At 48.0% G+C, this 57,671-nt stretch carries 51 protein-coding genes and 4 pseudogenes (1 of these 55 running past the window's edge); 14 read left to right on the top strand and 41 right to left on the bottom strand.

Annotated features, from left to right (window positions below):
- From ACPV3A_RS31285 to ACPV3A_RS31245, 9 genes and pseudogenes are all read right to left on the bottom strand, one after another.
- Positions 1 to 841, bottom strand: partial view of a glycosyl hydrolase gene (locus ACPV3A_RS31285; RefSeq protein ID WP_426203607.1) — the 5' portion only. It extends 257 nt beyond the left edge of the window; only the first 841 of its 1,098 coding nucleotides appear in the window; it begins with the start codon at positions 839 to 841; the stop codon falls past the left edge of the window.
- Between the two features lie 219 nt (positions 842 to 1,060).
- Entirely contained in the window at positions 1,061 to 1,966 is a 906-nt protein-coding gene (locus tag ACPV3A_RS31280; RefSeq protein WP_426203584.1) for a methyl-accepting chemotaxis protein, read from the bottom strand.
- Between the two features lie 322 nt (positions 1,967 to 2,288).
- Complete coding sequence (locus tag ACPV3A_RS31275; RefSeq protein WP_426203582.1) at positions 2,289 to 3,785, bottom strand: serine hydrolase domain-containing protein; 1,497 nt, start codon at positions 3,783 to 3,785, stop codon at positions 2,289 to 2,291.
- Positions 3,786 to 3,836: 51 nt separating this feature from the next.
- Positions 3,837 to 4,943 (bottom strand): HAMP domain-containing sensor histidine kinase, encoded by a 1,107-nt coding sequence (locus ACPV3A_RS31270; RefSeq protein ID WP_426203580.1) that lies wholly within the window; start codon positions 4,941 to 4,943, stop codon positions 3,837 to 3,839.
- Complete coding sequence (locus ACPV3A_RS31265; RefSeq protein WP_194540214.1) at positions 4,931 to 5,602, bottom strand: response regulator transcription factor; 672 nt, start codon at positions 5,600 to 5,602, stop codon at positions 4,931 to 4,933. The genes ACPV3A_RS31270 and ACPV3A_RS31265 overlap by 13 nt, the downstream gene beginning before the upstream one ends.
- Before the next feature lie 140 nt (positions 5,603 to 5,742).
- On the bottom strand, positions 5,743 to 6,195 hold the full coding sequence (locus ACPV3A_RS31260; RefSeq protein WP_426203577.1) for an SRPBCC domain-containing protein: 453 nt from the start codon (positions 6,193 to 6,195) through the stop codon (positions 5,743 to 5,745).
- A 19-nt stretch (positions 6,196 to 6,214) separates the two neighbouring features.
- Positions 6,215 to 6,304: pseudogene (locus ACPV3A_RS31255) on the bottom strand (polyketide cyclase); the annotation flags it as partial.
- A gap of 27 nt (positions 6,305 to 6,331) precedes the next feature.
- A pseudogene (locus tag ACPV3A_RS31250) lies at positions 6,332 to 6,427 on the bottom strand (MerR family DNA-binding transcriptional regulator); the annotation flags it as partial.
- 187 nt (positions 6,428 to 6,614) lie between these two features.
- Positions 6,615 to 7,535 (bottom strand): alpha/beta hydrolase family protein, encoded by a 921-nt coding sequence (locus ACPV3A_RS31245; RefSeq protein WP_426203575.1) that lies wholly within the window; start codon positions 7,533 to 7,535, stop codon positions 6,615 to 6,617.
- 159 nt (positions 7,536 to 7,694) lie between these two features.
- Here ACPV3A_RS31245 and ACPV3A_RS31240 point away from each other — a divergent pair, with 159 nt between their 5' ends.
- From ACPV3A_RS31240 to ACPV3A_RS31230, 3 genes are all read left to right on the top strand, one after another.
- The gene (locus ACPV3A_RS31240) at positions 7,695 to 8,165 is read left to right on the top strand and encodes a MarR family winged helix-turn-helix transcriptional regulator (protein WP_426203574.1); all 471 of its coding nucleotides are present in this window, start codon (positions 7,695 to 7,697) and stop codon (positions 8,163 to 8,165) included.
- 262 nt (positions 8,166 to 8,427) lie between these two features.
- Positions 8,428 to 9,246 carry a helix-turn-helix transcriptional regulator gene (locus ACPV3A_RS31235; protein ID WP_339220700.1) on the top strand — a complete coding sequence of 273 codons (819 nt, stop codon included), beginning with the start codon at positions 8,428 to 8,430 and terminating at the stop codon, positions 9,244 to 9,246.
- A gap of 102 nt (positions 9,247 to 9,348) precedes the next feature.
- The gene (locus ACPV3A_RS31230) at positions 9,349 to 10,302 is read left to right on the top strand and encodes an aldo/keto reductase (protein WP_426203605.1); all 954 of its coding nucleotides are present in this window, start codon (positions 9,349 to 9,351) and stop codon (positions 10,300 to 10,302) included.
- Positions 10,303 to 10,366: 64 nt separating this feature from the next.
- On the opposite strand, the gene ACPV3A_RS31225 is transcribed toward ACPV3A_RS31230, so the two are convergent.
- The 17 genes and pseudogenes from ACPV3A_RS31225 to ACPV3A_RS31145 all read right to left on the bottom strand — a co-directional run bounded on the left by ACPV3A_RS31225 (position 10,367) and on the right by ACPV3A_RS31145 (position 32,631).
- Positions 10,367 to 10,513, bottom strand: a complete 147-nt coding sequence (locus tag ACPV3A_RS31225; RefSeq protein WP_426203571.1) for a hypothetical protein — start codon at positions 10,511 to 10,513, stop codon at positions 10,367 to 10,369.
- A 147-nt stretch (positions 10,514 to 10,660) separates the two neighbouring features.
- Positions 10,661 to 11,440 (bottom strand): class B sortase, encoded by a 780-nt coding sequence (gene srtB / locus ACPV3A_RS31220; RefSeq protein WP_426203569.1) that lies wholly within the window; start codon positions 11,438 to 11,440, stop codon positions 10,661 to 10,663.
- A gap of 22 nt (positions 11,441 to 11,462) precedes the next feature.
- On the bottom strand, positions 11,463 to 17,915 hold the full coding sequence (locus ACPV3A_RS31215; RefSeq protein WP_426203567.1) for a DUF7601 domain-containing protein: 6,453 nt from the start codon (positions 17,913 to 17,915) through the stop codon (positions 11,463 to 11,465).
- Between the two features lie 315 nt (positions 17,916 to 18,230).
- Entirely contained in the window at positions 18,231 to 18,497 is a 267-nt protein-coding gene (locus ACPV3A_RS31210; protein ID WP_426203603.1) for a DUF1697 domain-containing protein, read from the bottom strand.
- Positions 18,498 to 18,549: 52 nt separating this feature from the next.
- A pseudogene (locus ACPV3A_RS31205) lies at positions 18,550 to 18,867 on the bottom strand (RidA family protein); the annotation flags it as partial.
- Positions 18,868 to 18,996: 129 nt separating this feature from the next.
- On the bottom strand, positions 18,997 to 19,737 hold the full coding sequence (locus tag ACPV3A_RS31200) for a helix-turn-helix transcriptional regulator (protein WP_426203565.1): 741 nt from the start codon (positions 19,735 to 19,737) through the stop codon (positions 18,997 to 18,999).
- Between the two features lie 81 nt (positions 19,738 to 19,818).
- Positions 19,819 to 19,980, bottom strand: coding sequence for a helix-turn-helix transcriptional regulator (locus ACPV3A_RS31195; RefSeq protein ID WP_426203563.1), 162 nt, complete (start codon positions 19,978 to 19,980; stop codon positions 19,819 to 19,821).
- Between the two features lie 363 nt (positions 19,981 to 20,343).
- Positions 20,344 to 21,156 carry a hypothetical protein gene (locus tag ACPV3A_RS31190; RefSeq protein ID WP_426203561.1) on the bottom strand — a complete coding sequence of 271 codons (813 nt, stop codon included), beginning with the start codon at positions 21,154 to 21,156 and terminating at the stop codon, positions 20,344 to 20,346.
- A gap of 102 nt (positions 21,157 to 21,258) precedes the next feature.
- Positions 21,259 to 21,330 (bottom strand): annotated as a pseudogene (locus ACPV3A_RS31185) (GLUG motif-containing protein); the annotation flags it as partial.
- Between the two features lie 23 nt (positions 21,331 to 21,353).
- Positions 21,354 to 25,595 carry a metallophosphoesterase gene (locus tag ACPV3A_RS31180; protein WP_426203559.1) on the bottom strand — a complete coding sequence of 1,414 codons (4,242 nt, stop codon included), beginning with the start codon at positions 25,593 to 25,595 and terminating at the stop codon, positions 21,354 to 21,356.
- The gene (locus ACPV3A_RS31175) at positions 25,531 to 26,088 is read right to left on the bottom strand and encodes a hypothetical protein (RefSeq protein WP_426203558.1); all 558 of its coding nucleotides are present in this window, start codon (positions 26,086 to 26,088) and stop codon (positions 25,531 to 25,533) included. Before ACPV3A_RS31175 ends, ACPV3A_RS31180 begins: the two co-directional genes overlap by 65 nt.
- A 294-nt stretch (positions 26,089 to 26,382) precedes the next feature.
- The gene (locus ACPV3A_RS31170) at positions 26,383 to 27,489 is read right to left on the bottom strand and encodes an SGNH/GDSL hydrolase family protein (protein ID WP_426203556.1); all 1,107 of its coding nucleotides are present in this window, start codon (positions 27,487 to 27,489) and stop codon (positions 26,383 to 26,385) included.
- A 14-nt stretch (positions 27,490 to 27,503) separates the two neighbouring features.
- On the bottom strand, positions 27,504 to 28,265 hold the full coding sequence (locus ACPV3A_RS31165) for a Cof-type HAD-IIB family hydrolase (RefSeq protein WP_194540228.1): 762 nt from the start codon (positions 28,263 to 28,265) through the stop codon (positions 27,504 to 27,506).
- Positions 28,262 to 29,098: a carbohydrate ABC transporter permease gene (locus ACPV3A_RS31160; protein ID WP_071219381.1), complete on the bottom strand. Its 837-nt coding sequence runs from the start codon at positions 29,096 to 29,098 to the stop codon at positions 28,262 to 28,264. The genes ACPV3A_RS31165 and ACPV3A_RS31160 overlap by 4 nt, the downstream gene beginning before the upstream one ends.
- A gap of 29 nt (positions 29,099 to 29,127) precedes the next feature.
- Entirely contained in the window at positions 29,128 to 30,078 is a 951-nt protein-coding gene (locus ACPV3A_RS31155; protein ID WP_071219380.1) for a carbohydrate ABC transporter permease, read from the bottom strand.
- Positions 30,079 to 30,376: 298 nt separating this feature from the next.
- Complete coding sequence (locus ACPV3A_RS31150; RefSeq protein ID WP_426203553.1) at positions 30,377 to 31,852, bottom strand: ABC transporter substrate-binding protein; 1,476 nt, start codon at positions 31,850 to 31,852, stop codon at positions 30,377 to 30,379.
- A gap of 194 nt (positions 31,853 to 32,046) precedes the next feature.
- Positions 32,047 to 32,631, bottom strand: coding sequence for a YdcF family protein (locus tag ACPV3A_RS31145; RefSeq protein WP_426203551.1), 585 nt, complete (start codon positions 32,629 to 32,631; stop codon positions 32,047 to 32,049).
- A 329-nt stretch (positions 32,632 to 32,960) separates the two neighbouring features.
- On the opposite strand from ACPV3A_RS31145, the gene ACPV3A_RS31140 reads away from it, so the two are divergent.
- Positions 32,961 to 34,136, top strand: a complete 1,176-nt coding sequence (locus ACPV3A_RS31140) for an ROK family transcriptional regulator (RefSeq protein ID WP_426203549.1) — start codon at positions 32,961 to 32,963, stop codon at positions 34,134 to 34,136.
- A 154-nt stretch (positions 34,137 to 34,290) separates the two neighbouring features.
- Here ACPV3A_RS31140 and ACPV3A_RS31135 read toward each other — a convergent pair whose 3' ends face one another.
- The 5 genes from ACPV3A_RS31135 to pnuC all read right to left on the bottom strand — a co-directional run bounded on the left by ACPV3A_RS31135 (position 34,291) and on the right by pnuC (position 38,557).
- A complete protein-coding gene (locus tag ACPV3A_RS31135; RefSeq protein ID WP_339220720.1) occupies positions 34,291 to 35,094 on the bottom strand; it encodes a hypothetical protein in 804 nt (267 codons plus the stop codon).
- A 261-nt stretch (positions 35,095 to 35,355) separates the two neighbouring features.
- Positions 35,356 to 35,907, bottom strand: coding sequence for an NADAR family protein (locus ACPV3A_RS31130; RefSeq protein WP_426203548.1), 552 nt, complete (start codon positions 35,905 to 35,907; stop codon positions 35,356 to 35,358).
- 2 nt (positions 35,908 to 35,909) lie between these two features.
- Complete coding sequence (locus tag ACPV3A_RS31125) at positions 35,910 to 36,794, bottom strand: NUDIX hydrolase (RefSeq protein WP_426203546.1); 885 nt, start codon at positions 36,792 to 36,794, stop codon at positions 35,910 to 35,912.
- A 54-nt stretch (positions 36,795 to 36,848) separates the two neighbouring features.
- A complete protein-coding gene (locus ACPV3A_RS31120) occupies positions 36,849 to 37,883 on the bottom strand; it encodes an AAA family ATPase (RefSeq protein ID WP_194540236.1) in 1,035 nt (344 codons plus the stop codon).
- The gene (gene pnuC, locus ACPV3A_RS31115) at positions 37,880 to 38,557 is read right to left on the bottom strand and encodes a nicotinamide riboside transporter PnuC (protein WP_426203544.1); all 678 of its coding nucleotides are present in this window, start codon (positions 38,555 to 38,557) and stop codon (positions 37,880 to 37,882) included. Before pnuC ends, ACPV3A_RS31120 begins: the two co-directional genes overlap by 4 nt.
- Before the next feature lie 312 nt (positions 38,558 to 38,869).
- Between pnuC and ACPV3A_RS31110 the strand changes: the two genes are divergently transcribed.
- Entirely contained in the window at positions 38,870 to 39,979 is a 1,110-nt protein-coding gene (locus ACPV3A_RS31110; protein WP_426203541.1) for a PRK06851 family protein, read from the top strand.
- Between the two features lie 116 nt (positions 39,980 to 40,095).
- Here ACPV3A_RS31110 and ACPV3A_RS31105 read toward each other — a convergent pair whose 3' ends face one another.
- The 6 genes from ACPV3A_RS31105 to ACPV3A_RS31080 all read right to left on the bottom strand — a co-directional run bounded on the left by ACPV3A_RS31105 (position 40,096) and on the right by ACPV3A_RS31080 (position 46,212).
- The gene (locus tag ACPV3A_RS31105; protein WP_426203539.1) at positions 40,096 to 41,166 is read right to left on the bottom strand and encodes a hypothetical protein; all 1,071 of its coding nucleotides are present in this window, start codon (positions 41,164 to 41,166) and stop codon (positions 40,096 to 40,098) included.
- A gap of 79 nt (positions 41,167 to 41,245) precedes the next feature.
- Positions 41,246 to 42,319, bottom strand: a complete 1,074-nt coding sequence (locus ACPV3A_RS31100) for a hypothetical protein (RefSeq protein ID WP_426203537.1) — start codon at positions 42,317 to 42,319, stop codon at positions 41,246 to 41,248.
- Positions 42,320 to 42,434: 115 nt separating this feature from the next.
- On the bottom strand, positions 42,435 to 43,496 hold the full coding sequence (locus ACPV3A_RS31095; protein ID WP_426203535.1) for a hypothetical protein: 1,062 nt from the start codon (positions 43,494 to 43,496) through the stop codon (positions 42,435 to 42,437).
- A complete protein-coding gene (locus ACPV3A_RS31090) occupies positions 43,480 to 44,058 on the bottom strand; it encodes an RNA polymerase sigma factor (RefSeq protein ID WP_426203533.1) in 579 nt (192 codons plus the stop codon). Before ACPV3A_RS31090 ends, ACPV3A_RS31095 begins: the two co-directional genes overlap by 17 nt.
- 440 nt (positions 44,059 to 44,498) lie before the next feature.
- Positions 44,499 to 44,903, bottom strand: coding sequence for a VOC family protein (locus ACPV3A_RS31085; protein WP_194540244.1), 405 nt, complete (start codon positions 44,901 to 44,903; stop codon positions 44,499 to 44,501).
- 421 nt (positions 44,904 to 45,324) lie between these two features.
- Complete coding sequence (locus tag ACPV3A_RS31080) at positions 45,325 to 46,212, bottom strand: sigma-70 family RNA polymerase sigma factor (protein ID WP_426203531.1); 888 nt, start codon at positions 46,210 to 46,212, stop codon at positions 45,325 to 45,327.
- Positions 46,213 to 46,419: 207 nt separating this feature from the next.
- Here ACPV3A_RS31080 and ACPV3A_RS31075 point away from each other — a divergent pair, with 207 nt between their 5' ends.
- The 5 genes from ACPV3A_RS31075 (at position 46,420) to ACPV3A_RS31055 (ending at position 50,689) form a co-directional block, all read left to right on the top strand.
- On the top strand, positions 46,420 to 46,797 hold the full coding sequence (locus ACPV3A_RS31075; protein WP_194540246.1) for a VOC family protein: 378 nt from the start codon (positions 46,420 to 46,422) through the stop codon (positions 46,795 to 46,797).
- 255 nt (positions 46,798 to 47,052) lie between these two features.
- Positions 47,053 to 48,231 (top strand): sensor histidine kinase, encoded by a 1,179-nt coding sequence (locus ACPV3A_RS31070; protein WP_426203529.1) that lies wholly within the window; start codon positions 47,053 to 47,055, stop codon positions 48,229 to 48,231.
- Positions 48,218 to 48,865 (top strand): response regulator, encoded by a 648-nt coding sequence (locus tag ACPV3A_RS31065; protein WP_426203527.1) that lies wholly within the window; start codon positions 48,218 to 48,220, stop codon positions 48,863 to 48,865. Before ACPV3A_RS31070 ends, ACPV3A_RS31065 begins: the two co-directional genes overlap by 14 nt.
- A 149-nt stretch (positions 48,866 to 49,014) precedes the next feature.
- Complete coding sequence (locus ACPV3A_RS31060) at positions 49,015 to 49,908, top strand: CPBP family intramembrane glutamic endopeptidase (RefSeq protein ID WP_426203526.1); 894 nt, start codon at positions 49,015 to 49,017, stop codon at positions 49,906 to 49,908.
- 139 nt (positions 49,909 to 50,047) lie between these two features.
- Positions 50,048 to 50,689 carry an SDR family NAD(P)-dependent oxidoreductase gene (locus tag ACPV3A_RS31055; protein ID WP_426203524.1) on the top strand — a complete coding sequence of 214 codons (642 nt, stop codon included), beginning with the start codon at positions 50,048 to 50,050 and terminating at the stop codon, positions 50,687 to 50,689.
- Positions 50,690 to 50,734: 45 nt separating this feature from the next.
- Here the strand turns inward: ACPV3A_RS31055 and ACPV3A_RS31050 are convergent, their stop codons facing one another.
- On the bottom strand, positions 50,735 to 51,280 hold the full coding sequence (locus ACPV3A_RS31050; protein ID WP_194540250.1) for a helix-turn-helix domain-containing protein: 546 nt from the start codon (positions 51,278 to 51,280) through the stop codon (positions 50,735 to 50,737).
- Between the two features lie 329 nt (positions 51,281 to 51,609).
- Here ACPV3A_RS31050 and ACPV3A_RS31045 point away from each other — a divergent pair, with 329 nt between their 5' ends.
- From ACPV3A_RS31045 to ACPV3A_RS31030, 4 genes are all read left to right on the top strand, one after another.
- Positions 51,610 to 52,506, top strand: coding sequence for an MBL fold metallo-hydrolase (locus tag ACPV3A_RS31045; RefSeq protein ID WP_426203521.1), 897 nt, complete (start codon positions 51,610 to 51,612; stop codon positions 52,504 to 52,506).
- Positions 52,507 to 52,548: 42 nt separating this feature from the next.
- On the top strand, positions 52,549 to 53,547 hold the full coding sequence (locus ACPV3A_RS31040) for an alpha/beta hydrolase (protein WP_426203519.1): 999 nt from the start codon (positions 52,549 to 52,551) through the stop codon (positions 53,545 to 53,547).
- 120 nt (positions 53,548 to 53,667) lie between these two features.
- Positions 53,668 to 54,048, top strand: a complete 381-nt coding sequence (locus ACPV3A_RS31035) for a RidA family protein (RefSeq protein ID WP_036618341.1) — start codon at positions 53,668 to 53,670, stop codon at positions 54,046 to 54,048.
- A 45-nt stretch (positions 54,049 to 54,093) separates the two neighbouring features.
- Positions 54,094 to 55,005, top strand: coding sequence for a DMT family transporter (locus ACPV3A_RS31030; RefSeq protein WP_426203516.1), 912 nt, complete (start codon positions 54,094 to 54,096; stop codon positions 55,003 to 55,005).
- 161 nt (positions 55,006 to 55,166) lie between these two features.
- On the opposite strand, the gene ACPV3A_RS31025 is transcribed toward ACPV3A_RS31030, so the two are convergent.
- The 3 genes from ACPV3A_RS31025 to ACPV3A_RS31015 all read right to left on the bottom strand — a co-directional run bounded on the left by ACPV3A_RS31025 (position 55,167) and on the right by ACPV3A_RS31015 (position 57,500).
- Entirely contained in the window at positions 55,167 to 55,565 is a 399-nt protein-coding gene (locus ACPV3A_RS31025; RefSeq protein WP_426203514.1) for a hypothetical protein, read from the bottom strand.
- 62 nt (positions 55,566 to 55,627) lie between these two features.
- A complete protein-coding gene (gene rlmH / locus ACPV3A_RS31020) occupies positions 55,628 to 56,107 on the bottom strand; it encodes a 23S rRNA (pseudouridine(1915)-N(3))-methyltransferase RlmH (RefSeq protein ID WP_426203602.1) in 480 nt (159 codons plus the stop codon).
- 268 nt (positions 56,108 to 56,375) lie between these two features.
- A complete protein-coding gene (locus ACPV3A_RS31015) occupies positions 56,376 to 57,500 on the bottom strand; it encodes a cytochrome P450 (RefSeq protein ID WP_426203512.1) in 1,125 nt (374 codons plus the stop codon).
- Positions 57,501 to 57,671 lie beyond the last annotated feature (171 nt).

Here is a 57,671-nt window from a genome sequence, read left to right as displayed (position 1 = left end):
CCGCCAATTTCCCCGCCTGCTCGAACTCCTTCTTCAGAAATTGGTGCAGCGGCGCTTGGTCCCTTCCCGTTTCCCCGGCATACATCGCAATCAGCAGCTGATCGATTAAATTCACCTTAGCTTCATAGGTATACTCCCTGGTCACTACATTAAAGGACTTGGGATAGAACACACCGTCATCCGGCATGTTCCGAAGCAGGGAATGATATCGAATGTACGTTTCCTGATCCAGGATGCCTTCGTTCTGGAGCCCTTTGAGTGCCGGAAGATCCACATAGGGCAGACTCAGCGTATCGGGCATTTCCTGCCTGGAGAAATCGTAGAAATCCACCAGATACCCGTTATTTTGGGATCTGCTTAACAAGGTTTCCGTAAGCTCCCTGGCCGTCTCCTTCCATTCGGAATGGCCCTCCCATATCCGAGCACCTTCCAGTAGAGCCCCGATAATCCGTAAATCGTCGCCAAGCGCGTTCGTGCTGACTTGGGCCTTACCTTCGGGATTGAGTTTCCACACAATATAATGGCGATTCGCGATAAAATAGCGGGTTAATATGTCATAACTCTTCTCAAACTCGGCAAGATCGCGGCTTTCCAGCGCTGCCTGCATCCAAAACCCAATAGATTCGGAGAGCGCCTCTCGCCCTGCTGCCAATTCAGGATTAACCGACTGGGCTTCCTGTAAATAGGTAGCCAGCGTGCCATTCGGGTTGGTCATGTTCATCGTAATAAAACGTTTCGTTGAAATATCCCCTTTGGCCTGGATCAAATACCCCCCGATTCCCATGGCGGCGCTTAACAATATAGCAAGCCCTATCCATAAGACTTTGTGTCCACTTCGCATGTTCAAACCGCATAACCTCCATTCACTCAGGAGTAAACCCATATGCCAAAAAGAGCATCTGCACCTAGGGTTCTAACCCCCTCGCGAATTGTATCATTCCATTCTGTACAAAAACTGTACAGGTTAGGAACTTGTAAGAAAGCACTAAAAAGACCGAGCCTCTGAACCCGGTCTTTCTACCAATTTGAGATATATAGATCACCGTCATTGGAATGTATGTTAGATGTTTTCAGTAACACTTCGTGCTTGATCGTCCAGCTTTTGAGCAAGGGCAACAATGCTGTCGAAGTCTTCCATAGTCACGCGTATCTGTTGCTGCCCTTCCACGATAGATGACTGGATACGGCTAATACCGTTTGAAATCTCGGATATTTCCTTGGTAATGCCACTAATGGTGCCCTGCACTCGGATGATGGACTCCGATACCTCGCTCGACAGCTTGCGTACCTCTGTTGCTACAACCTCAAATCCTCTGCCATGCGGACCCGCATGGGCTGCCTCGATGGCTGCATTTAGGGAGAGCAAGTTAGTTTGAGATGCAATATCACGGATGGTATGCACAATTCCCTGTATTGATCTGGCCTGCTCCTGCAGGCCCTTAAGTGTAAGCGTATTATCCTCCGAAACCTCAGCAATCCGGTCTACACTAAGCAGAAGCTCCCGGCTCCTGCTGATGCCGACTTCTGCCGGCTGGCTTAATATTTGGGAGGTCGTCTCCAATTCCTTAACCACTGAGGTGAGGCTGAATTGGCGTTCCGTAATATCTGTTGCGATTTTGGAGACACCGATGACCTCGGACTCCTGCTCGTCATATACCGGGATGTAGGTAGCCTCCAGCCATACCGTTTCACCGCGGGCATTTTTCCGTTCAACCTTATCCTGAAAGCTTTGCCCGGACCGTAGTGCTTCCCAGAACTGCTCGTAGTCCGGTGAATTAGTAAAGGAGTCAAAGCAAAAGTTTCGATGCTGCATTTTCTGTATTGCCTCAACCGAATATCCCATGGTCTTGGCGAATACCTCGTTTACATAAGCCACCTTTCGATCCGTGTCAAAACGGATCATAGCCAGATTCCGTTCCATCGCTCTGACAACTAACTCGTCCGTTACCGTTTGTTTTATCATCATTAAAGTTTCGACCTCCACCATGAAATAAAGCGGGCGCATTCGTGTAATTTAATATACTTCTTTGCTGCTCAAATCCTTGAATGAATCCTTAGTAACGGGCACTCACCGACTCGCCCTAATACATCAATTTAACAACTTTATCTATACAAAAAATATACACGCTGATAGCGGACAAATTTGCTAAGAGGAAAATAAGAAAGGAGCATGCCTCGGCAGCTCCTTTCCAAACATCTGTCTCCTAGTTACGCCGGATCGTTTGTCCCGATCTAGCTACTTTTCACCTGAATTTGGGGAATCAGATTGGGTAGTTGCTTACGTAGGGTTATCTTGAAGGGTTTTCTGGATAAGGTGAGATTGTTATTCCCTTCATCTTCCTCGCCTGGTAATATAACCTGAAACGGCATACCATAACCGTTACATTCACAAGCGATAATACAACCAGCCATATGATCAGCGATGACATGGCAGTCCATAGTCCATACCAAGGCAATACTCGCCCGGCGCCAATAAATGTAGCTAACGGCGACAGAAACAGAAGAATCAAGATAGGCAGCAGTCCTCCGGCTAATGAAACAATCCATTTCCCGGTTGTCATGGCCTTTTTGCTTCGATGGATCCGATAGAGCCTATATATCCCCCAAGCAATCGTCGCAAGCACCAGCAGAATCATAACCGCCTCCATGTTTTTGCTGTTGACAATCGTCGATTCGGTCTTTTCTCCCTTCATAATCTTTGCGATTCCGTCGACAAACGCCGAATAATCGACAAAGGCGTTTAAACCGGAGTCAAACATCAACGCAATGCCCAGCCGCTGATCCAAAAAGATCGTCTCTTCCGCCTTATACGTCCATAAAATTCCGCTATGGGAAATCGTCCGGCCCCCTTGCTCATCCTCTTCCGCAAGCCACCCCATTCCATACGGGCCGTTCTGTCCGGCCGTATGGTACTGCTCCATCAGCTCTGGCGTAAGAAGCCTGCCATTATATTGGGCGAGCATCCACTTGGCCATATCTTCGGCTGTCGAAATCATACCGGCGGGCCCGTCAACGAACCAAGAAGGTTCAGACTGGCTTACAGGATGGCCGAGCAATATATAATGTCCCCGCGGAATGGCGGAGTTCTCATTGATCTGCCGCGTGTTGTTTACATTAAGGGTATCTCTCATCCCCAGAGGCTCAAAGATATGATCCTCCAAGTAATCGGAGAAGTTCTGTCCGCTCATTGTTTCGACCAACAAAGCCAAGTATTGATAATTCGGATTGTGGTAGCTATAGGCTGCTCCAGGATCATTGGCTAGCTGAACCGTGTTCAACGACTCGTTAACCTGTCGGAGCGATTGATATGGGGACGAACGGGTCATGTCGGGATTCACCTTGTCATTCAGACCGCTTGTCTGGTTGAGCAAATCCCGAACGGTAATATCCCGAATGCGCTCGTCCTTAGGTGCAAGGTCGGGGAAATAAGATGCGTACGGCGCATCAAGCTCGATTAGTCCATTGTCCACCAGTTGAAGGACAGCCAGTGCTGTAAAAGATTTGCTTAACGAAGCAATAGGAAAGGGGGTGCGGTCGTTTATATCACGGCCCTCTGGCATAGCGCCGTATCCTTGCGTATAGAACACCTCTTCGTTATGAACGATGGCAAGGGCCGCACCCTGAATATGATTGGCGCTCATCGTTTTTTTGACGTACTGATCGATTTCCTGCTGGACTTCGGCTTTGCTTCGGACTTCAACGGCGGAAGCGGGTCTGGCCAGGATGCCCATCATTAGCAGGAAACAACTTAAGACTAGCCACATTTTCTTCTCTACGGTTCTCATACTAGCACTCCTTAATTCATGTTAAGGAAAATGCTAATCGATCTTTTTCAACTATTTATCAACTCCGTACAAAAAACTTGCCGTTACGTTCCCACCGCCATGGAGGCCGTTGGCTACCAGCAGGCTACCCTCATGCTTTTCGCAAAGAACTTTGCAAATGTAAAGCCCCAGTCCGTGATGTTCATTGGCATCCCATACCTCTCCGCGATAAAAAGGAAGTACGGCCTTGCGGAGCGCCACTTCGGAAAAACCTGCACCGTCATCCGTGACGGTTATAGAAAAGAAGCCCTTGCCGACGTTATAATGAACGCTTACGTGACTTGAGGCATAACGCGCTGCATTTACGATCAAATTCTCAAAAACCTGCATCGCCAAATGGACATCGACCGTTATTTCGTTCGCTTCCGCGGCAATGGATGAACCGAAAGTCTTACCATTCCGTCCGGTAATTTGGCCCGCGCTGTCATTCAGCAAGGAGATGAGTTCATCCGTTTCAATCATACGGCTCTGCACCGGCATATCCTCCAGCTTCTGAATAGAATTCATCGCCTCCGTGTAGCTTTCAAGACGGACGATATGCGCCTGCATCGTTTGTATCGTGTCCAAGAGTTTCTCCTCGGATATTTTGCGCTCCGGCAAGTAAGCGATCAGAAATTCGGAGTACCCTTTCAGAACGGAAAGGGGCGTTCTCAGATCGTGAGCAAAAATAGCGTTAAGTTGTTTCCGTTCCTCAACCGATCGCCAGAGCGTTTGGTGGTTCTTCTCCAACTGACCGCGCATGTTCTCAAATACACGGCATAATTCCCCCATCTCATCCCGGCTGTCGTAAGAAATATGAAACCCCAAATCGTTCGCCGAAATTTTCTCTGATGCCAGCATCAAGATTTCAAGCGGTTTTTTCAGTTTCCACCGATAAAACAAGCTGCCCATCAGGACGATGCCGACGGCAACCGTTAACAGGACAACCGCAACGAGGGAAGGCAGCAACCAATCGTTCACGGAAGAATAGCCGGCAAACCGCAACCGTATACTTTCCGCCCATCTAAACTCCAATGTGATGACGACTAGAACGGCGATGAGCGTAAGGCAGCATAATAGGATGAACGATTGCAGCAAGGTTAACCGCTTCAGGCTCAGCCAGTTTATCATTTTCGCCATTTGTAACCCACTCCCCATACAGTTTCAATCCTGTCGCCGCAGCCATGCTCTTTTAATTTGATACGTATTCGCCTGATATGCTCCGCTATTACGGCGCTGTCGCCTTCGCCGTCCAGTCCCCACACTTTTTCAAAAATGCGCTCTTTGTCAAACACCATTCCGGGATGCATGGACAATAGCTCTATAATATCGAACTCTTTTTTGGCCAAGGGAATTTGTACATCGTGGATGTAAAGCGCGCGAGCCGAATAATCTATGACCAAATCTTCGCTAAACCTTACGGACGTTTTCGTTTGGCTTCGCATCTCCCTGCGCAAATGTGCCTCTACCCTCGCACCCAACTCATGAAGACTGAACGGTTTGGCTATATAGTCGTCCCCTCCGGCCTGAAATCCCGATATTTTATCCGCATCCTCGCCGCGGGCGGTTAGAAACAGGATCGGACAGGACACAAAATGCCGGATTTTCCTGCATAATTCCAGACCGTCAAGCTCCGGCATATTGATATCCAGCAGCACAAGATCCGGTTGATCTTCAATTTGCCGAAGCGCTTCATTACTGTTCTTCGCAGTCATCACGAAATAACTGTTTATTTCAAAGTAATCCGTGAGCAGTTTGCGCAGATCGGCTTCATCATCTACGATCAGTATCTTTTTCATCTTGCCCTCTCTGCCTCCCATATCAACTTCTCTAGATCCAGCATAACAAAAATCGCCGTCCGATTCCCGGCAGGGATCGTGAACGGCGACAATTTTAGAGTCACTACTTAAGTAGCAGTCTTTTTGGGTAAATGCAGAGATCACTTTACAAAGCTATCGACCAATTCCGCCAGCACCATGCCAAGCCGGTCAAGCTGCTGTTCATTAGCTTCTATGCAGATCGGCTTCGCTTTTTCAAACTCCTCTTTTTTCTTGAAAAGTTGCCGGAAGGTGACCCTGGTCCGGCCATCGAAGTCCTCGAAGGTAGCCGTTACCCGAAATTCGTGAACGTTCAGATGATCAATCACGACCCGCTCCGTCGGCACGAACTCAACAAAGACATTATGGTTAGGATAATCCACGCCATCCGGTCCGTGCATGGTGAACTTCCACGTACCTCCCGTCCTCATATCGCACTCGTGAAACGTATTCTTGAAGCCTTTCGGTCCCCACCACTTGGCTAATAAATCTGGGGTTGTCCATGCCCGAAACACAAGCTCCTGTGGGACATCGTACTCGCGCGAAGCCATAAGTTCATTTTCACCTATTGTCATGTTCTTACCTCCTCTTCTACTACTTGCCCAGTGTGTCCAACATGATGTTTGTACCGTGCTCTCGTATTTCCGGCGTATTATGTTCGTCAGAGAATGCACCTTGGCCTGTGGCCGGATTCCGTTTGTCCCGACGGAGTGAACCCCCGATTTGATCATAAAACCGCAAAGTTCGTACGGTAAGCCCCGTCAGCTTGGCAAGGCGCCCGACCTTCCAATGTCGCTTCTGAACCATCCCCACTCTTTGGCGCTAGCTATGTACCGGTAGCTCTATTGTAAAACGTTACGTTACGTAAGGTTCAAGTGAAATCGGGGCGCTCTGCCAGAATTTTTTTGCGCTCTCATTTTGAACACAAGCTATTGGTCCAAGCTTATGACAGCGACATGAAACGCTACTACAAGCTCGTGCGATCGTCATTCCCTTATTTGGACTCGATGCGCCCCAGCGGGATATCACTCTCTTCTAGAGCCGCGCGAGCGGCTGGCCAGCTGGAGTCGTCGAGGTCGAGCTCATTTCGAAGATAGGCCAACGTGATCTGCTGGATCAAGGCGACTCGTTCGGGGCTCTCGTCCGTCGTCTCCGCAGCGCTGTAACCGGGGATCCCGCCAAGCGAGTGCTCGGCTCCGAAGAGGGTGAGCAGGCTCTTGCTGCCCGGGCTCAGGAAGTACGGGTCGGTGAACCAGTCCGGTCCCCGAGTGGACAGTTGGGACTGGTCATGATCTCCCGCTACCACGAGGGTCGGCGTGCTCATCTCGGCGAAGCTTGGGTTCATGAAGGGGAAGTGCTCTGCCGCGAACGGGCTCAAGTCAGCACCACCCTTGCCAGTCGTGGCAAGCAGCACGCCCGCCTTGATTCGTGAGTCGGACATATCCTCTCCCGGCTCGCCGTGGGTATCGAGAACTCGCGCGCCGAGCAGCATGCTCACTGTCTGGCCCCCCCAGGAGTGTCCGGCTGCCGCAATACGGCTTCGATCGAGGCGTCCACTGAGACCGGGAACGGAAGCTTCAAGTTGATCAAGCTGGTCGAGGATGCGCTTCATGTCCTCGACTCGGAAACGCCAGATCCGTGGCGTACGGGGATCTTCAGGAGGAAGGTTCAGCGTCCTCGAATCGAGATGGGTAGGTTGAATGACCACGAAACCGTGAGCAGCCCAGTAGTCGGCCAACGGGCCGTAGCCATCCAACGACCAGCCAAAGCCGTGCGAGAAAACGATAATAGGCAATTCACTCCCAGTCGCGGGCGCAGACACTCGCACTTGCAGATCCTCGCCACGGTCCGGCGCTGATAGGACTAGCGGCTTCACCGAAACGACTGGAGTAGGCACACTAACTTTAATTTTCATAATAAATGTTCCTTTCTTGAAAAAAGATTAGCCAAACCGTTACGGGGAGAAAGCGGTCAAGCTGGTTCCTGAAATAAACCGGCAGTTTCAGTTGACATGTCAACCTTCGTCAACTGTAGCATATTGTAGTTGACGCGTCAACCATGCTATGATGTTCCTATGAACAAGAACGAGCTAAACCAAGAGGAACTGCGAATATGGCATATGTGGAAGGGCTCCTTTCAGAGCATCTTCGGTCGCGTAATAAAAGAGATGTGCGAGCAGACAGGACTGTCAGAGGGTGATTATGGGGTGTTGGATCGGTTAGTCCTTTTGGGGAACGGCAACCTTCGCCAACAGGAATTAGCCGACTCGATGGACTGGGACAAGAGTCGACTGTCACACCATTTGACGCGGATGGAAAAACGCGGACTTGTGATGAGGAAGCCGTTAGACACGGATCGCGGTGTTCAAGTCATCATCACTTCTATTGGAGAAGCGGCATTGGATGATGCCCGTCCCATAGTTTCCAAGGCAATACGCAAATATTTCCTTGATCATTTAACCGATCAAGACATTGAGTCGATTACCAGGCTTGCGGAGAGTACCAAAACGGGGTCTTCCGCGTCTGGTAAACCACCTACGCCGTGACCCCGTTTTTTGATGCCATTCCTTACAGTGGATAAGTCAATCGTACTCAATAAACAGAACTCTCCAGACTCGGGGGGTTCTTTCCTTTTTTATTCACAAACTTCGCCTTGGCGACAGTTAATCCATTATTCTCCATTATTTTTGCCGCACCTTCATCAACCACATCAGGAGTCTATATATAGTAAAATAATATCGTAATTCTAAAGCGATTATTTGTTATCAAATGAAGCTCAATACCAAACATTCAGGTGGTGATTGATCTATGACTGTTACTAACAGCAAAGCAAAGGCAATGGGAGCGTTTCTCAAATCACGCAGAGAACGACTTTCGCCGAAGGATGCGGGCCTGGAATTCGCCAACGGGCAACGGAAGACGCCCGGACTGCGGCGCGAGGAAGTCTCCTTACTAGCAGGCGTGAGCGTCACCTACTATACGTGGCTGGAGCAAGGGCGGGATTTAACCCCGTCCAAAGATGTGATCGACAGCATCGCCCAAGCACTCCGATTATCTCCAGCCGAGAAGAGTCATTTATACCAGCTCTGGAACCCGCATGCATTCGAGACGCCTTTTGCGGGCCCAGCCGTCGTAGATCCGCATATGCAGAAGATTATAGATCAATTGACGTACCCTTCTCACATCACCAATGAGAGAAGCGAAGTGCTCGCTTGGAACAAGGCAGCTCAGGAGACGTTCACCGACTTTGCTTCCATTCCTGTCCAAGAACGTTATTTCATGCGTTTGTTGTTCGAAGATACGGAAATGCGCAATCGCATCGTGAATATAGAAGAATTCTCGAGTTATTCGGTGGGCGTGTTCCGAACTTATTACGATAAACACCGGGATGACCCTTGGTTTGAGACGGCAGTAGAGCAGCTTACTCAGAACAGCCCTGAATTCGATCGAATGTGGGGACAATACGATGTTCAACTCAAAAAGGTCAACCGGATTGTTTTGCAGCCCCCCGGTATCCATCAACCTATTGCTTATGATATCCATTCGTTGGTGAATTTGTCTGACCGCCCGGATATCCACATCTGCATTTACACCCCGGCTACAGAGGATCCGGGTGCTGACCGTTAATATTTTTACTAGTAAAAACGTTGTGTGGTTGCCTTGGTAAGGATCGATTAGAATGGGCTCATATTCGAATAATCCTAACGTCAGAAATGAGGGGTACCTATGCTGCAGCAAAGAAAACTAGGAGAAGAAGGTCTTGAAGTGTCGGCCATCAGCCTTGGAACCATGATGATGCCTGACAACGACGAATCCGTGCGTACGATTCAGGGAGCATTGGATATGGGCGTGACGATGTTTGATACAGCCGACCTTTATGGGACGGAATACATGCTCGGGCGGTTCGGGGGAAATGAGAAGCTTGTCGGACGTGCGCTTAAAGCTCGGCGCGATGAGGCCGTTATCGCCACCAAATTCGGGATCACGCACGGTCAAGGTCCGAAAGGGGATCCCGCCTACATCAAGAAATCCGTTGATGCCAGCCTTTATAGCCTGGGACTGGATTACATTGATCTCTATTACCAGCATCGCCCCGACCCCAATACCCCTATTGAGGAAACAGTCGGCACGATGTCTGACCTCGTAAAGCAAGGGAAGATTCGATACATCGGATTGTCGGAAGCGCCAGTCGATATTATTCGACGGGCTCATGCGGTACATCCCTTAACCGCAGTCGAAACCGAATTTTCCCTATGGAGTAGGGAGGTAGAGGACGAAGTTCTCCCGGTTCTTAGGGAGCTGCGTATCGGTCTAGTCCCTTACAGCCCGCTTGGCCGCGGCTTTCTGACCGGCCAAATCAAGAAATTTGAGGATTTGCCGGAAGACGACTATCGGCGCTATTACCCGCGATTCCAAGGCGAGAACTTCGCCAAGAACGTTGAAGTCGTCTCCCTGATCGAGAAAATGGCCTCTCAAAAAGGCTGCACCCCCGCCCAATTGAGTCTAGCCTGGCTCTTGGCACAAGACGAGCAAATCGTGCCTATTCCGGGAACGAAACGGTTGGACCGCGTGCAAGAGAATCTTGGAGCGCTGCAAGTGACGCTGTCAACTGACGATCTGGCGGAGATTGAACGTATATCCCCCAAAGACGTGGCTGCAGGTAGCCGATTCGGCGCCTTCTGACAAGCATCCGCCCTTTCTGCGACCTTCTAAGGCAAGATTTAAGGCCATCCTATACGGGATGGCCTTAAATCTTGCGTGACTCCGTGAGCAAAACGCCGGCAGCTCTGCCAGATCCAACTACCGACGTCCACCAGAACACGCAAGCAACGAGCTCCTCACCTTCGCAAGGAAGTGCGAGTCCGAACACCGCCGTTTGAAAAGAACCTGCCATAGATGCGGTTCAGCTTAACGGGTCCATCGCCGAAAAAAAAGAGTACCTAAACGGATGCCCCAAACTGGATCAAATAAAGCCTAAAAAAATCGCGTCCTCCAAAGGAGAACGCGATATAGAACAGCTTCACTCTGTATTTCAACATCGTCATGAACGCTTTCGGGCGACCACCGCTAACCGGCCGTTTTCGGTCGAGTACTCGCAGGTGGACAGTACAATAAGTTTATCGCCATACCGGGCTGTTACGCCTGTGTCATAAAGAGCGAGTTTTTTGATGTTCTGAACATACGAATCGAACTCGGCCGGCGTACTTACATTCTCAATCTGGTAGTATTTAAAAACATCGTCCGATTTGCGATAAACTTTTGACAGAATAACGGCTACAATCTCATACTCTTCCTTTTCGTAAAGCGTACTGAACTGGAACGTTGCATGCTCTCTATAAAAGCTTTCGTTCTTGTACTTCATTAAATCTTTAAACATCCAGCCGCTTTTCATGTGATGCCCATGAATCAGCACAATGTCCGAACCGTTGGTCCGGCTATGCGCGTCCAAAAAAGGGAGGCCGCCTTTGTTTTCCTTTTTATCGAAATCATGATTGAGATAGTACTCCGCATCCTGTGGATTCTGCATGACCGGGTACTCAATTCGGGTGCCGTCCATCTTCAGCCAGCCGACGATGTCCGAGTTCCTCTCGTAAAGCTCTCGAAATTCGGGAAGCATGACCGGCTCATTCGCCTTTTTGAACAAAACGGAGGGGGATGCAGCCCCTCCGCCTTTGTTCGATCCTTCCTCCCAAGCTGTTGCCAGCTCTTCGATTTTCTGTTTCTCAGCATAATCCCGCAGGGAAATTCTCGCAATATTGACGAGAGAAAATACCAACACAAGGAAGGAAACGGCGATAAGAATTTTTTTGATATTGCTCATTTTCTTCTTACCGCCTTTCCGATCATTGGATGTGCTTTTTCTTCTTGTTACCGAGTAGACAGAACCCGATCGTCATCAAGGACATCAGCGCCAAAGCCATATAGAAGATTGGCGATACGCTGTTGTCTCCGGTTTCCGGAGCATCGTCCAGTTCGTTATTTCCATTGCCCGCACCCTTATCGGCTAAGTCGCTGACATCAGGCACGTTGTCGATGTTGTTATTCTCATTGTTGACGTTGCCAGGCTCGGAACCAGGTTGATCAGGAACAGGGCCTGGGTTCTCCGGCTCTGTTGCTGGGCTGACAGGAGCTGGGTTCTCCGGCTCTGGAGTAGGGTTAACAGGGCCTGGATTCTCCGGCTCTGGAGCTGGGCTGACAGGACCTGGGTTCTCCGGCTCTGGTGCTGGGTTAACAGGGCCTGGATTCTCCGGCACTGGAGCTGGGTTGACAGGGCCTGGGTTCTCCGGCTCTGGAGTAGGGTTAACAGGGCCTGGATTCTCCGGTTCTGGAGTTGGATTAACAGGGCCTGGTCCGCCGCCGGTGTTGATCGGCTTCATCGGAACGTCGTATTTCACAATGTCGAAATCGACAGAAATCGTATCACTTCTGTGCGTCTCGTATCCGTCCTTCGTGACGATCAGATAATAATCCGCTTCAGGAAACACCATGTACGCGTAGAAGCCATTTGCGTCGCTATCTTGCTCTGGGCTCTTGTTGTCGTGCGGCGCAAAATTCGGAACCGGAGGAAGCGTTACCTTCGTATCCGGAGTACGGCCTTTATCTCTGTTCCGCTGCGTATCCGCATAATACAATGTCACCGTGGCTCCTTCAATTTTCTTGCCAGTGATGGCATCTCCTGTCGTTTCATCATAAACCGTACCGTAAGGGTCGACCAATTCCTCGGAGATATTCAGCTCTCCGTTAGCCTTCACGTCCAGCTGCGTCACTTTGAGGAGCAGTTCCTCGCCCGTCTCGGCTTTATAGCGAACTTCCATGGTGTACTTCTGCTCGCTTAGCCCTTCCACGGAGAAAGTGCCATTGGAAGCCATTGGGAACGCCTTAGGACGACCGTTCTCCTGAATATAATTACCGTCCTTGTCTTTCAAATAAATATGCATCTGGCTGGTAAACGAATTGTTGAATAGTGCTGTTGTTCCATCCAGCTGCTTGAACAGAACAATCCCTACCGCCGTAATGTCCGCCGGAACGGTCTCGTCCGTCACGCTGCCGTCCACATTTGCTTTTTGCGTGAATTCGATAGGCACATCTTTTCCGCCTACCGTGTACACCTTCGTATACGTGATCGTATAGTCGGTATCCGCCTCGGCAGGGACGGAATATTCACCCTTCTCATTCGTCTGAATCTTCTGCTGTTCATTGGTCTTCTTGTTCGTCACGATGATTTCCGCGTTCGGAATGACTTCTCCTGTGTTGTTGTCACGCAGCACGCCTTCCAGATACGGGCGGGTATTGACAAAGTGCGCTTCAGCCACCTTTTTCTCCGGAATGGTACCTGTGCGAACGAGACTTTCAGGATCCGTCACATAGCCGTCTTTCGTATAATCATCCTGGGTCACCTCATACTTGAGATACGTCGGAAGTCCTTCAATAACGAGCGTCTGGCCATCTGTAAGCTCGAAGGTGTCTCCGCTCGTGATCGTTCCCTGGCTGCCGTCCGACTTCTCATAGGAGTAGGATTTGTTATCTCCCTTGCCTGTGAAGGTGACCGTATACTTGAACAGCTTTTTCTTATCGTCGTCTTTACCTTTAACCGTGTTGCTGATTAGCAGGCCGCCCTTTATAACTCGCACGTTCGTGAAATGGGCGTTTTCGTCTGTGCCTTCCATGACTCCAGTATAGTACCGTTCCTCAGGGGTGGTCACGTATTCGTCCGTTGTGTAGTCCTTCTGAGTCACCGTGTATTTCAGATCCTTAGGCAGACCCACAATTTCCAGTGTCTCTCCATCCGTAAGTGTGAAGGATTGGCCAGACTTGATCGTGCCCGTGCTGCCGTCCGATTTCTCGTAAGCGTAGCTTCCATCCTTGCCTGTATCCTCAAAGAGGACGGTATACTCGAACGCCTTCGTCTTGTCACCGCCATTGCCCATGACCGTATTGCTGACGATCAGCTTGCTGACGGTCCGATCATTGGTGAAATCCGCTTCGCGATCGATGCGCGCCATAACTCCCTCATCAGACAGTGTAGGGGTGGTCGCGTAGCCATCGTTTTTATAATCGTCCTGGGCGATCGTATACTTCAAATTCTCTGGTAGATCCTTAATTTTAAAGGTCTCTCTATCCTTGAGCGTGAAAGTATCGCCGGATTTGATCTTGCCTGTCGTGCCGTCTGAATGCTCATAATCGTAGGCATGACCTTTTCCTGCACCGTCGAAGGTCACCGTGTATCTAAACGGCTTGTCCGGTTCTGCGCCGTCCCCCGTTACGGTATTGCTGACGGTCAGATTGCTAACGTTTCGATTGTTGACAAAATCTGCTTTGTGGTCGCCTTTATTCACGATTGAGCCAGACAGCTCTCTCTTCTCCGGTATGGTCGTATAACCATCAACGGTCGTATAATCGGCCTCAGTTACCGTATAGACCAGATCCGCAGGCAATGCGGGGAGCATCACAGTTTGCCCATTCTTGAGGGTAATCTTGTCTCCGCTCTTGATCTTGCCATACGTATTATCTGGCTTCTTATAGGTGTACTCTCCGTCCTTGCCTTCGCCGGTGAAGGTCACGGTGTATTCGAACTCTTTGTTCGGATCGCTGCCGTTGCCTTCCACCTTATTGGAAATGGTCAGCTTGCCTTGGGCCGGCGTAGGCACGACAAGCGGATTAGTGCTATCTACCAGATTTCCGTCCACCCAGATAGGGTTAAATGGCGTACTAGACACACGCACGTTATAAACTCGCTCGGTAGGCAGATAGGTCGTCTCGTCGATCCAGGTTTCCTTCAGATCGTAAAGTCCTACCTCGACGTTAAAAATTAGCTCGCCTTTGCTGTCGGTAACTCCCTTGATCGGAGCGCCCTTCTTATCAAGAGCTACCGTACCGTCCTTGTTATACAGCGTAAACTCTACGCCCTGCAGCGGCTTGCCGTCCGGATCAACCTTTTTTAGCTTCAGAATAGGCTGCCATCCGGCACCGCCGCTAATGTCTGCACTTTCTACCGTGTATTCCGCATGGCTTCCGACATCCTTGGCGGCATCGTCGCCCATCATCTGCACATTGTTGCCGGCTTTGTCGCCGACACCCAGTACAGTGCCGTCGATTTCAGTCTGGTAGACGAACAAATACAGCTTGTTCGGGTTCGCCATCTTGAAGGTCAGAGTCGTTGTCCCGTCTGTCTCCTTGTTCGCCTCCACCTTGACCTCGCTGTCTAGAGCGTACAGATCAAGAGCCTCACCATCCTTCGCCAAAGCTCCGCCAGCCGTTAGCTTGGCAGGATAGACCGCCATATCGGGAGCCCGGAGTGAGAGTCGGTCAAATTCATCATTGCGCAGTTTAAGTCCTTTGTCTAACGTATCCTGCAAGTAGGCGGTATCCTTCACGGTAAATGGCGTGGCATATTCCACGGTCCACTCCAGCACGCCAGGCGCTGCTTTTTTCACAGTTTTGTTTATGGACTTTGACGGAGGAACGATAACTTTACGCTGAATGGGCGTCTTGTTATCCCGCTCGACGTCGACTACCGTATTCTCGTCTCCCCATTTGATGCGCAGCTCTGCCTTGTTATATACCGTCTGTTCTGTCTGGCCGGCATCGGCATATTGCTTGAGGGTTGCCGCCGTTGGCCCAGCCTTCACCAAAATCACGTAGGGCTGATCCAACTTCGTAAAGCTAAACGTCCCTACGTTGCCTGCGGCAGAAAAGCTTACCAGATTTTCGGGAGCAGCAATAGGTACAGCAGCAGTAGCGTCGACCCTTAACCCATAATCGGCTCTTGCCCCTTTATAAATCTCAAATGCTTTTCCTTCGGAATATGGCTTAAACTCCCAGCCGTCGGGGAGGATGTCGACCACCTGAATATTTTGTGCGACATGCGTGCCTCCATGGAGGGCCATTTCCTCGGTATTGATTCCGTTGGCATTGACCGACAGACGGAAGGTTACCGTGTTGGTCGACCGGTCATAGGCCGCTCTTGTCCAATAATCCTTCTCATTTCCGGAGTAGATAAAACTGTTGACCTGATTTGGCGCAACATTATCTTCCACGCCGGTTGTCGGATTCACCGGTTTTGACGCAAAGAGCATCCCCTTGGATAGCATTCCGCTGTTGAAGGCGTTAGCGTTCGAGCCTGCACCCATTACATAAATTCCAGAATCGAACAGAGATACCTGATTATGGAAATTACTCCCTAAATTGTGTGCAAAGTGCTTCCAGTTCGTCAAGAAAGTATTAAAGGTATACGTATGTACCTTTTCTCCGGTTGTAAGGCCGGTGACGGCCAGAATATCGGCGATTGCCTTGCCATCTTGGGTAATGGTATAGACTTTTTCGGTTAACCCATCGGCAGAGCTAAAGGAATCTGGCTTATACCGCTGCCAGTACCTTGGATTTGCCGTACTTTTGGTTCGTATTGCTGTCAAGAGTTCCGAATCGATGGTCGGACTGACCTGAACGTTATTCCAGTCTATGTCGCTTCCATCTCCGTACACGAGCAGGTCATAAATGTTCCCGTCCGGCATCGAGTCCAGCGGCTTAACGGTCACCTTCCATCCTAAAGTACCTGATGTCAAATCACCACCGTTGGCCGTCTTGCTCAGGCTATTGGTCGCTTTGTTGACCGTTGCCTGGTCTGTTACCCCGATATCGTTGTTTTGCCCGTTCCCGTCTGTCTGATCCAGATTCCACTTGGCGGTAGCCTTGTTAGTAAAGCTAGTTTGAGTGCCGGTAATGTCGGTGACAATGACCAGCCTCACCGGGCCTTCCACTTGTCCGAAGGAATAGACATCGTCTGCGGGCTTTGTCGTAATCGTATTGATATCCGACCATACATTTGCTTCAGACTTCTGAAACGTTGCCGACTTGAAGGAAAGCCCGGGAGGGATGATATCCGTTATTGCCAAGTCTTGCAGAGGCTTCCTGTTGTATTTGCCATTATGGTTGACCGTAATGGTCCATGTGATGGTGTTATCCTTGTAGTTCTGCACGCCGTCCTTCTGAATCCAGACGGGCTTGAGCGCAACAGTCCACAGATTACTTGTTGCCAGCTCCGTATTGTCCGCTTTCAACAGTTTTACTGCACTTGTTGCCGTACCAGTTGTCACACCATTGCTTACTTGTTGTGTTGAGCTGAAGTCCCAGCTACTATCATTATATCGATATTGCTTGTAATATTTTTCCTTCGGGATCCAGGTTTCGAAGTTGATGGTTGCCGTATCGCCGATATTGTCAGGGAAGGTGTAGGTCAACTCGCTCCCATTATAGGTCGGCGCTTCTCCTATCACTACATTGTTGGCGGCATCCTTTACCTCGAAGGAACCTGTCACGTAATTGCCTACATTAGTCAAATCATTGGAAAAAATCGTTCCGTCCAGCGGCAGCTTGATGTTCACGTCGTCCATGTCAGTCGCGGTGACGATCGCTTGCCATTTAACTTTGCCGGCTTGAAAATCGGTGCTGGATATCTCAACCCTGCCTCGCTGCTGCGTATAGCTCACAAAACTGTCCGTGTTACTGTTGGAGCGTAAGCTGATGCTATACTTTGCTGTAACTTCCGGGTTTTCCAGCATGTAGCCGCTCCCGAATAAGGCGAGGGGTTTGGTCGTGCCGTAGTCCATTCCCGCCACATCGGCGTTTGCGGTTGTGTCAAAGCGGAAGTTAACGTTCGTCCCCTGGAGGAATAAGCTGTCATCGCCGTCAAAAACGACCTTAATGCTGGTCTCGGTGAAATAAGCGGTGCCCAGCTTGTAGTTTTGCCCGAACAGGGTGACGTCCAGATCTTTTGTAGCTTTCGTCAAGGTTACGCCCTGAAAATAATCCGCTTTCTTTAACTCAATGAAGTCGCCCTTCTGGATGTAAGTGTCCGAGTTCTTTTCATCCGTGTCACTATCGCTCCGCATCGGCACACGGAGACTTTCCGACGTGATTGTAAAAGTCTGCCTGCCGTTGATCTTGTCAACGTTCGGGTCGTAGCCAGGGGCTGTAGTAGACTTTATCTCACTCGAAGGAGTCCCTTGGGAAACCGTCAGCGGAAAAGGGTCATTTTTACCCATAAATAAACTCGTCTTATCCGTTGGCCCAGCCGCTAAGGCCATCGGGGCGGAAGCCGGCTCATCATACACTGCTTCCGTTACTGACGGCGGTTCCTCCGCGCTCGACGAATCGGCTTCGGTGACGGCCGCCGCCCCGGAATCGCTTGGCGCGCTATCTGCATAAGCAGTGAAAGAGAACGCCACTGTCTGCAAGACAAGCAGAATTGCCAGGCAGAAAGCCATTACAGATTTTCCTACACTATGTTGTCGTTTCAATACAAAATTCTCCTCCACTACCTAAATTTATGGCGACATCGAGATCATCCACCCTCAAGCGAATAGACATATTTCATCGCTTGATCCCAGCGGCCCTGCACATCATAAATTCTCGAGGAATTCCAGATAAACGAGTAGGTTGCCGTGGGAGTGCAGGGTATTGATCAAACTTAGTAACTTTCCTCCTTCCGTACGACATTTTTCGCCATTAATTAATGAAAAATTATATAATACGCCAACTTTCTACAGCGCACTCTACATTATACTAGAGCTACCTATACAAATTCTCGACAACCATTCGGCAAAGAAGCAAGTTTATGAATGGAAGCACTTCTGTAAATAAGCCAAAAACACGCCGAGTAAATGAAGCACCAGCACCTTGATTTGCAAACCGAAAGTATCCATAATCGCCTTTTCGAGAATTTGCGCTATATCATTCTTGGAGCGGCCGCTGGTTGAAAAAATGATATTGCCCGAATTGATATAGGTAACGACGTTTTTCATACCAGCCTGCTCGAATGATTTTTTAAGTGTTTTCATATCTACTTTGTTGTTTCCGCCGACATTGATCCCGCGAAGCAGCGCCGTTTAAACCATACAACTTAGCCCTTGTCTTCAATGACTGCGATTCCATCTATTTCAAGAAGGCAAGATGGACGCGATGCAAATTCCGAAACGAATAACACGGTGACGGATTATCTAATGAACCAGCCATCTCTTGGAGCGCTTTGTAACCAATAAGCGGGTCGCTTCCGTTAACTAAATAGATATTGAGTTTGACCAGATCGGCGAAACTCGCATTTTCAGCAGCTAAAATGGTCTTGATATTATGAAGCGCCTGTTTGGTCTGCAACTCCAAATCATCATTTCCAATCAGCTCACATTTGGAATTAATCGCATTTTGCCCGCCAATATAAATTGTTTTTGCTCTTCCTGATACGGTAATCGCTTGGCTAAATGCTTCTGATCCCTTCCGGGTTTATATGCTCCATAGTAAAAGTAGACATTGATTTGGTGCCTTCTTCACGATTTGATTTGTGTTCTATATGTTAATAATAAACAACTTCACTGACAGGTACCGTCAGTGAAGTTCAATTGTTTCCGATATCGTAATGCTGTGCGATTGCCGATGCCATCTCCTAATCCGGCGCTTCAGCGCTAACGGCTCACGAATGCGAATGGCTGCTGTGCCAAACGTTAGTAGATACCTCGGAAGATGCTTATTCATCGTCGGGACGTCGAGCAGAAACTGCGCCTCCCGGTCGGTCCGTTGCATCAAATAGTGGCGCATATGCCAATGGCCGCAGATTGCATTCAGCGTATCGGGCTCTCCTTCGATGGGAATGACCGTCGGCGGCCCGTCGGCGGCCCGTTCCCGTTCGGACTGGTCTTGGAAATAGTCCGACGCGGAGAAACGCTCCGGCTTTTCGAACCACGCTTCGATCTGCTCCAGCCTCGCGATACGATCCACGCGGAAGGTCCGCACCGCCTGCGACCGATGACAGTACGCGACGGTGTACCATTCGTTCCGATCGTAAGCGAGCCCGTAGGGATCAACTTCACGTTCATCTGCCTGCTCTGCATTCGCTTTGCGATAAACGATGCGCACCGTTCGCCCATCATTAACCGCCTGCTCCAGGTCCCGCAACAACGGAACAACGGAAGGCGAACTCTCCGGAGAAATGACATCCAAACCTCCCGTCTGGCGAGACAGATCATCGCGCTGCTCATCGTGCAGCCCGTTCTCCACCTTCTTCAACGCGCTTTCCAGTTCCTCCGTATAAGGATAGCCCGCGCCCTGCGCAAACTTATAAGTGTCCATAAGCACCTTCAGCTCAACAGATTTGAAGAATAACGGCGTCTCTTCGAAGCTTTCCAGAATACGAATGCCGCCGTCATGGCCCTATTCCGCGACGACCGGCACACCGCTTGCGCATAATGCGTCGATATACCGGTACACGGTGCGGACGCTGATCTCCAAACTGTCCGCGATCTGAGCGGCGGTAAGCTTCCTTCCGGATCGCAGCATCCAAAGCATGGACAGCATGTTATCCCATTTCGCCATCTGGATCACCTTCTTTCCTCACGAATATGAGCTTCCCCCAAAATGGATTGGCAACTTACTAAGACAGGTAAGCGCTTTTAGAGTAATTTCGCCTTACTGCCATACGGTTCAGCTTAACTCATCGGTTGCTGCAACCTCGCTGTCCATTTCATTTTATCATTTCTCTAAGTTCATTGAGGAAACCAGTTACTAAAATTGTGAAGCTGGAAAAAATCGCCTGCACACCCGACCACTATTATCACTTGCGGACATATAAAGAAAATGAGCCCGGCATAATTACCGGACTCATTTCATTAAACTGCCCAATACCTATGATATCTAACCATTTAGGGTCACTTCACAGGTGGAGCAGCCTCTATTTCATTATGTCTTCGACACGGATACGAGAAGCTCGTTATCGCTTGAAACGACCGCCCCTTCAGGGCGTCCAGGAGGGTGCGGCATCCGGTTCGCAATCCACCACTCCCCCATTCCTACTAAGACCGAAGAAGTGAACTGATACGTGACTTCCTCATCCATGCCCTGGTTGACCCCCTCCATCTCGATTTGCTTCTGAGTCAAGGTTAGCTCATAGGATGCAATCAAGCCCTCATACTCTGCCTTGATTAGTACGGTTCCTTCCGAAATCGCCGTTACTACACCGCTAGCGCTGATCTCCGCTATAGTTGGATCACTGCTTGTATAGATGACGTTTGTCTCTACCCTTTCACGGCTTCCATCGCTATATACTGCGGTAGTCACCGTATGATCACTCTCGCCAACGACCAGTGTAGACATTCCTTCGAGCTCAAGCTCAATCAGGCTAACCGGCTCTTCTTCATTACCTTCTGATACCGATTGTAATACAGGTCGTTTAGCCATATCGTCCCATCTCCAAATCCCGTTAAAGTCCCACCCTAGCCTGTCTGTATAAGTGGATGGAGTCTCTATTTCAGTTTCAGTTAGGCCTAATCCTTTAAGGGTTGTTAATGCTCCTTCAGCGACACCTTCTTTATTCACTATCATGCCGTCAAATGCATAATTATTTTCGAGCGTAGCGGTGTGCCCCGCAAGCACTCGTCCCATTACCCGGTTTGCCATCGTTGGCGCCGTAGCCGAAGGGCCCAGGGCAATGACATTTCTGACGACTGTATCATTGTATCCGTATCCAGTCACTCCGCCCGCATTGCTCGTCATCGCTCGAACGGTTCCAGACGCATACACGTTTTCTGTTAGGCTGCCCGAGTTCGTAATTCCGATTAGGCCGCCGGCCTGACTTACCTGAGCGGTTACATCCGCGGTTGAATAGCTGTTTCTTACGATACCATTGGAATAGCCTACTAGACCGCCGACTGTGCTGGAGCCTGTAATAGAGCCTGTTGAGAAACTATTCTCTACCTCGCCATTGTTCGTGAGACAGGCTCGCTTGCCTCTTCGGGATTACTGTTCAATACCGGACGCTTTAAAGCATCATTCCACATCCAAATCGACTCAAAATCCCACTTTAATATATGGATATACGTATTGGAATCTTCAACCTGTTCCTGGGATAGCCCTAAACCTTTTCTGTTGTCAGCAGCGGCAATACTTTCGCCTTCTACATCCACCATCATGCCATCAAACGCATAATTATTCTCAAGCGTTGCGGTATGCCCCGCAAGCACTCGTCCCACCACACGGTTCGCCATCGTCGGCGTTACGACTGAAGGATTGAGAGCAATCACGTTTTTAACAACCGTATCATTATAGCCGTAGCCAGTCACTCCGCCTGCATTACTTCTAAGCGCCCGAACGGCTCCAGATGCATACACGTTTTCCGTTAAACTGCCTGAGTTTGTAATGCCGATCAAGCCGCCAGCCTGGTTCAACTGGGCCGTTACATCTGCTGTAGAATAGCTGTTTCGCACGATGCCATTGGAATAGCCCGCCAGACCGCCCACGGTGCTGGAGCCTTCGATTGAGCCCGTTACATAACTATTCTCTACCGTTCCGTTGTTCGTGTTAACGAGTATACCGATATTACTTCCGCCAGTAACGCGTGCATTAACCATGGCTATGTTTTTAATCGTTCCGCCATTGAGATGAAATAAGCCGCCATTTTCTGATTTGAAATTGATTAAGGAGTTATTGTTCCCATCAAACGTGCCAAGGAAAGGCGTCCCCTTAAATAGGGGCTCAAATAGCTGCCCTTCAAAATCAAGATCGTTTTCCAATATATAATTTTCATTTGGAAATTCTGAAATCGTCTTTAATTCTTGAATCGAACGGATGATGTAGTACCCATCTTCATTCCGATCAAGCTTCGGCTTTGGAATATGGTCTTCGTTAATTTGTTCCAAATTACTTTGCAGTAATGGACGCTTGGCATCTTCATTCCAGATCCAGATCGAATCAAAGTCCCAACCAAGGGTCTCCATGAAAAAAGCTGGCTTCGTGAATGCATCTGCACCCACCCCCTGTCCTTTTTCATTGTTTGGATCAGGAACCGTAACGTTCTCACTGCTAACAAACATATTTTCATCGGCGTAATTGTTGACTAGAGTTGCCTTCTCCCCAGCTAACACTCTGCCGACAATTCGATTCGATGCCGTACCTGTAACAATCGATGGATTTAATGCCATACTATTTTGAATGACCGTATTGTTATAACCGTATCCGCTGATGCCGCCGGCATTGGATTCTTCTGCTATTACGGCTCCCATGGCATAGACCTGTTCGGTTATACTTCCCCGATTCGTAATCCCGATCATGCCGCCGGCTTGCTTGCCCCGTGCATTAACTCGAGCTGTTGAATAACTGTTTCTAACGATACCGTTCGAGTAGCCCACAAGACCGCCAACTGTAGAATTGCCTCGAATAGCTCCGGTAGTGTAGACATTCTCCACAATTCCGTCATTCTGATCAACCAGGATCCCAACATTGCTCCGGCGAACATCAATGTCTGCATGGATGATTCCTACATTTCGAATCGTCCCTTCATTAATGGCAAAGAGGCCTGCGCCGCCTGAAGAGATCATAACGTCTGTAATCGTATGCCCTTGCCCATCAAACGTACCCGTAAATGGAGTACCATTCGAGCCAATGGCTTCGAAAAACACGCCCTTCCCATCAATGTCCCGGTCTAAAATAAAATGTTTGTCCGGGAATTCATGCATTTTATAAAGTCCACTGGCACTTTTGATTTGATAGGGATTGCCTTCCGAACCATCGCCCTGCATTCCTTCTTTCGCTATGAACGGGTCTGTTAACGGCTCTTGATGGATTGGATTATTAACCAATCTTACGACGATCGTATGTTCATCGCCAAATGGAAGAGGGTTATCAAATAAGATGATTTGTTCTCGTCCGAGATGTTCCAGCGTTGCTTCTTGAATAACTGTTTCCAACAGCTGTTCACCTGTATGATCCCGCTTTTCCCCGATCACGGTGACACGTTCAAGCGAGCTCGGGTAATTCAAGACCCCAACGCCCTTCAAGACGTTATTTTCCACAATTGCGCTCGTTAATTCCAAATAATTGGCAGGTTGTTTAATCGTAAATGAATCAATCTCAACACCGTCGCTGTTGTAAGCTTTCAAGGTGAGCGATTGATCGTTTGATTCTAAAATAACACCCGTCTGCTTATTTTCATCATAAACGATATGATCCCAGTCAAATGATTTGTTATCAAAGAACGTTGGACCTGATGAACCAACGGTCACAAAAGTTGTTCCTAAATTCATCGCTTCTTCCGATATATCCTTTACACCATCTCGTATGGTTGTCCGTTTATACACATGATCATGACCACCAATATACAAACTAACGCCAAGGCGTTCAAATGCTTGAGACAATTTCACTCTCATCATGTCCATACCGGTCTCATCGCCGGATTGACCGCCATAATAAGGATAATGCCCCATAACGATTTTCCACTTCTTGTCGGTTGCCCGCAAATCTTTTTCCAGCCATGACAGCTGCTTGTCAAAATCCAGCACAGAATTCAGAACAGCAACGTGCATATCGCCATAATCAAACGAATAATTCGTTTCCCGGTAACTGCCTTCACCGTTCTTCGGCAGGTTGAAAAACCCGGAGAATGGCACGAGCTTCCGCTCTGTCGCACGTTCACGGTCCCCGACAATGTGAGCAGAAACCAGCCCCATATCATGGTTGTAAATATGGTTAAACACATCATCCCAAGCATACATATTGCCGCCGTTCTCGACCAAGTCTCCGACTTGGATCACCGTCTGTCCGTTTGAATTTTTCTCCCGCAGAACGTCCAGCATATTTTTAAAGAGCTGGAAGCTTTCCGGATTTCGATCCGGAACTCCAAGATCCCCCATCACATACATAACGGCTTCCTCTGAAGCTGGCGCGGTCCTAAAGCTATAACTGCTGCTCCAAGGTCCAGTCGGTGACATTCCATACCGATAGTCATACTTAGTCCCTAAGTCGAGATCTGTTATATTCGCTTCATGGGCTGCAAGAACGCGATAGTTACTCTTGTCATACGTATCACCATAGGCGGCTTGAAAATAAGAGACTTCCGCTTGTACCACTTCAGCATCGTCCCATGTTGCCACTGACTCCGGTTTATACTGAACATACGACGTTTCTAACGCCTTATCCGTTACTAGATTTACTCCTACTTCACGTTCATTCTCACCAACATTAACAATGGGTTGGAATTCATTTAAAATGTTATCAGCGTCCAGATTTTGTTGATCAACAAGCAATCGAATAAGTTCAACACGCGTATTTCCTTGAGCGTCGGTGGCTACATACTTAATGAAATAGTCTCCATACATATCGACCTTGAAATGCTGATTTAGAGCGGCTACTTTTCCTTTATCATTTAAAACGATGGCTTCCACCGATAAAGATTGACCGCGATGATCCGTCGCCGAAGCGCCCAGCACTTCTATTTGATCTCCAAGCTTAATGGTGTCCGGATATTGCCCATGTACCGTAATTTCAGGGGCGTGCACCGTGCCCCTCGTTTCATCACCAATCCAAATTGGGGCACTTATCGCTTCTTCACCGTCTGCTTGAAAAGCTCTAACGATAAAATAATCCCCATCTTTAGTTGCTAAGGTTACTTCCTTTTCAAATTTATTACTGGCAATGCTGCGATACTCCTTGAGAATTTCACCGCTGTTTTTGTAAATAACGACTTTATCCAAAACATCGTTAGCATCAGGGTCCTTCATGCGCACGAAAAGATTAATTTCTTTTGTATCGGCCGGAAGGATCGCCCCCATCATCTGACCTTTTGCGGAAACTGCCATTTCTAGGTTCCGATCAAATGATACATAGGTGCGATGGTTTCGCATCGCCTCGTAAAGACCTTCTCTTGTAAGGTTATCTCCCCACATACCGGTCACATGGGGCTGAACCATCCCCCAATTTCCTTTGTGCTCGTCTCCGCCAAACACAGGAGAAACATGCCAGCCTTGATCTAATGCCTTGGTATAGACTGCAAAATCATTGGAGGATTTGTATTCGATCATATTAAGGTTTCTGTCAACGTCTCGGTTATAATGTTTAAATTCATTGAAACTCCAATTGCCTGACAAACGTGGATGATTAAACTGAGCAATCGCATGAGGATCTTGGGCAAGTCTTGCGTAAAGTCTTGCGCCAAGTGCCATCCGCGCCTACTCCATGTGTTCTTGCAAACCATGGGGCATTAAATAGGTTGATATGACCCGATTCATCATACCAGGTCACCTCCGTACCAGGCAGCGTAATAAATTCGTTATCACGATTGTGAGCATCGGATTGCTCATGCAGCAGCTTGTATTCTTTTGAATAAGAGTCTTGAACATTCGTAATAAAATCACTGCCCGTACTGATGTCATAAGTCACGTCGTGTTCAGTCACTGCAAAAAAATCAAAGTCTGTATTAGCCTTCACAAAATCGTAAGCATCATTGGGCAACAATATCCCATCACTGAGAGATGTATGGGAATGCATGTGACCTTTGAAGAGTGAAGCTCCTGAGTACTTAGCCCTCTCTTTTTGAGAAACACCTTCTTCTTTATCTGAAGACGCGGATACATTAATGCCGTAACAAAGACTAATAACCCCCGCAATAAAACAAGCCATCACAATAAAAGGCAGACTTCCTCTTTGGGACTTCAATCAAAATCCTCTCCTTTTTCGGCTTAAAATGCGTGTTCAAAAAGTCGGATTTTCAGCACCGAGAAGGTTGGATGAAGCTAGGGACTGAGGAGCGGAGCGTACGTTTTGGGTACGTGAGCACCGGAAGGCCCTGCTGAATTCAAGATTCGATGCCGAGTTACTGCTTGACTCACTTCGTGATCAAAAGACGACTTTTTGAACAACCTCTAAAATGGTAATACAGTGTGTGATAGACAAACAGCCCCTAACCAAAAAATGCAGTCTGAAGGCTGTTCATAACATCTATCTTGTTCATCACAGTCGCAGCAATGGCTTAATGATAGGTGCAAGCGACTGTGCCATGCGCAAAAATCCGAGGTCCGTTGGATGTGTTCCATCTACCGTACAATCATTGACGAAATCATCGCCCAGCAGCTTCAAGCCGTCAACAAAATGAATATTACGGTCTCCTACTGTCCGCCTCTGTTCCACATTCTCAACTTGGATCAGCCTGCGACGATCATTAAGCTCCCTCCTCTCCATATAGAACTGGTCTTCGGCAGTGCTAATCCTTGAGACTACTAGTATAGGAACTTGGGGATGACGATCTCTTAAAATTTGGATGAAGGCAGGCAGCGTTCGTGCGATGTTTCCAGCCTCGCCCGTATTCCCTTCATAATCAAGAATGAATAACGCCGGATCATCGATTTCCGACATGATATGCGCGAGCTCCGGCTCGCCCTTTCCACTCCCGGAGAAGCCTAGATTTACGAACTCCACCGGAATCATACGGCTGAGAATATTAGAATAAGCCATACCCGGCCGGGAGGCGCATCCCCCTTGCGTAATCGAAGTTCCATATATAATGACGGGTTTACTGCTTGCATAGGCAGGTGCATCGCTTATGACAGCATCCTTATCTACACCGATCCATACCTCTTCTACCCCTTGGTAGAGCGGCAAGTTTAAGGTGACGGCCACCTCTTTTTTTGTATCCCACTGATAAAGCTGGGATTCATATTCACTTTCCGTTGGTTTGAATCTAGCCGTGGTGATAAAGCTCTGCTCTCCCGGCTCTCCAAGATAGCAGTCAACCCCGCACTGCCCTGTAGGCGGCATATGATACATATTGGCCGGTCCGGCAAGACGCACCCTTATGACCAGCCTTGAAGAATTGGTGCGAAAGCGAATTTGCCCACCTGCCGTACAATAAGCAAGCGTATCAACCGGAGGCGGCAAGACAGCCCCTGAAGCCAAGGGCAGGCGTCTGTATATCCCATCCTGCGCAAGCCAAGGGAAGCCCGCGATGTGAAAGGGCGCTTCAAGCGGAGAATGCCATCTCAACTGCTCGCCATTGGTTGTCTTTGGGTATATCGTTCCGCCCAGTTGATCTAAGTTTATCTCTTTCGATTGAACGGTCATCTATTTCTACTCCCTCACATTTGGAATACATATTTCCGAATCGCCTGAGCAACGCCGTCCTCGTTGTTGGTAGCCGTCATAACGTCCGCTATCGATTTGATATGCTCTTCACCGTTGGCCATCGCCACACCGAGACCTGCCGCCTTCAGCAGCTTGGCGTCATTATCACTGTCTCCCATCGCAATGACATCGGACATCGAGAAGCCCAGCATCTGGCAAACCTCACGCACTCCACTTTCCTTGGTAGTTCCTTTAACTGATATCTCCATATTCGTAGGGGCCGAACGGGTAACTTCAAGCGTCCCCCATCGGAGCAGCTCCTCCTTAATTTCCGCGAGCTTCTGTTGATCATGGCTGCCGATCCCGAATTTCATCCAATCCCTCTCGAACATCTCAGGCGTCCAATCCTTGTCGCCCGTCAAGCTCTCCACGCTGTAGCCCCAGTACCATTCGGCCCGTTCGGCAGCAATGGCGTGCATATGGCGGACCGTATCCCGGGGGAGGAAGACTCGCTTCTTAAGCCTGCCCGGCCCCTCCCAAATTTCCGCGCCATTGAGCAGCACCATCGGGGAATCAAGCCCCAGCTCATCCCAGAAGACCTGTGCAGTTTGCAAGCCTCTTCCGGTGGAGAACATCACTTTAACGCCCTGACCTACGGCATATTGAAGCCACTTTTTGGTCTCTTCCGTAATGCACTTTTCATCCGTCAGAAGAGTTCCATCCAGATCCAAGGCAATCAGCTTATATTTCGCCTTCACTTGCTGCACCGTATTCATCCCTTCACCGCTCCCATGGTCGCGCCTTCCATCAGAAGCTTTTGGAATAAGATATAAATAATAATGGACGGTACCATCGCAATGGTTACACCGGCAAACAAAGTTACCCAATCCGCAGTAAACTCCATTTGCTTATTCGCAGAATACATTTGCACCGCAATGGGATATTTCTTGGGATCGCTCAAATAGATAAACGGCGCTAAGAAATTGTTATAGAATCCTAGGAATTTGAATACGCCAACGGTTACAATTCCCGGTGTAGACAAAGGAACAATAACACGCCAAAACTTTTGGAATAATGTAGCACCATCCATCGTTGCGCTCTCCTCAAGCTCCATCGGCAAAGAGCTCATAAACCCTCCGAGCAGCATAAGGTAGAACACGCTTTCCCCCAGACTGGACAGGAGAATTAATCCCGTCAAACTATTGGTTAAATTCAGTTCCCTCATCACTACATACTGGGGTACAAGCGCATTGATGCCAGGCAGGAACAGGGACAACATAATCAAGCCCCAAATCAATTTTCTACCTTTGAACTGCATTCGAGTAAGCGCATAGGCGTTAATTGTCGTAAAGAAAAGCCCAAGCACCAGACTTCCGCCGACATAATAAAGGGTATTTAAGAGTGATTGCCCAAAACCGTATTGATTCCAAGCCTTCGAATAATTCTGCCATCTTGGTTCCGAAGGCAGCGCCCATATATCTTTAAAAAACTCAGGATTGCTTTTTAACGATTCATAGATAACCCAGACTAAAGGAAATAATATGGTCAACGACCAAGCATAAAGCAGCACACGCCACACAACGTCCATAAACGTTCGTTTTTCCTTCAAACTTTATCCCTCCGAACTTCATATGGAAACTAATACTCGTAGCCTTTGTTCGGCACAAATTTATCGATTAACAGCTTTGCCGTTACTAATATGACGAACAGGATCATACCGACTGCGGAAGCGTAGCCGTAATTCCGATACTCTACGCCAAAAGCCAAGTTAAACATGTAGAGGCCGATGACATCCGTCGACCCGAATGGGCCCCCATTTGTCATAATGAGGATGATTTCAAAGCCCTTCATCGTGCCAACGATCAGAAACAAAGCGCTGACCCGAATAATTGGCGTAACAAGCGGCATTGTAATTTTAAACAAGCGCGACATATGTCCGGCCCCTTCAAGAATCGCCGCCTCGTACAATGACTTTGGAATCGCCAGCATCGCATTGGCAAAGATAATGACGTACAAGCCGACGCCGCCCCATACCCATGCCGGGATAATCGCTGCAAGCGCCGTGTTTTCATTGCCCAGCCAATAGAAATTACCGGTATCAATGCCAATGAACTTTAGAAGCCCATTCAGCAAACCGTACGATCCGTCATAAATAAAAGCCCAGAGGAGCGCGACTACGACCGTAGATAACACATTCGGAAAGAAAAACAATATCTTCAAAAACTTATTTTCTTTATACGATTTATTTGTAATTAAATAGGCAAGTATCAAAGAGATGATAATAACAAAGAAGGGCACCGTTATCATTAAAATCAAGTTGTGGGTAAGCGCGCGCCACACGTATTTATCTTGAAATGCGGTGACGAAATTGGACAGCCCCACAAACGTTGCATCCGTAAACCCGTCCCAATTGAGCAGCGCATAATAAACGGATAAAATGTTCGGAAACAACGTAAAAAGCAAATATCCGCCAAAGGGAGGCACGATGGCTATGAACAGAAATATCCACTTCTGCGTATTCGCTTTATCTAGACCCATACGCTTGCGCATAGGGGCTTTTGGTGTCGTCACAACGGTTGAATCAGACACGAGAGGTCAACTCCTATCTTACTAGACGTTTATAAGAGGTTGTTCAAAAAATCGCCTTTTGATCACGAAGTGAGTCAAGAAGTAACTCGGCATCGAATCTTGAATTCAGCCGGGCCTTCCGGTGCTCACGTACCCAGAACGTACGCTCCGCTCCTCACTCCCTAGCTTCATCCAACCTTCTCGGTGCTGAAAATCCGACTTTTTGAACACGTACTATAAGTCATTTTCAGCGTGTAGCCTATGGGTCGCAGAAGTTAAAACGGAAGAGCGGAGATGAATCCTCCCCGCTCCATCACGTTTATTTTTTCTTTTCAGCCTCTACAGCTTTCTTCAGCAGCTCTTCAGCTTGCTCCAGAATCGGTTTCGGATCCTGCATACCCATAGCAAATTTAACAATATTTTCATTTAATAATTTTTCCGCTTGAGCAAGATTCGGATCCGAAATACTGATAGACCGGCTTGCTTTATAAGTTTGAGCATTATTATCCGCAATGTACTTCAGAACAGATTGGGCGGAGCTGGAAAGATTAGCTGTTCTGGCAGGGTCTTCCGTCAAATCCTTGCGCATTGGCAAGGCGCCTGCTTTTTCAGCAGCAAATTGTTGATTTTCAAGCGTAACCATCCATGTGATCAATTCTTTGGCCCACTTTTTGTTAAGCTCCGGCTTAGCTGCCCAGATATAGTTGAAGTTTGAAGTTCCGCTTCGAATCCAAAGCGTTTGATTGGTGTCATCTCTGAAAGGAACAGCCATGAAGCCCCAATCGAAATCCTCAGGTGTTGCTTCCTTCATCTCATTCTCGACATGAGTCCCTGTCGATACCATCGCCGCTTGCCCCTGAATAACCTGCATTTGCGATTGCGTGTGGTTCAATGCCGGAAGTCCTTCTGCAAAATATCCTTGTTGGCCAAGCTCGTAGATGCGCGTCCAGGTTTCAACCGTCTCCGGATTTGTGTATTGCGGCAGACCATAGGTTCTATAATTTTCGATAAATTCATCGACATGGCCATTGATATCAGCCAGCTCAAAATTTTTGGCTGTTCCGAAAGCCCAGTTATGGTAGCTTGGATGAATACCCGGGAACGTTATGGGTGCAATGCCGTCCGCTTTAATGTCTGCTAGTAGTGCTTTAAATTCATCCCATGTGTTCGGGTTTTGGTTCCAGCCATGCTCTTCGAATAGCTTTTTGTTAAAAAACAACCCGCCAAAGCTGCTCGCCGTCGTAAATTCATACCTTTTCCCATTGATCAGCTGCGTTGACTCGTACATGCCCGGCATCATAAGATCCTTGACCTTTTTGTCCGGCACGTCTGGAAGAGGGTATTCCCAAATGTCATCCATTGGTTCAAGCTTGCCGGCTTCAGCGAGCCCCACAATACCTCCCGCTGGATCCGTATTAAATAGATCAAACATGTCATTATCATTGCCTGCAGAGATTTTTGTAGAAAGAATCGTCTTCATATCGGCTGAAGCCGTGATGTCTATTTTGACATTTGGATACTTGGCTGTGAACGATTCAACTGCATAATCGAACCACTCCCGGCCATATCCTCCTACAAAGAAGCCTACCTTTAGCGTTACTTCCTCATTCTTCGGTAATCCATTCTCGTAAGTCTCTACCTCTGCAGATACACCTGGCTTATCCGACCCAGCAGGAGTTGTATTTGGGCTAGCCTCGTTCTTCCCGCTGTTTCCACCGCAACCAGCCAGCATAGCTAAAGATAATGCCGCTGCAACACCCGTGCTCATGAATCGTTTCATTTTTCCATTAAACATTATTTCGCCCCCGTTAATTAATAAATAAATTGGATTAACTATTTAAGCATAACTATGTTTTGTTAATTACCAATCAAATTCGGGTAAATAATTTGTAAACAACTTTTGGCTTATAGCCACTTAAGCCTCACCTCCCATATATTCTGTAAACGCTTACATTCTAATCACTTATCGGCCAGTTGTCAACCATTTTGTCAATTGTTTTGATCATTGATTTGCCGCCTGATAATGGGGAGCGTTAATCGAAACGCCCGAATTTCTAAAAATGTTAATTTGAGCTGGAATCCCACAATGCTTCTAAGGCTTCGATTAGCGCTGAAACCGCCATTCATGCCAAGACGATGCATAATATACTTCGTGCGGCGGACATGAAATAAATTGGTTATGATCATAAAAGATTTTAGCTGGTACTGCTCCATCAATTGCTTGCTAAAGATTAAATTCTGAACGGTGTTGTGTGACTTGTCTTCTTTTAATACTCTTTTCGCCGGAACGCCCTTCTCAACCAGATACTTTTTCATGAGTTCTGCCTCCGAGCGACGTGAACCAACGGCTCCCCCCGATACAATGATGTATTTGTGCCCATACTGCTGAAATCGTTTGTAAGCCTCATCCAGTCTTTCCTTAAGCAAAGGGTGTATTCGGCCGTCTTTAGATACATAGCCAAGTACAATAATCGCATCTGCTTTACCAGGTTGTAATATAACTGCATGCAGCCAGCATATGTAAGCCAGCACCGTCATCGCTGCTATTGCAATTATCCATCCGATCCATACCATTACTTACTCCTCTAGGCGTCATTTTCTGTATTTAATCAAATCAGTTTACAAATATAATATCTTTTTTTATTACAATGTCAATACAATCCGTTTCATTTTTTAAGTGTTTTCGGAATAAAACTTTCCGCATTGATTGTATTCTGCTGCATAATACCGCCATCCATCGTCGTTTTTATGAAAATTCAAATGATATGCTCGTTGAATTAAACGAACTTGCAACTTTTATTCGCCTCGTATTAATGCTACACTTGAAGCAAAGTATGTTCCTAATTTGTCAAATGTTTTGAATCTATATTATATAAAACGTTGTTGGAAAGAGGATGCATATTGTGAGTGATTCGGTTAAACAAACCAGCCATATGTTATTAAAATCAATTAATCAGCAGAAGGTTCTTTTTCTCATTTATTCAGAGGGGCCGATTTCTCGCGTAGAGCTTGCGGAAAAGACTGGACTAAGCAGACAAACGGTAACCAATATCGTGAATCGCCTGTTGAAGGAAAAAATAATCGTGACAGGGGAGCTTATCGACTTGGAGGCAGGCAGCGGAAGGAAAAGAGTCGGCCTTCATATCAACAGCGGCCATTTTTATGCCATTGGGCTTGAGCTCGCCGGCAAATACATTCGCGGAAAAGTGTTCAACCTGCGTCAAGAAGCTGTCGCATCCGCAGAACGCACGAGCAACAAATATGGTTCTATCGATGTGCTGATGCAGCTGTTGCATGAAGTTATCGATGAGCTGCTTACCCAGGTGCCCAACACCTCCAAAGTAAAAGGGATCGGAATCAGTATGCAGGGCCTGGTAGATTCTCAGCATGGCATCGTTCTGCGGACACCCGGCATAGGCGTTCATCGCCTGCCGCTCAAGCAGCTGCTTGAAGACCAATATAGCATCCCTGTGTATATCGAGAACGATGTCAATCTTCTCTCTGTCAACGAGAATATGAACGGCTGCTTGAAGGATTCCCATAACAATATCACAATCAAGTTTGATTATGGTACAGGCGGCGCGATCGTCCATGATAAACAAATTATAGCGGGATCAAGCTTTGTTGCAGGTGAATTCGGGCATTATAAAGGCTTCTATGGAGAAGATGCCTATCCATGCCATTGCGGCAGATCCGGATGCTTAACAACGCTGGCTTCCAGCAGCGGACTTAGTGTTTCCATCAAATGCACACTGGAGGAGTTCGCAGAAGGCATAAGAACAGGAGATCCTAAGTTCCTTAGCTTATACGAAAAAATTGTCGATGGCATCGCGATCGCCGTTACCAATATCATTACATTTATAAATCCAGACAGTCTGCTTATAACGGGCCGAGTCATTCATACCATCAGCCCCGAAATGTTCAACGAGATTAGAGCCAGGGTGATGCACCAGTTGCCTGTGACAGTTAATAACGTACAATTGATCTACCTTCATAACAAACCGGATGAAACCAAGCTTGCTGCCGGGTTAGTTATTAAACGCGCATTTGAAATACCGCTGGATACTTTATCTCTTTAATTGACCCCATTTTTGGATGTCATTCCTAAAATGGATAAATCGATGTACGCAATAAACAGAACTCTCCATACTCGGAGAGTTCTTTCTTTGTAATCCATATCCTTCGCCCATATCGTCAGTACGCTGGTATACCCCTAGTAGACGCTATTGTGCGCTAGTGCGTCGATTCCGTTTGCGTATCAACTCGGCAAGTTAGATTAGCCAGTCGCCGTATCTCATCGCTTAACCTTCGATTGACCGGATACACTTCTTCTATGAAATTTAAAATGCGAAGTGCCGATTCGGGAACATGATCGTAACCCTGTATCATCTCTCCTATGATTTCCGCAAAACGGGGGTATCTCCGCTCTAAACGCCTCTCATTGCCGAATGGGTCGGGATAGTAGTCCACCTCTTGCTCCAGCAGATGGAGCACGGATAGAATCCTGTCGACTGCGTATCCTTGAACAAACCTTGTCGCGGATAGACGCTCTCCCCTAGCATAGCGACCAAGCCCCACGTATAGATTGGTTAAGGCTTCATTCAAAGGAAAGTCCAAGGAATCCACTTTTAGGCTGGGGATCGGGTTGGAAGGTTTGGCGATTGCCGTATTGGCATACATAGGGTCCTTCCAAATGACCCGACCTTCCGTATAGGTGGCGTTCGCCAGCTCCCATTCCTCGAATACAGCATATTCCCCGAAAATACCGTCCTCGAACAGGACTTTGTAACCAACACCCGAATTCTTAAATGAATAGGCAAGAGGGTGTACGTCCTCGAGCCAATCCAACCGGTCTATATATCTGTTTTTCTCCCCGGGCTTTACAATGACAAAGAAATCTAAATCCGAATATTCATCCAACCGGTCTGTCTCGACCCCAACGGAACCAACTCCCAATAATAAAAGAGCTCCCCCCTTGCGTTCGAGCGACTTGCCGATCTCGCCCAGCCGCTGTAACAGCGATTCTGATCTCAACATTACGAATCCTCCCTTGTTTTGGAATGCAAAAAGGGTCCAACCCACTTCTCAGCGAGGTTGAACCCGAAGGTTACATTGCCTTTATTATCCTACCGTGAAATTATCACGTATTCTTGTTGCTGTCAATCGAAAAACTTGCCGTCACTTATGATAAGATTCAGCTTAACGGGTCTATCGACGGAATATAAGAAGGAGCTTGTTGCGGCGCATACGATTACGCTGAAGTAGTACGATCCCTAACTCTGTTATCCTGCCAAAAAACTATCTCTGCAGCAACTCGTCCCGCGCTTCGGTCAGCGCGAACCCCAGCAGGTTTCGGCCCCGCCATTTCACGGGATTCTCCGCATCTGGATTGGACTGGCCCATGCCGATCCCCCATATGCGGTCTCGCGGGCTGGCCTCGACGAGGATGCGGTTCTTCGTCGACTTGAGATATTCGCCAAGCTCCGGATTCTGCGAAAACTTGGCCAAGCTGGCTCTTTTAACGATGTCGTAACATTCCTTGTCCCAAGTATCCTTGTCAAAATTTCGGACCGCGCGCCCATAAGCCTTCATCTCCTTAGGATGCTTAGCTGTAAGGATCGACTCCAGCATTTCATGGTCGCCGAACAGTCTTGCCTTCTCGGCCATCATAAACTGCTCGGCACAGGAATACTCCGTCCCTTCTACCGTGAACGGGCACATCCACCACTGGCTGAAGCAGCTTTTGTCGACGCTCCCGTCCTTAGGCGGCGTATGGCCCCAAAAGAATACAAACTTGAACGTTCTCCCTTCGTTATATGCTTTTCTTAGCTCATCGAGATTGTAAATCATCGTTAGTCCTCCAGTTTTCTCCGATACAAGCGGGATGGCCTGTGTCCCGCATTTTCGGTGTAATGATCAGTCTCCGCCACGAGATCGGCCACCTTGCGCCGGAAGGCTGCCTTCAATAGCTCTTTATCCATAATGACCTCATAAACCTGCTGCAGCTCCGTCAATGTAAAAAGCTCTGGCATTAAGTGCAGCGCAATATCGGTATAGTTCACTTTTCCCCGCAGCCGCTCGATCGCGCACGCTATAATCTTCGCGTGGTCGAAGGCCAAACCGTTATTCGATACGATCTTATATTCCGTGCTGGTGGATGTCGTCTTCACGGTCAACGTCCTGGGCACGATCGCCGAAAGCTCCTCTTCACCACTTAGCTTGAGTTCATACTCCAGCGTCTTGACGTATCCGTCCTCCATCAGCTCTTTCTGCTCCCGCAGCAGCCGATAGGAGACCTTAAACCAAGCGGCGTCGGCCGCATCGTCTCCCGCCTGAAGCTCCAATTTATCGCTGTTGATCAGAGCCATGTAGCTGCAGCTCATCACCCAGGTTCGGGGATCTCGCCCGATATCACTGAACGTATACAACTGCTCCAAATAAACGTCGTCCACGCCGGTTTCCTCGCGCAGTTCCCTTGCCGCAGCCTGCTCAGTCGTCTCGCTCGGTTGGACAAAGCCGCCAGGCAGCGCCCATTTACCCAGGAAGGGGTGACCTCCCCGGCGAATGAGCAGGATGCGGAGCTCTTTTTCGGGTAACTTCCGATAGCTGTCAGCCGCCTCGTCCGTAACCGTGAAGATCACCATATCGGCTGCCACCGAAGGCCGCTCATAATCTCCTGCCCGGTACTTCTCCAAAAATTCGCGTTCCGTAAGTCCGTCCCGATCCAACAAGTCCAATGGGGGCGCCTCCTTGTTTTTTGATTCTAAATGGGTTGTGGTTATGGGTTCATTTTACTCCCTGTCTGCATCTAATTCTAACCGTTTTAGCTCCCCGAAATAGTTTCGATAGGGCTCGAACTTCGCCAGCACCTCGTCTACCTTGCGCATGCGCTCTTCCAAGCTTCCCCGAAGCATAATGTAGGGAATGCGCCGCTCCTTCAAATCCGCGATGATCTGTTTATGAAAAACATGCCGCTTCTGATCCCCGCTTCGATCCCACGTATCATCGTAAGGAATATCGTCGTCGCACAAGAAGAACAGATCGTAGCGCTGCGCATTTTCCAGGGCAATCCGTGTTAATCGTTCTGGCGCCCGGCCGTGGTAATCCATGGCGAACATATACGTCGTAATCGCATTGGTATCGACGAAGAGAAATCGGTTCGCCGCGAGCAAAGCCTGCTCTTCGCGCTCGATATGACCCACAGCGATTTCATCAAACGCCTCCAGGCCGATTCTGCGGTCCACCTGATGCTCGGTCCAATAATCGCGTCCGTATTCGCTCGCGTAGGTCGTGTTATACCGCCGTGCCAGCGCTTCAGTGATGGTCGACTTGCCCGTCGACATCGCCCCAACAAATACCACCTTCGTGATTAAGTCCCGGTACACGATATCACTTATGAACTCCCTGTACTTATATGGGTCGGAACGGATCATCGTTGCAGAGATCGGAACCCGCTCGCGGGCTTCATCGACCCGCCGGTCGACCGAGCCCAAAGCAAGACTCATATGCCTGCCGTAAAACTCACTCGAGTAAAAATGCGTTACTTGCTCGCCGTTCAGTAAACGGAGGATATACTGTTCTTCCCGAATCTCGTGCTCTCTGTCATCCGAATACCCGTCAGGACCGTCCCAAGCTTCGATGACCCGGACTGCCGGGTACAGCCGTCGAATCCAATTCGCCCGGATATGAAGCGGGATCGGCGTGACCGTCGTCTCGTAAATGACCACGATTAACTCATCGACCTCCTGCAGCGCCGTTTCGATCATGAACTGATGCCCTTTATGCAGCGGGGCAAACTTCCCCAGCGTTAATCCGAGCGTTTTCATGCCGCCACCTCCTTGGCCCCTTTATTCCAATTGTAATAGCCGTATACCGCATTAACCAAATACGCGCTCCACATGACGATCATCAGCATGCCTTCGCTGCTGCCCTCCAGCAATCGAATCGCCCACAGCAGCACCGTAAACAAATTCAACACAATATAGACCAGCCATTGTTCCTTGAATCTGCGGACCATTAAAAAGGTGGCCACAACGGACAGCGCCGTCGTAGTAGCGTCGATGTAAGGCGAGTTCTGTCCCGGGATGAACGAAAGCCCAAATCCCAGCAGCAAACAGCCTAAAATGCAGACTGTCCCAACGAGAAGCAGACCTTTAAGTTCCATTTGGCGCATGATCAGCTTGCCGTCTTGGCGGTGATTTTTCCACATGTAGAAGCCAATGACGTTCATCGGAACGAAGAATAACAGATTCAGCATGACCTCTCCAAACAACCCGTTAATATAGGCCAGATAAGCGTAACCAACGGTATTGTACATGCCGAAAACATAGCTCATCAGATTGCCCTTCGCCGCAAGCACCACGCATAGCACCCCAGTAATAAAAACGGTAAAACCGAATAAAGAGTCCTTGGAAATCACCGTAAACCCCACAGCAATCGAGGTGAACAGCACCAACCATGCTATTTCGAACAGGTTCCAGCCACTCGCAACCTTTTTCACAATTCATCCCCTCAGCTTTCTCCACTGATTTATAGAAGGAAAACACCCAACACACTTAGTATCGTTTTGTTAATAACAATTTGTTACTATCAAAAATAACAGAAAATCCTGCGTAGGGCAAGTGAAATCTCCCCATTTGTCGCAGGCTTGATCTTTTACCTTCTGTTGTCCCTTCAACAATTAGCGAAAATCATAGGAGAGGACGAACACCACTTGTTACAACGCGGAATATACAAATGAATAGGCACTTATCCCAATCATGCTTATTCTGTAAACTTTGCGAATCGGAATAGGCACAAAGGAGTGTGTAGATTGGTACTCACATCATCTCACTATTTTGCCCACGGCAACACTGCGCGCGGGGCTCATTACTTGTATGAATCCGCATTTGATGGATTGAACAAGATTTTTGTCCTTACGGGGCCCCAAGGTACGGGGAAATCGACGGTCATGCAAAGCTTGGCGGATCGCCTGCTGGATCAAGGCTTGCATGTGCAATGCTTCCACTCCCCTCTCCGTCCTGACGAACTGGATGGCATTATTTGTACGGAATTGAAGGTTGGTATGGTCGACGGGCGAGTCTGTAAGGGGATCTCGGATCGCGGGGCTTGCGACATCGTCTTTATCGATTTTGGGGAAGCGTTCGATAACAGCCTGATTTCACCGGAAGACTTGGTCACGATAGAAGATCTTAGTGGCAAGCTTGAGGATGCCTATTCAACTGTGTATGAAACATTCGCAAATGCACTACGGATTCATGACGAGTGGGAAAAATATTATATCGAAAATATGGATTTCGCGAAGGCCGATCAGATTGCACTGGAATTCATTCAAGAATTATACGCCGGTCATGAAAGCAGTACGCCAATCGCTCCGCGTCACTTATTTTTCGGAGCTGCGACCCCGAGGGGGGCGTTCGATTTTATTCAAAGCTTGACCGCTCAGCTGGAAAGACGGATTTTCATCAAAGGAAGGGCGGGATCCGGCAAATCGACGCTGCTGAAAAAGCTTGCCTCCGCTGCCGAACAGAAAGGAATCGACGTTCAAGTGTTTCATTGCGGCTTTGACCCGAACAGTCTGGATATGCTGATATTCCCGGAGCTTCAAACAGCGATCTTCGACAGTACCGCTCCGCATGAATACTTCCCCGATCGGGACGGGGATGAGATCCTAGATATGTACACACGGACGATAGCCCCTGGTACCGATGAAGCCTATGCTGACGAAATAGCCGGTATCAAGGCGCGCTATTCGGCAAAAATGAAAGAGGCTACCTCCCATCTGGCGGAAGCCGAAGCCATCGATTCTCAGATTAAGGCCTACTATGTTGCGGCCACCGATTTTTCGATCGTAGAGAAACTCCATTTGCAATTACAGTCCGAATTGAATGCACTGATGAGCTCCATTCAGCCTTCAAAATAAGATAACACCCAAAGGCGTTATATTTCAGGCGGGGCCCAGCAGTCTAATGCAAGCTGAGCTCCGTTTGAGATTGAATCTGCTTCCGCAAGTTATATAGGAGATTTCCACATTTAGAATCAGTTGATTAATATTTTTGGCTCCTCATTTGCAGGCCCTACGATTGTGTTTCCGCCGAAACTGAGATGCTGACCATACTTCTCTACGATAAAGCTGTTAAACGATCCATCTGCATCCACTGTAGCAGTGACTGTAGGAGCCCCTTTTTTGGTGAACGTCATTTGATCCTTATCCCATGCATTTGTTCCTCTTGCTCCCTTATATCCTTTCAAATCAAAATTTATCATCGCTTTCGCATCTTTCACTGCGTTCTTCGTTAATGCATCCAACGTCAGCTTCTTGAGCTTTGCATCTTTTGCTTTTTCTTTCTTCTGGAATTCTTTGTAATTGTCTACACCTTTACCATTGCTTTGGACACTTGCTTGGAGCAGTTCCAGCGTTTGATCCTCAATTGCAAAGCTCACATCGATCGTTTTTGATTTATACTTATATTGGTACACATTCGGTTTGCCATCAAGGACAAACACACGATCCAACTTTTCTCCTTTCTTGACCTTACCATTGGTAAGCTTGGATAATACCTGAGCAGCCTGCTTCTGCACGCTTGCCGGGGCATCGTCAGGTGCATAATTTACGCCATGTATACTTCCGTTATCCTCCATATAAACTTGTTTATTTTGTTTGGCATTCGATGAGATTGTACCCACACGGTAGATAGACTCGGAGATACTCACGTATTTTGGTTCTTCCCCTGGGAATAACGTTTCCCATGTTTCCTTCAGTTTGCTTTGATATTTCCCACCGTTTAAATCTTCATAATTGATGTTGATACCGATATCATTTAGCTTTCCATTCTTTTTATAAGAAATAGTATCATATTTGAAGTTCTCTCTTTTAAAATTCACAAAGTCTTTCATGGCAGTTCCCTGAATTAACTTATACGTATTTCCTGTTAGCTCTTTCAGTTTATCCTGAGCCTGCTGCATAAGCTTCTGATCCGCTTTAACATTCTGTGAAGCATTGATATTTACTTTGTTGGGCGAATCTGCCCGAACAGGAGTTTGGCATCCCAGCAAATTTCCTGATAATAAAGCTACCCCGAGTATAGGGAAAATCTTCTTTTTGTTCATGTCAATGAATTCCTTTCTTTTGCTACCTCATGGTTATATTGAAATATAAGTGCATCTCCAAGCTGCTTTTCAATACATATCAGTCAATTAACAATTTGAGTTCTTCATTTGGGGGACCTGCGATGGTCATTCCGGAAAAATCGATTGTCTGATTATACTTATCAATGGTAAAGCTGCTAAACGATCCGTCTTTATTAAATCTGGCAGTAACTGAAGGCGCCCCTTCTTTGGTGAACGTCATATGATCCTCATCCCATGCATTTGTACCTCTTGCTCCCTTATATCCTTTCAAATCCAGATCCAGCATATTTTTTGCGTCTTTCATTGCGTTCTTCATTAAAGTGTCTAACGTCAACTTCTTCATCTTTGCACTTATTTCTTTTTCTCGTTTCTGGAATTCTTCATAATTATCTACACCTTTACCATCCTTATGATATACATCAGCTTGGAGCAGCTCCAGCGTCTGTTCTTCAATGGAAAAGATTACATCCATCGTTATTGATTTATACTTATATTGATACACATTCGGTTTACCATCGCGGACATACATCCGATCCAACTCAGCACCTTGCTTGACTTTTCCATCAGTAAGCTTGGAGAATACCTGAGCAGCCTTCTTCTGTACGCTTGCCGGGGCTTCGTCAGGAGCATAATTCACGCCATAAATACTTCCATTCTCCTGCATATACATTTGTTTATTTTGCATAGCATTCGATGAGATTGTACCCTCATAGTAGATTGACTCTGAGATATTCACATATTTCGGTTCTTCCCCCGGGAATAAAGCTTCCCACGTTTCTTTCAGTTTGGTTTGATATTTGCCACCATTTAGATCTTCATAATTGATTTTAATACTGATCGTTTCGAGCTTTCCATTCGCGTTATAAGCAATAATATCGTCCTTGATTTTCTCTCTTTTAAAATGGATAGTATCTTTCGTAGTGGTTCCTTGAATTAACGTATACGTATTTCCTGTCAATTCTTTAAGCTTATCCTGAGCCTTTTGCATAGGGGTCTGCTCTGATTTAGCACCTTGTTCAATGTTTGAATTTACGTTGTTATACGCATTGGATTGATTCGGTGTATCAAATCCAAGCAAACTCCCTGATAATAAGGCTGCTCCGACGATAGGAAAAATTATTTTTTTGTTCATACGAATAAACTCCTTTATTTATTATTTACTTACCTACAGTTTGTAATGGAATGCTTCAGCCACGTTGAAATAAATCTATGAAATCAGAAGCCATCACCCCCTCTCATTGCATTGATTAGTCCATTCCTTTCTCAGATAACTGCTTTAGCTCAATTTTAATAGAATAGATCGTTCCTTTAGAGGTGAACAGCGCAGTCACGTCTGGAGAACCCGCTTTGGTGAACGTTAATGTATCGAACCGGTATTCAAGTTTGGATACGTTATAATCAGCCAAGTCCAGATTCATCCAAACTTTAGCTTGCTTCACGGCTTCCTCACGAATCTTGTGCAGCTCAATTGCTTTTGTTTTCTCAACCAAGTCACGATATTTATTTTTATCATCCACTTTATTGAGTTGATCCGACAACGGAAAGGCTACAACCCTTGTGATCTGATTCGTATTTTTTTGTACATCAATGAGGATAGAACCCTTGTCTGTGTTGTACACGAACTTATATACGGGGTTTTGATTGGGTCTTAGGATCATTCGACTCACTGACCGTTTACTTTGTTTAAAATCCCCAACTTTATTAAAAATTTGATCCGCTGCATCTTTTGCAGCATCTGGAACCTGATTCTCTCCAATCGGTTGTGTCGCATAATACCAGTTGCCTTCGTCAAATTCGATGGATCTGTTTTCGTTTCGCGCCTCTATGTGAAATGTGTTTGGTTTATATTCGTACATAATTACTTCATTAATTGCTTCTCCCTGAGGGAAAATCTCATTCCAAACCCTTTGCAGCTGGCTTTTAAACTCTTGGTCCTCAATGTCATCAAAGCGAATCATCCCCGAATGAAATTTCTTATCCCCATCCGAGCCTTGTACATAAAGTGTATCCGCCGTCTCATTTGGATTTACTTTCATTTCTTTGGCAAACGGATTAATATATTCAAGTAATGATAGCCGCTCTATGGCTTGAGCCATGACAGGAGTTAGAGACACGCAAAGAGCAACCGATGCCGCTGCGATGACTCCCACTCTTCTTGTAAAGAATGGCTTTTGTCTTGACATGCTTTTGGATTCAAGCTTTTCTACAATCTGTTGACTCATGCTGTGCTCTGGCGTCTCCGTGTCCCGAATCATTTGCTCCACTTGGTGAATATTTACGGTTTTAGATGGATTAGGTGATCGACGCATTCACTGTCCCTCCTTCATTAACTTCCTTCGTCTGCAGTTTTTTGCGAAGGCGTTCATACTTTTTGCGCACGGTTGCTGGCTTCATATTCATGATTTCACTAATCTCGTTAAAGTTGTATCGCTGAATCGCACGGAGAACTAATATGTGTCTCTCTTCGGCAGTCAGTAAATTTAGAAAATCCTTCAGTGTAGCTTGACTGTCTATTTGCTGAGTTGAGGTTTCAGGCTGATCATATTTATAACGATCTATAAAACGAAACCACCTTTTTTTGCTCCTGATTTGATTCAGACTGTAATGGTAGGCAATTTTGTACAGCCATGCCGAGAAAATCATATTTGGACGATACTTATGTATCTGTTCATACACTTTGATAAATATTTCTTGTAGAGCATCCTCGGCTTCTTCCTTGTTTTTGAGCATATGATAACAATAGATATACATTGGTTTTTCAAAGTTTCTTATAATGGAAGCAAAAGCTTCCTTATCACCAAGCTTAGTCCTTTCAACCAGCATCTCGATTTCTTCCGAGTTTGATTTAGACTCTCCGTAATGTCTGTCCAAAAATCTTACCCCCTCCTGCCTACACTCTTAAAACACCAATGCAGCTCATTTTGTGACAGTTGCATTAAAAACAATTTGGAAATCATCGACCTTGAAATGATATAAAAGAAAAAGTATTTACTGGTATAAGGTATCTCTTAGGAATTATTTTTAAGTGAATTTAAACTACTTGCGATACGGTTCAGCTTACCGTCTTTATCGGCGAAAAATGCGAAAGGAGCATGCCGCAACATGCCCCTTTGTATTTTTTGATCATTTTATTTACTGTGGTTTCCCCCTTAGTTTTAAATTGAAGGAACCAAACAAAGCGGATTAGGGGAACCCTTGAAAGGTTGTCTCTAATCTTCCCATAATTTCATCCTGTATCTCTTAGTGTAGTTCCATATCTACCTCCGTCTGGGGGTTTCAGGAAAGCTGTTGAAGTCGCCCTTGCAGTGGATTCAATGTCTACCTCTAAACCGTTTAATCGCATCCTCGGTCACCGGCTCGAAGAGGTTAAGAAGGTTGCCATCGGGATCGCGGAATAGCATAGAACGGTTCCCCCACGGCATCATGGTCGGTTCCTTTACCCAATGATCGACAAATGGCTTCAAGCGCACATATTCGGCTTCGACATCGTCGACGCGGAACTCAATAATGACCGTGCGATTATAGCCCCCCACTACGGAACCGACGCCGAATAGCTGCGCCGTCTGGGAGTGGCCGATTGCAAGGGTGCATGATGGCAAGGCGAGTTCGGCAAATACGGGCGCGGGTCGTTCCGCCGAAACCCCCATGACTTTCTCATAGAACTCGACGAGACGATCCACGTCGTCAGTAATAATGCGTACAGAAGCGAAATTCACAAGATACCATCCTTCCTAATAACAGGTTTGGCTGTGTCCCACAGCCGTTGTAAACATACATTTTCCTTATCTATCTCCTTTACATTTACCTGTCCAATTATAAAAAAACGCTACTGACAACCTTATGTCAGTAGCGTTTTAGAATTTTTGGGGTTTCCTCACGAATTTGATTTCGGAATCCATCTTGATGCTCTTTCATATCCTCTACGTAATGATAGTTCGATTCCTTCACCTTATCTGCGATGTCATGGTTAAATCGAAGGCATACTCGCAAGTGGCGACTATCTATAGCTGTATACTCCCTTAAGTCAAAATGCTCGGGGAGTTGCAGCTCCAGCATGATGGCCAACTAACGATCTGTTTTGCTCATTGAATGCTCCCTTGATACGTAATACGGTACAACAGAAACTTGCCGTTACTTTTAATCTTTCAAAGCGGCGATGTCGAGCCCGCTCAGGCGCACCTGATCGGCTGTCATGCCGATCTCAGTGATCTTGCCATCCACAACCGTGAATTCGAGAATGAATATCGGTTGTTCCAATTGTCCTGCGATGACACCTACCGATTCGTTCACAAGCACCAGCTCCATACTACGGGCACGAGTGGCGAATTGATTAGCCTGCTTGGCCACGGCATCTGAACCGCGAACAATCGGCACATTGGCGACTGGCGCGAACGCGGAGTCGTTTCGAAGTACGACATTCGGGTCCAATATCGAGAGCAGTTTCTCAAAGTCTCCGTTACGCGACGCTGCGAGGAATGCATCGACTAGCTCCCTTTTTCCCTGAAGCTCCGCAGTTTCCGAAGTCGATTCGGTCCCCTGGACTCGACGACGTGCACGGCTCGCAAGCTGTCTTGCTGCGGGCTCGTTACACCCGATAATGAAAGCGATCTCCGAGAAAGACACCGCGAATATATCGTGAAGTACGAACGCAATGCGTTCAGCGGGATTCAATTTCTCGAGGACAACGAGCATCGCAAGACCGACGGAAGCAGCAATTACCGCTTCGTGCTCGGGATTGCTTCCGTCTTGATGACCTGTAACCGGTTCAGGTGCACCAGCCAACGCAAGCTCTTCCCGCCGCGACTTACGTGATCGAAGCATATCAAGACACACCCTCGAAATGATGGTTGTCAGCCATCCCCCCATATTCTCGACTTTGCTCGTATTTGAGCGGATAAGACGGATCCATGACTCCTGCACTGCGTCATCTGCTTCGCTCCGAGATCCGAGCATCCGGTAAGCCACCGCCTGCAAAAGATTCCGATGCGCCTCAAATTGTTCGACAAGCCAGTTGTGGTCGTTCATGCGCCACAATCCCACCCTTCACTTCTTATTTACTTATTTGTCGATAGAAGCTCTGTAAATGTGACGGAGATGTGAGGAAAAAATTTCGATCAATCGGTCACGTTTTTTCGAACGCTTACGACATAGTTAGTGACAAGGGAAACCGGTCGTCAGGTGATGTGCTCATCGGTGCCCCGAGAAATCAAATTCTTAATTGGAGGAGTTAAAATGAAAACTGTAAACCCATTAGTAATCGTAGACCATTGTGAAGATGCATTAAAGTTCTATCATGAAGTATTGAACGGTGAAGTAAAGGTTCTCAACAAGAATGATGGTAAAGCGACATTCGCCCATTTTCTGTTAGATCATTCTATCATCCAAATTTCTGACTCCGCGGCAGTAGGTTATCCGGTAACCCCTGGCGGGAATCATCGAATCTACCTGCAGTTCGATAATGAAGAGGAAATCAAGACGGTATACGAAGCATTCAAGACAGGCGGAAAAGTTGATTCTGAATTGCAAAAGACCTTTTTTGGCGCACTTCTTGCCGTATTGACTGATAAGTTCGGAGTTAATTGGAACCTGGTTTACTTTTTTGCAAAGTAGAAGTTCGGAGTGATTACTGACTGCTGGTTGAAGAATTATTTCATTTTTTTTATTTTGTCATACTCGCAAAGTAAAATGAATGGGCGTCCAACTGGACGCCTTTTGTTCTTCTAGTTCTACTTTTCGCTTCGCTGTTTCTTAGTACGGTTCTCCTTATCATCTAAAGGGCGAAATCGAAGGGCGCTTAATAGTTGTCAACGGGTGCTGGCTGGAATGCGAGGTTCCAAGTTTATAGATTTCCTGTATGATGATGTTATGAATAGAATATTATCTTTTATGGATTGGGGTATATTCGCTCTTCGTTTATACCATTACATTTTGCTGTTGTCCCAGGCTCTGACGGTAAGTGAGTTTTCGATCCGAACGTTATTAGACGTGATCTGGCTGAGCATAGCCCTTGTCGTCCCTTTGCTGTTCTGGTTTCCTGGGCGCCGGACGACGAACAAATTCTGGTTTTGTATACTAGAGCTGTTACTAGGCGGTTCTTATTATGTGCATTCTGTGATTGATCCGGATCTGACTTCAAAAGCTGACTATTTGCTGCCGAGTCTTACAATGGGGTACTTATTGACTAAGCAAACCCTTTGGATCATCCCCGTCATTGTTTTTATTCCATTTTCCTTTCAATCTTACCTCAGATTATCTTGGGAGCAAGCCCTAAGTATCGGAACAGACAATCTGCTATTCTGCTTCATTGGCATGTGGGCAAGCTTCGTCGCCAAGGCGTATAATCAGAAGAATACACTGGTGGCCGAAGTGGAACGTCAAAATAAACTGTTAACTCACTACTCGGCCGAGATCGAGAAAATGACTCTGCTTGAAGAGCGCAACCGCATGTCGAAGGAGCTTCATGATACACTGGGACATTCCTTTATCTCACTCATTCTGAGCCTTGATGCCTCTATTGCCCTTATGGATAGCAAGCCTGCCGAGGCCAAAGATCGATTAACTCGCTTAAGAACATTGGCTGAGAATAATTTGGACGAGATGAGAAACATCGTTCACGAGATGGGAGAAGAAGAGGAATCCAGTCTGATTCGACAGGTTGAATCCCTTGTGGCCCGTTTCCGGGAACACACGGGTACGGGCCTGACTTTGAGTCTGCCGGAGACAGAACGCTCCATACGTTTTGAAGTCCGGCAAGCGGTCCTTCGGGTCATCCAGGAATCCCTTACCAACGCATTAAAGCATGGAAAGGCATCTCAGCTTCATCTGGAGCTTACATTTTCCGAGAGCGATCTGCAATTGTCCGTTCGAAATAACGGGAACCCGATCGACAAGCTCAATTACGGCTTCGGCTTGACCACGATGAAACAGCGGGTTGAGCGGTTGGGTGGTCGCCTTCAGCTATTTTCTGTGAAGGGAACTCCAGCAATGACCGAAGTCCGATGTGAAATCCCGCTGAAAGGAATGATGCCGCATGGAGAAAATTAAGGTGCTGATTGCCGATGATCAAGAATTGATTCTCGAGAGTTTACATATCGTGTTGTCCATGGAAGAAGATTTGGAAATTGTCGGTTTGGCCAAGAATGGCGAAGAGGCACTGAAAGGCTGCGAGCAGTTTATGCCGGATATTGTGTTGATGGATATCAATATGCCAGTCATGGACGGCGTCGCCGCAACGAACCTGATTAAAGAACGAATACCTGCAACCAAAATCATCATGCTGACCTCCTATAAGGAAGTTGAATATGTATTAGCGGCGTTAAGCTGTGGAGCAGAAGGTTATCTGCTCAAAGCCCTTCATCCCAAAGAACTAGCTGCAGGCATACGGGTGGTTCAGGCGGGAGGGACTTTAATCTCGCAGGAAATGGCAAGTAAAATGATCAAGAGCATCAACAATACCAACCCTGCGAGAAATAATGAATTCGGGCTCACTGCCCGTGAAATCGAAGTGCTGCATAAGCTGGCTTCTGGCCTTCGTAATCAAGACATTGCCGAGGCGCTGTATCTTAGTGAAGGAACGGTCAAAAATTATATCTCCACGATTTATTCGAAGCTGAATGTGAAAGGAAGGCGGGAGGCCGCCCGTAAAGCCCGAGATTCGGGAATGCTGGATCATTCATAAGCCGATCCCCAAAAAGCTGGTGACTCATTAGAGTTACCGGCTTTTTTCGCATATAGCCATAGATTAAATGATGACAAAAGCGCACTGTCTCCTATGACTTTTTCAGCCTATACTCATAGCATCAACCAACCGAGGAGGCAATGTAAGACATGAAGAAAAAAGTGTCCGCAAATAAAGAGAGCCTGCAGAATGGCGGGAAATTAAGCGCTTGGAGTACATTTTGGCGTTTTCCAATCGTCTGGATGCTTGCGGGGGCTGTCGGTATTGTTGTCATAGATACGTTATTCCGGCAGTTGACAGAGCGAGTGGACGGGGTGATTTCCCTTGTCCTTACACTAGTGATGGGGTTGCTGGCCATCTTGGTTTATAAGCTTACGCTGACATACCTGGCCCGGCGTGCCACTCCAGAGATAGCTGGTCAGCGCGCAGGGATCGAAACCTTGCTGGGCGTGCTAACCGGGACAATCTTTATCGCAGGGGCCGTCTTTATCATTATGGCGCTGGGAGGATACTCCTTTCAGTGGGCAAGTTCTGCGAATGCGGGTTCTGTTCTACTATCCACCATTGGAGCAGCTTTAGGAGCAGCCATTGTCGAGGAGCTTATCTTTCGCGGACTTATGTTACAAGCCATTGATAAACTGGGGGGAACACCGCTCGCGCTCGCTATAACCTCTCTATTCTTTGGAGTTGCCCATCTTGGCAATGCAGGGGCAACATTATGGAGCGCGTTCGCCATAGCCCTGGAAGCAGGCGTTCTGCTCGGAGCCGCCTTCCTGTGGCGTCGGAGCTTGTGGTTTGCCATGGGACTGCATTTTGCTTGGAATACTATTGAGGGTTTGCTTGGCATTCCTGTTTCCGGACACTCATCTGCCGGTCTATTTACGGTAGAGGTGAACGGTGCCTCGCTTCTCACAGGTGGCGATTTTGGACTTGAAGGTTCCATTGTTCCGGTTGTGGGCAGTCTTCTGTTGTCTATTCCTATGCTCATTGGGGCTGCGCGGTATCGAAGGGTTGACGCCCGGAACCTTCCTGTATCGAAGTAAACGGCAGACAAGTTTCTTCGAAGGCTATTCTATGCGGGATCCCTTGTCATGAAAAACAAATTTCATAATGCTTCCATTTACCTTGTACTCGACCTTACGTCAACGAGTATACTCAATGTAATATGCCCTGCCGAACGATTTGTCCAAAGCAGGTGCCCCGCGCCAACTATCCCAAACCATGGGCGATCTCGGCCTTGCGGTCGATATTCTCATCAACAACGCAGGCTTCGGCACATACGGCCGCTTTGAGGATATGGATCCGGAGCGAGAGCAGGAAGAGATTATGTTGAACACCGCTGCGCTTGTCGACCTGACGCATCACTTTCTGCCCGGCATGTTGGGGCGCAAGGATGGAATCGTCGTAAACGTGGCTTCAATGGCCGCGTTTGCGCCTTGCGCCTATTCAGCTGTTTACGGTGCTTCCAAAGCATTCGTGTTATCTTTCACCGAAGCGCTATGGGCGGAAACCCGCGGACGCGGTGTCCGTGTACTTGCCCTGTGCCCAGGTGCGACGGATACAGGTTTTTTCGAGGCTGTCGGCAGCCGGGACAAGGCGGCGGGCAGCGCGATGTCCACCCCGGAGAACGTTGTTCAAGCCGGATTTCGTGGAATCGATAGAGGCAGCAGTTATATCATCGACGGGCGCAACAATTATATGGCGGCACAGCTGGGTCGTTTTCTTCCCCGACGCAGAGTAGCTTTGATCATGGAACGCATGTTCAGCTTAACGGGGCTATCGGCCAAAAATACTAAAGGGGTTCCCTTCCGCTGTTCTTTATAAAAGATCATCAGCGGTTCGTACGGATGTACCTCCAATTCCGTTCCGTCAAAAAGTAGGCGGAGTAGCAACTGCTATTAGCAGCGTTTCGCCTTCCCAGATATTCTTATAGCTATGGGGGATTCTGGCATCATAATAGATACTGTCCCCTTCTTCGAGCGTGTAACGTTCATTGCCCAGCATAAACTCCAAACGCCCGGAGTGGACAAATAGAAATTCCTCTCCATCGCTATGGCCGACGCCAATGTCGCCGTAAGCCGCTCCTTCTTCCAACACTCCCCATATCGGTCCCATTCGGTTGCTGCTTCCTTGACTGAGCGCGTACCAGGTAATACGGGAACCTTCGGAATGCACCAAAGGTTTGCGCTCGTTTTTCCTAACGACAATGCTTCGTTTCTCCTCGCCAAACAAATCGGTAAAATTCACGTTTAATGCATTCGCTATGCGCTTCAGAACACTGATGGACGGATTCGCCTTATCGCGTTCAATTTCACTAAGAAAAGATAAGGATACAGAGGCTGCTTGAGCTACCTTCTTGAGCGTTAATTTATGTTTTTTTCGCGTGCTTCGAATGGCTTCGCCGATCGAATTCATATGCAAGCCTCCTAAATTTTCGATGCGATTTCGCTGTCGGCGAAATTTATAACTTTATAATAGGCGTAAACATGAGCAATATCAAGCCCTTTCACTAGTGCGAAATTACGGTGTAAAAACGTTGATTTGGCGCCATTATTGGACTAACATTTAATCAAGGTTAGCGAACGAATCTTACCCGGGTATCTGAGCATCGTTCATTTCAACAGAATCATTTTCATTTACAGCGAAATTTTTATGGATAATAAGAAACGAATCACATTGATGCAACGGCTTCCTTGTTATTCGGTTCAAAGAGATATGCCCGAAGGACGAAAGGAGTTAAAAGAATGACCGCTAAAATTCCCAAGGTCTATCGAGTCGGTGATGTTACCGTGACGCGTGTCACGGAGATGATGCTTGACGGTATTCCGCCAGAAGTATATTTTCCGGGATCGTGGAACCCCCTGTTCCTGGAGGAGAATCGGAACTCTCTTCCAGCTGGCCTGATCGATGGCAATTCTCAGCTTATCGTCAGCATTGGAACGTGGGTGGTGAAAACCCCGAAGCATACGATCCTTATCGATACGGCTACAGGAAACAATAAAAACTTGCCTTTAAATCCCGATCTCGCCAATCTCCAGCTCCCCTATCTCGAGCGGCTGAAGCAGGCTGGGGTTACACCGGAGGAAGTGGACTACGTTCTGCTGACGCATCTGCATGTGGACCATGTTGGCTGGAATACAAAGCTTGTGGATGGAAAATGGGTACCGACCTTCCCCAATGCCAAATACGTATTTCCCCACGCAGAGCAGCAATATTACTCCAGCGAGGCCAGCCACAACGAGGCAAACGAAGCAAACTTTAACGTTTACGAAGAAAGCGTATTGCCTGTTGTTGAAGCCGGCTTAACGCAGACCATTGGCCCTGAGGGCGGGGAATTCCTTGATCTATTCACATTCATTCCGACACCCGGCCACAGCATCGGCCAAATGTCTATCCGTCTTAAATCCGGCGAAGAAGAAGCTTTATTCGGCGCCGATGTGATGCATCATCCGTTTCAGGTCTATAATCCGGAATGGAATTCAATGTACTGCGAATTTTCCGATCAAGCGCGTGTTTCACGGCTCCGGGTGCTGGAGCTCATCGCGGATCGCCCGGTCATTTATTTCAGTACGCATTTCCCCGGAAGTGCGGCGGGGTACGTGACTCGCAGCGGGGGCAAGTATAAGTGGAACTTTATTTAATACAGCCTGATAACAAAATCCAATACGGAAGGCGCTGAGCTTATGACAACCCATGATTTTCTTAAAAATAACCCTATCGTGACCGAAGACCTGCATATCCCGAGCGATACGCCGGGAATCGAGCTTTATGTACGAAATAAACGTCCCGCTTCCATGAATACCTTCTCTAACGAAAAAACAATCGTAATGGTTCATGGCGCTACCTATTCAATTGGCAGTCTGTACGATGTGGAGCTGGACGGCTTCACTTTTCTGGACTACCTTGCCAGCCATGGCTATGACGTATACGCCGTGGACGTTCGCGGCTACGGCGGCTCGACAAGACCGCCTGAGATGGAGCAGCCTGCCGACCTTAATCCGCCGCTTGTCCGCACGGAGACAGGTGTCCGGGATTTTGGTACAGCCGTGGACTACGTTCTGAAACGCCGGAATTTGACGAAGGTCAACATACTGGGAATGTCTTGGGGGGGAACCGTTGCGGGAGCTTATACCAGCCAAAACAACGAGAAAGTAAACAAGCTTACGCTTGTTGCACCGCAATGGCTAAGCTCCAAACCGGTTCCGATCGATACCGGAGGCCCGCTCGGTTCGTATCGCCTTGTTGCTGCCGGCAACACGAAGGAACGCTGGCTTAGCGCGGCGCCAGAGCATAAACGCGGTGAACTGATTCCGGACGGCTGGTTTGAACAATGGGTCGAAGCCACTCTTGCTTCGGATCCGGGGAGCTTAACCGATCATCCCGAGCATATCCGGGCGACCAACGGCCCTATCCTGGATATCCGCGAATACTGGACGGTTGGCAAAGCTTTCTATGATCCTAAGGATATCACGGTTCCCGTCCTTCTGGTCCATGCCGAGTGGGATATCGATGTCCCTCTTGAATTGGCGCAGAGTTTCTTCACTTCCCTGACAGGAGCCGCCTACCGCCGCTGGGTGGAAATCGGTGAAGGGACGCACATGGTATTGCTGGAGAAAAACAGACTTCAGGCTTTTCAAGCCATTCGCGGTTTCTTGGATGAAATATACGCGCCGGCGAAGTAAAGCTGCCGCTGCACAGTCGGACTCTAAGATTATATTGCTTGCCTAATGAGGGGCCCGGGCTGTCGCCTCGGGCCTTTTTCTTCACCCATTTATCAAAGAGACGGAGAGGAATTAAATACGATGAGCCATATCGCTATTACAACAACACAAGCACCCGCAGCTATCGGCCCTTATTCGCAGGCCATCGCTTTAGGAAATGCCGTCTATACGTCGGGCATGCTTCCGATTGATGCCGAAGGAAATCTGAAAGAAGGCATCGTTGACCAAACCCATCAAATAGTAAAGAACCTGCAAGCCGTTTTAGCTGAAGCTGGATTATCTTTAGCAGACGTTGTAAAAACATCCGTTTTCATGACGGATTTAGAGCATTTTCAGCAGATGAATGAAGTGTACAGCCAATATTTCAGCGATCATCACCCTGCCAGAACAACCGTAGAAGTGTCTAAACTTCCAAGAGACGCCAAGATTGAAATAGAGCTTATCGCAGTCAAACGCAATTAAATCCGCTCCATTATCCTTTATTTCTGTGAAAGAAGGCGCATCTGCTTGCGAACTTATTTGCTTCTCTTGTTTTGCGCAGCCCTTTACGGGAGCAACTTCGTGTTAGGCTCGCTGCTGCTGGAAGCATTCCCCGCCTTGCATCTGTCGGCATACCGGCTTCTGGTTTCATCGGCGTTCCTGCTTATTTATTTGGTTGCAACTCGTGGCTTGGCGAAGATTACGTTCCGCGACTTCGTTTATTTGGTCCCCTTCGTTCTATTCGGGATGCTGCTTCACCAAGTTTCTTTCTTTACAGGTCTCCGGACAACGGACGCAACCACAGCTTCGCTCATCTTATCGTTAGCTCCAATTTTCACGGCGCTATTTGCCCGCTTATTTTTGAAAGAGCCGTTAACGAAACGCATGGTTGCAGGCTCGATTGTCGCCCTCACCGGTGTCTTCTTCGTGGTTGGAACTGGCGGAAGGATGAGCACAGCCATTACCGAAGGCGTCTGGATCATGTTTATCTGTATGTTGGCATTGTCGGGATCTATGATCCTCATGAAAAAGCTGACGGAACGTATGGATGCGTTTGTCGCAACGGTGTATACCACCGTACTCGGCTGCATCTCGGTATACCCGGTGGCGGTCTGGAGCGAGCCTAACGTACAATTACAGCCTCACTTTTGGTGGTGGGTTCTCTTGGTCGGTTCGGCGCTGCTTATTCAGGGCTTATGCGCCGTAATCTGGAATGCGCAGATTCGCAAGGTAGGGGCGGCTAAAGCCTCCCTGTTTCTGAATTTACAACCGTTTGTCGCCATGATTTTAGGTTATATCACGCTCGGCACCCCGATTTCCTTAACGCAAGTGGCAGGATCTGTTCTCATTATTTCCGGCGTGGTTCTAGCCACTATGCAGGGACAGAGAACAAGGAAAACAGAAGGCGATACATTGAAAATATCCTCTGCCAAGAGGTAAAAAGCCTGCGCTGTAATCGAGGCTCACTAGAAAAAGATGGAGGTCTTACGACAAGCCAAAGGGAGCGCTTTATATCATGGCTCCCTTTGGCTTTAGGTTTAGGGCCATCCTTTTGCGGGATGGCCCTTTCTTTGATTCGCTTGATCACGCCTTTTAGATTCTTACTTAGATTCGATGCGACCTAATGGATTGGCACCCTCCTCCAGATCTTTCCGGGCTGCCAACCAGCTTGAATCGTCGAGATTGAGCGCATCGCGAAGGTAAGGCCACGTGAGCTGCTGGAGCAAAGCATCTCGTTCGGGGTTCTCGTCCGTCGTCTCCGCGACGTTGTACCCGGAGATTCCGCCAAGTATATGTTCTGCACCGAAGAGGGTGAGCAGGCTTTTACTGCCCGGGCTCAGGAAGTAGGGGTCTGTGAACCAGTCCGGCCCCTTCCACCAAATAACGGAGGGGGATTTTGCTTCAGCAAGCAACAGTACCCTCCAGGTACCCCATCGTTCTGTACTCCAAAAGCAAGCAGCTGCCCGTTTATACCGACTTTTCCTCCGAGTAAGATTCATCCCAAACTCATGCCTGGAAAAGTGCCCTTCCAAGAACTCGGGTATCTCCGATAAACTTGCCCTTATTTATGATACGGTTCCCCCCGGTTAATCTTCACCGCCCGGTAAATCTGCTCCACCAGCACCAGCCGCATCAGTTGGTGCGGCAGGGTCATCCGCCCGAAGCTGAGCTTCGTCTGGGCGCGCTTCAGGACGTCCGCGGAGAGGCCGTTGGAGCCGCCGATGACAAAAGCCACGTTGCTGGTCCCGTACGTGCCCAGCTTGTCCATATGGGCCGCCAGGTCCTCGCTGGACCACAGCTGGCCGCCGATCGCGAGGGCGATGACATGGGTGTCTGGCTTGATATGGCTGAGAATGCCCACACCCTCCTTCTCCTGCACTTGGCGTATTTCCGCTTCGCTCATGTTCTCTGGAGCTTTCTCATCCGGCACCTCGTGCACGGACAGGCGCACGTAAGGCGCAAGACGCTTACTGTATTCGGCAATGCCCTGCACCAGATACTTCTCCTTCAACTTGCCTACGCATACCATCTGTATATTCATGGCGTATTTTCGCTCCTTAAACTCTGCTGTTATGTCGTTCATTCTAACATTGTACCGCCACCAATTAAAGGACATACACAGACCCCGACCCGCCTTCCTACAGCAAGCTCCCACATTTCCTTTTCAATACAAAATCAATCCAGCAGAGCATTAGAGTTTTGAGAATCGCCAACTCGTTTACTTCTAAGCTTGCTCGACCGAGTTTGACCAACTTACATCAATTATTGAAAAAAGCCACTCTCCCTAAGAGTGGCTCTTCTCTTCCTATCTATTTTAAAATGATCGGCAGCTCTTTCAGCGCGAACATCATCGTGCTATCCATCCGTGCCAGTTCTACCGAGCGATCACGACGAAATTCGGGATAACGGTCCAGCAAAGTCTGAAGGGCAATCCGGGACTCCATACGGGCCAGCTGGGAGCCCATGCAGTAATGAATGCCGCTTCCCAAGCCCAGATGCGGGTTCGGGTTGCGGTGGATGTTGAATACATCCGGCTGATCGAACACATCCTCGTCATGGTTGGCCGAGGCCATCCAGATATAAACGTACTGCCCTTGCTTCAGCTCCTGCCCCCGCAGCACCGTGTCCTGCTTCACGCTGCGGAACATCACTTGAACAGGCGAGAAGTAACGGAAAACTTCTTCGATTGCCCCTGGAAGCAGTGCTGAGTCTCCAAGCACCTCTGCACGGACCTCAGGCAGACTGTCGAAGGCTAGCGCGGCCGATGAGATCAGATTGGTTGTCGTTTCATTACCCGCTACGAGGAGGAGAATACAGAACCCGATAATCTCCAGTTCGGTTAGGTGTTCATTGTCAATACGCGCCTCCACCAGCTTCGTGATTAGATCCTCCGGCGGATGGCGACGGCGGTCCTCGGCGATCTCCGAGAAGTATTCGCTCATCTCCCGCTGACACTGATAATAAGCCTCCCCATTGTCACCCACCAACGCGTCCGACCAGGCCTTGAACCGTTCCCGATCTTCCATCGATACGCCGAGCATCTCCGCGATCACCGTGATCGGCAGCGGGCTTGCGAGATCGGCCACGATATCCATCTTCCCCTTCTTCTTCGCTTCGTCCAGCAGGGATGTCGTAATCTCCTGGATCTTAGGGGCAAGCGATTCGATCATGCGAGGCGTAAAAGCATGGGATACCAGCTTACGCAGCTGACGGTGCTTCGGAGGGTCCTGCCGAAGAACACTGGATTCAATGGGATCATCGGAAGAAGAGCCCCCTTGGGAAGAGAACACTTCGTAATTCGTAAAGACGGCTTTGACATCCTCGTATTTAAAAACATTCCAGGCCCCATGACCATCCATTGTCGTTACCGGAGATTCCGTTCTCATCTGGCGGAACCATTCCAGCGGGAGTAAACCGTTCTTATTCCATTCCATGCTTAACACCTTCGCTTTCCATCGCAAAATTTGAACTGACTAGTCAGTTATGCATAATTAAAAAAGAAGGCCTTGCTTATTCAAGCGATATAAACAGGCCTTGGGTAATCATCGTAAAGGCAAACCGCTCCAGATCCTCTCGCGAATACCGATCTTGATACCGATCTTGAT

It is taken from the genome of Paenibacillus sp. Dod16, assembly GCF_049893405.1.
Taxonomy (GTDB): Bacteria; Bacillota; Bacilli; order Paenibacillales; family Paenibacillaceae; genus Paenibacillus_AQ.
This window is presented reverse-complemented; position numbering and strand designations above follow the sequence as displayed.

Excerpts from the sequence above, each read along its gene's own strand:
- ACPV3A_RS31280 (WP_426203584.1), bottom strand. The coding sequence starts at position 1,966 with ATGATGATAAAACAAACGGTAACGGACGAGTTAGTTGTCAGAGCGATG.
- ACPV3A_RS31275 (WP_426203582.1), bottom strand. The coding sequence starts at position 3,785 with ATGAGAACCGTAGAGAAGAAAATGTGGCTAGTCTTAAGTTGTTTCCTG.
- ACPV3A_RS31270 (WP_426203580.1), bottom strand. The coding sequence starts at position 4,943 with ATGGCGAAAATGATAAACTGGCTGAGCCTGAAGCGGTTAACCTTGCTG.
- ACPV3A_RS31265 (WP_194540214.1), bottom strand. The coding sequence starts at position 5,602 with ATGAAAAAGATACTGATCGTAGATGATGAAGCCGATCTGCGCAAACTG.
- ACPV3A_RS31260 (WP_426203577.1), bottom strand. The coding sequence starts at position 6,195 with ATGACAATAGGTGAAAATGAACTTATGGCTTCGCGCGAGTACGATGTC.
- ACPV3A_RS31245 (WP_426203575.1), bottom strand. The coding sequence starts at position 7,535 with ATGAAAATTAAAGTTAGTGTGCCTACTCCAGTCGTTTCGGTGAAGCCG.
- ACPV3A_RS31240 (WP_426203574.1), top strand. The coding sequence starts at position 7,695 with ATGAACAAGAACGAGCTAAACCAAGAGGAACTGCGAATATGGCATATG.
- ACPV3A_RS31235 (WP_339220700.1), top strand. The coding sequence starts at position 8,428 with ATGACTGTTACTAACAGCAAAGCAAAGGCAATGGGAGCGTTTCTCAAA.
- ACPV3A_RS31225 (WP_426203571.1), bottom strand. The coding sequence starts at position 10,513 with ATGGCAGGTTCTTTTCAAACGGCGGTGTTCGGACTCGCACTTCCTTGC.
- srtB (WP_426203569.1), bottom strand. The coding sequence starts at position 11,440 with ATGAGCAATATCAAAAAAATTCTTATCGCCGTTTCCTTCCTTGTGTTG.
- ACPV3A_RS31200 (WP_426203565.1), bottom strand. The coding sequence starts at position 19,737 with ATGGACACTTATAAGTTTGCGCAGGGCGCGGGCTATCCTTATACGGAG.
- ACPV3A_RS31195 (WP_426203563.1), bottom strand. The coding sequence starts at position 19,980 with ATGGCGAAATGGGATAACATGCTGTCCATGCTTTGGATGCTGCGATCC.
- ACPV3A_RS31190 (WP_426203561.1), bottom strand. The coding sequence starts at position 21,156 with ATGACGAGCAATGCGGGCGGAGTGACTGGATACGGATACAATGATACA.
- ACPV3A_RS31180 (WP_426203559.1), bottom strand. The coding sequence starts at position 25,595 with ATGGCACTTGGCGCAAGACTTTACGCAAGACTTGCCCAAGATCCTCAT.
- ACPV3A_RS31170 (WP_426203556.1), bottom strand. The coding sequence starts at position 27,489 with ATGACCGTTCAATCGAAAGAGATAAACTTAGATCAACTGGGCGGAACG.
- ACPV3A_RS31165 (WP_194540228.1), bottom strand. The coding sequence starts at position 28,265 with ATGAATACGGTGCAGCAAGTGAAGGCGAAATATAAGCTGATTGCCTTG.
- ACPV3A_RS31150 (WP_426203553.1), bottom strand. The coding sequence starts at position 31,852 with ATGTTTAATGGAAAAATGAAACGATTCATGAGCACGGGTGTTGCAGCG.
- ACPV3A_RS31145 (WP_426203551.1), bottom strand. The coding sequence starts at position 32,631 with ATGGTATGGATCGGATGGATAATTGCAATAGCAGCGATGACGGTGCTG.
- ACPV3A_RS31135 (WP_339220720.1), bottom strand. The coding sequence starts at position 35,094 with ATGTTGAGATCAGAATCGCTGTTACAGCGGCTGGGCGAGATCGGCAAG.
- ACPV3A_RS31130 (WP_426203548.1), bottom strand. The coding sequence starts at position 35,907 with ATGATTTACAATCTCGATGAGCTAAGAAAAGCATATAACGAAGGGAGA.
- ACPV3A_RS31120 (WP_194540236.1), bottom strand. The coding sequence starts at position 37,883 with ATGAAAACGCTCGGATTAACGCTGGGGAAGTTTGCCCCGCTGCATAAA.
- ACPV3A_RS31105 (WP_426203539.1), bottom strand. The coding sequence starts at position 41,166 with ATGAACAAAAAGAAGATTTTCCCTATACTCGGGGTAGCTTTATTATCA.
- ACPV3A_RS31100 (WP_426203537.1), bottom strand. The coding sequence starts at position 42,319 with ATGAACAAAAAAATAATTTTTCCTATCGTCGGAGCAGCCTTATTATCA.
- ACPV3A_RS31095 (WP_426203535.1), bottom strand. The coding sequence starts at position 43,496 with ATGCGTCGATCACCTAATCCATCTAAAACCGTAAATATTCACCAAGTG.
- ACPV3A_RS31080 (WP_426203531.1), bottom strand. The coding sequence starts at position 46,212 with ATGAACGACCACAACTGGCTTGTCGAACAATTTGAGGCGCATCGGAAT.
- ACPV3A_RS31075 (WP_194540246.1), top strand. The coding sequence starts at position 46,420 with ATGAAAACTGTAAACCCATTAGTAATCGTAGACCATTGTGAAGATGCA.
- ACPV3A_RS31070 (WP_426203529.1), top strand. The coding sequence starts at position 47,053 with ATGAATAGAATATTATCTTTTATGGATTGGGGTATATTCGCTCTTCGT.
- ACPV3A_RS31065 (WP_426203527.1), top strand. The coding sequence starts at position 48,218 with ATGGAGAAAATTAAGGTGCTGATTGCCGATGATCAAGAATTGATTCTC.
- ACPV3A_RS31060 (WP_426203526.1), top strand. The coding sequence starts at position 49,015 with ATGAAGAAAAAAGTGTCCGCAAATAAAGAGAGCCTGCAGAATGGCGGG.
- ACPV3A_RS31050 (WP_194540250.1), bottom strand. The coding sequence starts at position 51,280 with ATGAATTCGATCGGCGAAGCCATTCGAAGCACGCGAAAAAAACATAAA.
- ACPV3A_RS31045 (WP_426203521.1), top strand. The coding sequence starts at position 51,610 with ATGACCGCTAAAATTCCCAAGGTCTATCGAGTCGGTGATGTTACCGTG.
- ACPV3A_RS31040 (WP_426203519.1), top strand. The coding sequence starts at position 52,549 with ATGACAACCCATGATTTTCTTAAAAATAACCCTATCGTGACCGAAGAC.
- ACPV3A_RS31035 (WP_036618341.1), top strand. The coding sequence starts at position 53,668 with ATGAGCCATATCGCTATTACAACAACACAAGCACCCGCAGCTATCGGC.
- ACPV3A_RS31025 (WP_426203514.1), bottom strand. The coding sequence starts at position 55,565 with ATGAATCTTACTCGGAGGAAAAGTCGGTATAAACGGGCAGCTGCTTGC.
- rlmH (WP_426203602.1), bottom strand. The coding sequence starts at position 56,107 with ATGAATATACAGATGGTATGCGTAGGCAAGTTGAAGGAGAAGTATCTG.
- ACPV3A_RS31015 (WP_426203512.1), bottom strand. The coding sequence starts at position 57,500 with ATGGAATGGAATAAGAACGGTTTACTCCCGCTGGAATGGTTCCGCCAG.